The sequence below is a fragment of the Erysipelatoclostridium sp. DFI.2.3 genome, assembly GCF_019132535.1.
In the GTDB taxonomy this organism is placed as follows: Bacteria; Bacillota_I; Bacilli_A; order Erysipelotrichales; family Erysipelotrichaceae; genus Clostridium_AQ; species Clostridium_AQ innocuum.
Genome location: NZ_JAHOOJ010000019.1, coordinates 1 through 57,671, shown reverse-complemented (window position 1 = coordinate 57,671; position 57,671 = coordinate 1). Strand labels below are relative to the sequence as shown.

The window sequence follows — 57,671 nt, the reverse complement described above, 5'->3', positions numbered from 1 at the left end:
AATCTGGATGGAGGAATCTGGGCGAAAACTGCAGATGGGGTGATTGGCTCCAATACCGGCGGTGACAGCTTTTTGATTCATGATGCCCGGATCTACAAAGACAAACCGTTTATTTACGAAGCAGATATGCATATTCTGGAAGGTACGGCTGCAGGTATCGTATTCGGTGTCAGCGATAGAAACAATCCGTCAGCTGACTGGTTTTGTGCAAACATAGAGCGAAAGGATGACGGCAGTTCCATTGCCAAGCTGTTTAAAAACCAGAACGGTGAAATCTGGAATGTGACAAAAGTGATTCCCGCAAAGAAATCCAAAGCAGCAACACAGGCGCATTTGAAGGTTGTGTATGACGGTGCCGGTAAATCGGAGTACTGGCTGGATGGTGAAAAGATTTTGGAACGAAGCAATGTGGATATGCAGGATGGCTATCTCGGCGTACAGACATTCCGTTCAACAACGGTCTTTAATAACGTAAATGTACAATACCCGGGTGCATCTGTTGTAAGCCTGATGGAGAAGATTCCGGCGCTAACGATTGCATTTGGTGATAAGACATTACAGGATCAGCTGCCGAAACAGATTCGTGTCAAGCTCGATAACGATGTTGAATTGCTGGAGACGATCACATGGAATCTGGAGGATGTGAATGTAAACAAAGCCGGTGTGTACACCTTACGTGGAAAAGCAGCCGGGCACACCATAGAGGTGAAGGTCACGGTAAGGGCAGATAAAAAAGAACTGCAGAAGCTTCTGGATCAGGCCAAAACCTATGTGGAGAAAGACTATACAAAGGATAGCTGGAAGGCGTTTGAAGCGGCATGGTATCGTGCAGCTGCAGCGTATGCAGATGAAACTTCCACGCAGGATGATGTGAACAGCTGTGCTGCTGCTTTGGAAAAGGCGATGCAGGGGCTGGAAAAAGCAGTGATAACAGCTGACAAGAGGGATTTGAAGGAGCTTGTGGCATCTGCGAAGAAAATCAAAGCGGAAGGCTATACTGCAAACAGCTATGCCGCGCTTGAAAAAGCCATTGCCGCAGCAGAAAAGGTGCTGGCAAATGAGAAAGCTTTACAAAGTGAGGTGGATACGGCACTGAAGAATCTGAAGCAGGCGGTTCTGGCACTTGAAATCGTACAGGGTACAGCAAATAGAGATCAGCTGCAAAACCTGGTGTCTATTCTGAAGACTGTTAAAAAGGACAGCTATACGGCAGCCTCCTGGGAGGCATTTGTTAAGGCGCTCAGGCAGGCAGAGGCTGTGCTGGCGAATGAGTCAGCGGATGAAGCAGCTATAGCCAAAGCATATGAGGCCTTGCAGCAAAGCTATCGTAAGTTGCAGCCGGTATCCGCTGGGGATGATGAGAAGCCACAGGGGGATGGACAGAAGGAGCCGTCAAAGCCTGATGCTGAGCATCCGGATACCGGAGATACGACATCAACTGGCGCAGCCGGTATGCTGACGCTGCTCGCCGGAGGTGCTGCTGTTGTTCTTCGTCGAAGAAGGAAGCAAGGCAAATCTGAAAACTAAGATAGATAATTATATACAGAGAGCTCACACCATGATGTGAGCTTTTCTGCATACTTAGTTACAGCAAGTAATTCCATGCTGCATCTCTGTCATTTAGAGTAAGGCAATTGCAGTGGGCAGGTAAGCAATAACCGAATACACGAAAGATTGCAGTCGCCTCTGTAATAGCAGAAATGAAAGGGGATACAGAGAAAAAGTGTCCTCTTTTTCGTTGGATATCCCTGATTCACTGTAATTTTTCTCTTATTTCTAGTATAATAAAAATATTAGTTTCAGGAGGCGCTTATATGGATAAAACAGTATTGGAGAAATATACAAAAACATATGGTACACGTTTCAGTCGAAGACAGAAGAAGCGTTTTATCGAAGCATTGCATCAGGATTTTCACGCACTTGGTTATGAACCCACGATGATTGAAGGAAAAAAGCTGCTGTCACATGCGCATAATTATTTATATGGAAATATGAAGCAGATGAAGACGGTCATTGTTGTTCCTTATGACACACCGGAAAGAAAGTTTTGGAAAAAGGTGCTGTATTTTCCTTTTGACGGCACCAAGACGGCAAACAAGACCATGGTGGCAACCTATGTTCCGATCTTCCTGTTCTTTGCGCTGATTTTCGGAGGTCTGTATGGGTTGCAGCCGCTGATTACTTCAACGGGACTGGCGTCACTGATATCCTTTGGGTTATTCCTGCTGACTGTCATGCTGATGTACTGGATGATGCACGGCTTTCACAATGCCCATAATTATAACCGGAATTCTGCGACAATAGCCGCAGCTGTTGAAATCGCAAAGGGACTGAACAGGGATGAGCGCAAAAAGGTGGGCTTTCTGTTTACCGATAAGAACAAGATGCGTTTTATCGGTGCAGAGGCAGCCGCAAAGGATCTGGCAAATGCGGGGAAGAATCCGACGCTCATCTGTCTGGACTGCATCGCAAAGGGCAGTGTCGTACAGATCGGCTTCAATCCGCAGAACCGTAAGCTGGCAAATGAAATAGCCAAATATCATCCGAAAAAGAAATCCATCGACGTCATCAAGCTGAATGAGGAAATGCGTACACAGAATGCCATGGCGTATTTCAAAAAAGCTGTTGTCATTTCCTGCGGTGAACTGGATGATGCGGGAAGCCTCTGTGTCATTGGAACCGGTACCGGCAAGGATCGTGATATTGAGTTGGAGACACTGGACGGCAATATCACCATGGTGAAAGAATATCTGCATAACCAGAAATAAAAGAAGGAGGGAGCTGCATGATTCGTAAACTACTATCCCTTTTACATAATAAAATTTTGATTGTATCGATACTGATTCTGATTCAGCTGTTCGTATTTTTCGGTATCGTCTTCAAGCTCAGCGAATACTTTGTGGCGATTTATTTTATTCTGATCGCCCTAAGCTTCTGCATGAGCATTTACATCATCAATAAAAATGACAATCCGACCTATAAGCTGACCTGGGTGCTGCTGATCATGGCTGTACCTGTCTTCGGAGGACTGATCTATCTGCTGTTTGGCGGACAGAAGGTTCCCAAGGAGCTGCGCAAGCGAGACAGCGAGGCACTGGAAAACTATCAGGAAATTTCCTGGCAGAATACAGAAATCATGGAGGCTCTGGAGGCAGAGGATCCGCTTGCACACAAGCAGGCCAACTATTTATGGAAGAATGCAATCTTTCCCATCTACAATCATACGGAAACAACCTACTTTCCGGTAGGTGAGGAGAAGTTCAAGGCAATGGTGGAGGAGCTGAAAAAGGCTGAAAGCTTCATTTTTATGGAATACTTCATAATCGCCCCCGGTGTGATGTGGGATACCATTCTGGACATTCTGATCGATAAGGTGAAACAGGGTGTGGAGGTACGTGTCATGTACGATGATGCGGGCTGTATTACAACGCTTCCGCAGGACTACTATCTGACACTGAGAAGGCTTGGTATTCAGGCAAAGGTGTTCAATCCGATCAAGCCGCGGCTTGCCATGCAGATGAATAACCGGGATCATCGAAAAATCCTTGTCATTGACGGAAAGGTGGGAATGACCGGGGGAATCAATCTTGCAGATGAGTATATCAATCAGAAAGAGCGCTTTGGTCACTGGAAGGACTGCAGTGTCATGATTCGGGGAGAAGCTGTATGGAATCTGACGCTGATGTTTCTGCAGTTCTGGAATTATGATGAAAAGGAAAAGGATGATGTATTTTCCTATAAGCCCGATTTCAAGGTGTTTGAGAATATTCACAATGACGGCTATGTGCAGCCGTACAGCGATTCCCCGACAGATGAGGAAAATGTCGGAGAATATACACATATCAATATGATTAACAGTGCCAACCGGTATGTATATGCGACTACTCCGTATCTTGTTATCGATAATGAGATGAAAACAGCACTGCTGCTGGCGGCGAAAAATGGAATTGATGTTCGTATTCTTGTACCGCATATTCCGGATAAATGGTATGTATTCGCAGTAACACGCTCCAATTATAAGGATCTGATTGAGGGTGGTGTAAAAATATATGAATACACACCGGGCTTTGTTCATGGAAAAAGCTTTGTTGTAGATGATAAAATGGCAATCGTCGGTACGGTGAACATGGACTATCGTTCCTATTACCTGCATTATGAATGCGGTGTATGGTTCTATCGCAGCAAGGTGGTTATGGATGTGAAAAGGGATTATCTTGAAACACTTTCAAAAAGTCATCAGGTAACACTGGAGGAATGCCGGCAGATCCGGCTTCCGATTCGTATCATGCGGGCAATTTTAAATCTGTTCTCACCGATGATGTAAAGAGAAAAGACCTAAGGGTCTTTTTCTTTCTGTAGAAGGAAATGAGTTCCTAACTAAGCGATAAATATACAGGATGTGCATGTACGGCTCTGCCTTTGACCACTTTATCCATTTGAAATCATTATCAAAGAAGCTTTGTCACATATCGGTATCAGTAAATTCATAAAGAAAACGGTGAGCGCTTTTTTGAATGAAAATTAAGCATATGTATCTGTATGCATAAGAATAAGACTTCATCCAACCCCGGGAAGCAGCTTTTAAATTTCTTTTTTTACAAATATCATTGCCTTATTGTGGACATTCTTCCGATTTTGCAGTAGCATGATAAGGCAGGTTTTTTTTCAGAGGGAATCTATGTGTTGGAATATGGATTTACTTAGCAGCAATTATACAAATGAGATGAGGAGGAATTTCATGAACAGCAGTAAAATGTATATCCACCTGTTTGACGGCTTTACGATTGAATATGGTGGAGAAGTGTTCAATATGCGGGATTATCTGTCCCGCCAGTCTCTCAGCCTGTTGGAAGTTTTGATCCTGCAGGATCAAAATAACGTCTCCAGAGATTTTCTGATGGAGCTGTTTTGGGAAAACAGTGATAATCCGCTGAGTTCTCTGAAATTCAACATCTTCCGTCTGCGTAAGCTGCTGAAGGAAATTCATACGTTCCAGGATATCGAATTTATACACACAGAAAAGGGTGGTTACCGTTTTCAGCCGGAGATTGAAACCATCGTCGATACATCCCTGTTTGAGAAGGAATTTGCGGCAATTGAAAAGGCAGCCAGCTATGACGACAATACTTCCGTACATGCGAGAATAATCATTGATTTGTATGATGGCGGTTTATATAACGATACGGAGCAGCTGTGGTTCATGCAGAAGGTGGAATATTTCCGTAATGTTTTTTTATCCGTAACGGATAAGCTGTGTGCGTATTATCTTCGCAGTGCGCAATATGCGGAATTAAAAAGCATTGCGTTGAAGGCGGCCACTCTGGAGCCCTCAGTTGAAGAAAACCATTTCTATTATATACAGGCTCTCATCAGTGAGGGCGATTACGCTGCGGCATATGAATATTACCAGACCTCTACCAGGATGCTGGTAAGCGAATATGCGATCAGTCTTTCAGAAAAAATGAAAGAGCTGTATTCCGATATCATCGGAAATAATGAAGAGAAGAAAAATATTGAGGGTATCACCTCCTATTATAAGAGCAAGGAAATTTCCAGAGGGGCATTATACTGTGATAATACTGCATTTGATTATATTTACGAAATTTCCATGCGAAATGCAGTACGCGAGAATTTACGGTATTTTCTATTCATTTTCGAAATTAAAGCAGACGGAGATGATGAGAAACGTCTGGAGAAATTACTGGAAAAGGCGAAAGTCTCCATACAAAGCTCTTTAAGAAGCGGGGATGTGTTCACCCGATTGAACCGATATCAGTTTCTTGTCCTTCTGCCATGCCGGCTTGAGGATGATGCGTATCGGATTGCACAGCGTGTATCCTCGAGCTTTCAGGGAAAGGTGCGTAATCGTAAGGAACGACTGCACTATTATATACAGAATACAAATCAGTAAATTAGAAATGAAGAGTTCATGCACCTGCTGAACTTTTTTTTGTCCGAGGATGCAATCTAACCAAATTCTAACTCCTCCAGCTCTATACTAATCGTGTAAAGTGGGAAATACTTTATATACACCATAAGAGAAAGGAGAGGATGTATATGAAAAAAGGGTTCAGTAAGTTGCTGTTAGCTATCGTAATGACATTGCAGCTGGTACCATCCTCTATGACTACTATTGTAGCAAATGACAATATAGCTTACGCAGATGATTTTGTACAGATTACAACAGAGAATAAGCCAATCGCTGTATATGAGACAGGAAGCGGTGATATTCCTGAGGGAGTTTCAAAGTTAAATGTCGCAGTGCATGTGGATGGCGCTGAAAAGACGTCAGGGGTACTGACATTTGGTTCAGCTACCAATCCGGAGAAAACTGAAATAACAGCTAATGCGAACTATGCAGTTGAACAGGTCAAAGTAAATGGCGAGGCATTTGATAACAGCATAGTTTATAACAGAGAGGTTGGGGAATCAGAAAAAAATCTGGTAATCAATGTCTATACGAAAGCGACTGCTACGATTCATTATCAGGACCTGGAGGGGAACCGGCTCGCAGCGGATGATGTAAAAGAGGGGAAGCTGCATGAATTGCTGACAATTGATGCAAAGGCAATTAACGGGTATACAGCATTAAAAAGAGAATGCTAGCGTTATGGTATTGGAAAATACAAGCAATGAGATTACTCTTGTATATTCCAAAGCTGAATTAAGCGCACCTGTCGATATATCATTTGATTTAGCCGGGGGTGCTTATAATAATTCGGAAGAACCTGTAATTGTTCATGCTGAAAGAGGCAATCGTATATCCGAAACTGCGATTCCAACACCTGTACTGAAAGATAAAAATTTCAAAGGCTGGAAACTGGACCAGGATCAGAAAATATATTCCGGTAAAGATATATCAGCTATGGCTATTCATAGTAAAATGAATTTCAAAGCTGTTTATGAGAATAAGACTTACACGAAAAAGGCTGAATTCTTTGTACTATTACCTAGCTCTGAGCTTCCGAAAAATCTGGCAGGTAATTACAATCCGAAGAATTTCGTCCCTTCAAACAGCAATCCATGGTATGGCCCAAACTGGGCAGGAAATGATATAATGCATAATCAGGGGACCGGCTTCTCAGGATTTATAAGTGATGAGGCATACCAGAAAGCTTATGTAAACAAGAAGCCTATAACGAACGAAAATGGTGTTGACAGTAACTACATTTACGTTCCCGAAGGACACATACCTTTGAAATACACTGTCAGAAACGGTGTAGATAAAGGGAAGGAAATAGAGCTTACTAACATTGTCTGGTATTCAATAAAAAGACAGGATAATCAAAAGCCGCATGTGGATGGCTATATTAAGGCAGTAGAGGTTGAGATTGGTTATTTTGCCAATATAGACGGTTTTGATACATCCGTGATTGAGCATGCGGTGACGGGAAATGAATACGAGGTAAAAGATTATAGCAGTTTGGAAGGATTTCCACAGAGAAAAGGCTATATATTTACCGGATGGAATACAAAGGCCGATGGATCAGGAACCAGGTATGCAGCACATGCGAAATTTACAGTGAAAACTTCGGTAGCTCTTTATGCACAATGGAAGAAAACAGATCAGAAATATACAATCCAGCATTTTGATGAGGATAGCAATAAAAAAATTCATGATGATGAATATAAGGATGCAAAATTTGGAGATATAATAGAAGGATCCAGCTGTCAGCTTCCAATTGAAAACTTTACATTTACAAAAGCCAATACGCTGAGTGTCGATACGGATAATAAGAAGAATATCATAAAGGTTTATTATAGTAAGGATGAAAACAAGGATCAGATTCCGGATAAGTATCAGATAAAGGTGATGTATAAAGCAGTAAACGGAACAATAGATGCGGCACATGAGAATGAACCGGGAAATAAAATGTTCTACGTTATCCTGTATAAGAATAGCGAATATGCAACCGTTGAAGACGGTGGAATCGGACATCTGAGTGACGAACAGATAGCTACAGCTACAGCGGCAAGAGGCTATGATCAGAATAGCTTGAAATGGTCTCCGAAAACACCGACAACGAAACTGGATTTAAATGAGGATACCAGTTTCATTGCTGAATTTACAAAGGGCAGCTACGACTACAGCATAGAATATTATTATGACGGTGTAAAGGGGAAAACCGATACAAAGAATGCTGCATTCGAAGAAGTGATTACACTGAACCCGGATGTCTCTGTAACGTATGGGGGAAGTCCGTATGCTTTGGATAAGGTAAAAAACAATCCTTTAACCATTGATACAGAAGCAGCAAATAATATCATTCGTGTTTATTATGCAAAGGATACCAACGGAAACGGAAAGCCGGATTACAAGGAAGAAACATACAATGTGAACTTCGTAGCCGGAGAAAACGGAAAACTGGAAGGAACCACGTTATATAAAGATTATCTTTCAGGCACAGCAATCAACAGTGCAGAAGGCTACAAAGAGCCAAAGGCAGTTGCTGATGAAGGCTACGCGTTTGATAAATGGGTAGTGAAGGATGTAGAACACAAAGCCGGTATCGAAACGGCAGAGCCTGGGACCTATAAGGTAACAGGAAATACTGTGGTATACGCTGAATTCGCAAAGGATACCAACGGGAACGGAAAGCCGGATTATAAGGAAGAAACATATAATGTGAACTTTGTAGCAGAGACAAATGGTACACTTACAGGTACTACCTTATATAGTGGTATACTTGCAAATACAAGGATTGGCAATATCACAGGATTTGCAATGCCAGTGCCTACGGCTAATTTGAACTATGCGTTTGATAAATGGATAGTAAGGGATGTAAATCACCCTGAAGGTATAGAAATCAATGACCCAAGTACGTATATTATCCATAGTAATACTGTATTCTACGCAAGCTTTGAAGAAGATCATCATGGTTCAGATTCAACGGATCCTGAGCAGCCTGACAATGTACCGGATAAATATCAGGCAGAGGTTTCATTCGCAGCAGTAAACGGAACCGTCAGCTTCAACAAGACATATGTCACTCTCTATGATAAGCAGGGAAATTATGCTGAGGACGGAACCGGTAGACTTACACAAAATCAGATTGCAACTGCTACAGCGAACAGTGGATATCACTTTGTAAACTGGACTCCGCAGACTCCGAAGCAGGGGATGGAAATTACAAGCGAAGGGGCTGTATTCACGGCCAATTATGCAATCAATACCTATACTGCAGCTGTTCGTTTCCTCAATGAGGATACAGGGGAAGAACTCGCGCCTGCTATAACGGTAAATGATATCGAGCATGGAACCTATCTGTATGGTGAAGCCCACAGAATCAGCATTCCGGGATATGTGTTTACAGTTGCAGATACAAAGGTCGTTGAAAGTGAGCATGTAACCGTCAACGTATACTATTCTGCGGATACCAGAGGCGGATTGCCGAATCCGGATACAACACCGGATGGTACACCGGATAAATATCAGGTACGCTTTGCATATGTTGCGGATACCAATGGCTCCGTTACAGGAACAACCGTAGAATATGTTACCCGTCCGGGTAACGATACAACAGCAGCAGTAAGACCGCAGGCATTGGTAGATGCTATTGCAAATGATGGGTACAGCTTTATGAGCTGGACAGCAAATGGCAATGCTTATGTGAATACAGACGCTATGAGAAACACCTATTTCACTGAGGATACCGTATTTACTGCAGGCTTTGCAGAGGTTGTAGCTCCGATACTTCCAACGCCGGTAACACCTACGCCTCCTGCAGTAACACCACAAAATCCAGGTACTCCGATACCGGCAGCACCAGCAGCTCCTCAGATTCCTGTGAATCCAATTACTCCTCCAATCGTCGTACCGGTCATACCGACACCAGCTCCGACACCGGCACCGAATCCAGGACCGATTGTGAATGAAGATGATCCTGATCAGCCGCAGGGTGGAGAAAGCACAGAGGTTCAGGAAAATCCAACTCCGAAAGGCGGCGGCTCACAGAATGAATGGGCATTGATCAATCTGATCTGTGCCGGTGGTACGGTACTTCTCGGTCTGTTCCTTCTGTTATCCAAGCTGAAGAAGGAGGAAGAGGAGGAAGATGAAAAAAACTTCCGCAATGAGAAATGATGAAGAACAGTCAAAAGGCTATAAGAGAAGAAAATGGCTGCGTGTGGCAAGCACGATAACAGCAGTTGTCTCTGTAATAGCATTCTTCCTTACGGAGGATATTACACTTGCGATGGTTCTGGTTGACAGATGGACACTGCTTATGGCAGCCTTCCTAATCGTACAGGTAATCTTCGTTCTGTTTGGCAGAAAGTGGAAAGAACTGGATGATAACAAAAACAATACAGAAACCGCTCGCTCATAAAGATTAGAAAACAGTCATGAATGTGGCTGTTTTCTTTTTATATCAGTGTATCTAACCAAAAACTAATTTTCGAATATATATAATGGAAAAAAGGAAGTGAGGAAACATGAAAAATACAAGTGCACTTTTTATTATCGATGATGTTATAGCAAACCGGTTGATGGAGCTGGAGGATGAACATATCAGCCATCAGGTATTACATGAAGAATCCTTTCATAAACACCTGATCGATATACAGGAGTTTCCTATCGCTGAAAAGATATCTGACCATATGCTGGACAGACGCTACCTGATCATACGCTCATGGCAGGAAATAAGGGAGCTTCTGCATGAGCTTCAGGTTGAAAAAAATATTTATGCATGGATAAAACTGTTTCCACTGCAGCTGTATACAGATCCTGCTTATGAAAAAGGCTACATAACAGAGAGCTTGCGAACGGCTGAGCTTTTGTTGATTCGAGCTGTTCAGGAACAGAAGTATGTAATGTTTTATTGCTAGCAAGACTTTATCAGCACGGCATATCACTGTGGGATAAAGCTCTGATCGGCTTTTACACACTGCTTCATCTGAAAACAGAATGACGGATAAACGATTTCTTTTGAATGTCTTATTTACAGTTACAGGTAAATTATTTCTTTACCTTACCGTCAGCTCATAGTATAATGAAAGGGCTGCGAGGTGTAGAAAAATGGCAGAAAAAATTGGTTTGATTTGCGAAGGCGGAGGCACAAAGGCTGCATATACTTGTGGAGTTCTGCAGTGTTTTCTGGACTATGATATTGAATTTCCATATACCGTTGGAATCAGTGCCGGTGCAGAGGTTCTGCTGCCGTTTGTCGCAAAACAGAAGGATCGTCTACGTGTCACAGGAGTGGATGCGGCATGTGAATCAGGTGCAATCGGTGTATCTCCTCTGATTCATGAAAAGGGTGTGTTCGGCATCGGTTACGTATGCAAATTCATCGAGAAGCATGCTCCCCTTGACTATGAAGCCTTTATGAACAACAAAACATTACTGGATATCGGTGTATATAATATGGATACCAATGAGGTGGAATATTTTCCAAAGGAATACTTTGATCCGGAAGAGCAGATTCTGATGCAGGCGAGCTGTGCCCTGTTTTTGCTTACACGGCCGTATAAATTCCGCGGACATACGTATATGGATGCCGGGCTTGTTGATATGATTCCGATTGAGCAGAGCATTCGGCAGGGAAATACGAAGCATGTATTCATTTCCACCAAGGAAGAAAATTATGTGCGTAAACCGGCACCTGGATGGCAGATTCAGCTGGCGAAGCTAATGTATCCGGGGAATAAAACAATCCGTGAGAATCTGAAAATCCGCCATATCAATTATCAGAAGCAGTGGCAGATTGTAAAGGAGCTGGAGGAACAGGGAAATGCAATTGTTCTTCGTCCAAGTGCAGATTATGGGGTTACACGCTATACGCATGATAAAGAGCTGCTGGGACGCTGGTTTGATCTGGGATATGAGGACACAAAAAACCGCCTGGATATGATTCGGGAGTTTATGGAGAAATAGGCAGATTGCTCTGCTTTTTTCATTTGTTTTCATTGACGTGAAAACATTATCATGATAAAATGTAACAAATCAAAGACAAGGAAGAGAAGAGTATGCAGGGTGAAGCTTACAGAGAGTTTTCGGATATGGTGGAAGAAAACAGGGAAGCCCTGAGGAAGATGGTCTTGGAGTTGCATGGGCAATCAGAGTTCATGACGGGAAAGTGCCCGTTACAGCACTGCGGTATAACCGGATGCTTCCGGCGTACTGAAGAGAATTCGCTGACAGTGGCGGATATGAAATAGGTGGTTACACGAAATACAGCTTTCGTCCTATGGGGGAGAGCTTTTTTATTTATAAGGAGGGTGCGGTTTATGCGTAGGGAATTAACAGATATCAGCGAAGAAGAAATCCTGCATTTTCTAGGGTATGGGGAAAACAATCCTGATGAACAGACGCGATCAGTGTTGAAGGAAATGAAACAGCTGGTTCTGCGATACAGTGAACCGCGTGTCGTATATCGTGTATTCGGACTGCATGATGCGCAGCCTGTGGATAGCGGTGTGCAGTTTATAGGAAGTGACATACAGCGTTTGCTGAAGGAAAGCCATGCCTGTATATTCATGGCGGCAACGCTTGGCTCACGGATCGATAAGGAAATGAAAAAGCTGCAGGTACAGGATATGATGAAGGCTGTTTTGTTTGACAGCTGTGCCAGTGCAGCCATCGAGGCTGTCTGCGATAATCTGCAAAAGGAGCTGCAGCAAAGCTATCCTTATCTGACAGACCGCTATTCATGCGGTTATGGTGATTTGCCGATCACCCTGCAGGCATCCTTCCTTCAGGCGCTGGATGCACAACGGCGTATTGGACTTCATGTGAATGAAAGTAGTCTGCTGGTACCGATGAAAAGCGTTACCGCTATTATCGGCATTGCGGATCGGATACAGCCCGCTGTATTGCGCGGGTGCGGGCACTGCCAACTGGTGAAGCAGTGTGCCTATCGAAAGAGAGGGAAATTCTGTGGAAATTGAAAATAAAATCCAGTTTCTGGATGGTGCCATGGGTACACAGCTGCAGGACAAAGGGCTGCCTGCCGGAGCTTCTCCGGAGCTGTTCATGATGGAGCATGGGGAAATCATTGAAGATGTGCATGCGGCTTATATTGACAGTGGCAGCGATATTATCTATACAAATACGTTCGGAGCAAATGCCAAAAAGCTGTGCAAGTCACAGTATACGGTGGAGGAAGTCATAACAAGAGCGGTACAGCTGGCAAAATCAGCCGCGAAACGAAGAAACGGCGTTCAGGTTGCACTGGATATCGGACCAATCGGAGAGCTGCTTGAGCCAAATGGCTATCTTCCGTTTGAGGAAGCCTATGAGCTGTACCGCCAGCAGGTAGTTGCAGGGGAACAGGCAGGTGCAGATCTGGTTATATTTGAAACCATGAGTGATCTGTATGAGGTGAAGGCGGCTATTCTTGCAGCTAAGGAGCATACACAGCTTCCGGTTTTTGTGACCATGAGCTTTGAGGCAGATCATCGAACCTTTACCGGCTGTACAACGGCCAGCTTTGCCTTATGTGCAGAGGGGCTGGGAGCGGATGCCATTGGAATCAACTGCTCTCTTGGACCGGATCAGATACTTCCGATTGCTGAGGAGCTTGCAGCGATGACAAATCTGCCGCTGATCATCAAGGCAAATGCCGGACTACCCGATCCGTTAACGAATACCTACAGCATTGATGCTGCCGCCTATGCACGCATGCTGCTGCCATATACAAAGCTTCCCCTTGCCTATGTAGGCGGCTGCTGCGGTACGACCCCTCAGTTTATACAGGAGCTGAAGAATACACTTCCAAAAACAATCGCTGTAGAAAAACGTAAGCGGCGCATTGGCTCTTATGCCTGTACACCGACCAAATGTCTGCGTATACAGGATGTGCATGTAATTGGAGAGCGCATCAATCCGACAGGAAATAAGCGCATGAAGGCTGCCCTGCAGGAGCATCGTATGGATGAAATCCTCGCGATCGCCATGGAAGAGGTGGAAGGAGGAGCCGATATTCTGGATGTCAATGTAGGACTGCCGGGTATCGACGAGAAAGAAATGATGGTGGAGGTGATTAAGGAGCTGCAATCCGTGATCGATCTTCCCTTGCAGATTGATTCCACCGATCCGGCTGTGATCCGCGCGGCCCTTCGCGCAGTGAACGGTGTTGCTATCGTAAATTCCGTGAATGGGGAAGCGGCGGTTATGGAAAGTATTCTGCCTGCGGTGAAGAAATACGGTGCCAATGTGGTTGGACTGACCATGGATGAGGACGGTATCCCTGCATGTGCACAGAAGCGTTTGGAAATCGGGACACGCATTGTAGAAACTGCACAGCGCTACGGTATCGCAAAGGAGAGGGTTTTTCTGGACTGCCTGACACTGACGGTTTCCGCCCAGCAAAGCGGTGCTAAAGAAACCCTGCAGGCTTTAACAGCGATTCGCGAACAGCTCGGTGTACATACGGTGCTGGGTGTATCCAATATTTCCTTTGGCCTTCCATCCCGTATTCTGTTGAACCAGAGCTTTCTTACGATGGCGATGCAGGCCGGACTGAGTATGCCGATCATGAATCCGAATCAGGCGGCGATGATGGATGCCGTGCGCAGCTACCGTGTCCTGCAGGGAATCGATGTTGATTCGCAGGAGTATATCCGCATATATGCACAGCAGAAGCGGGAGGGCGGAAAGCCGCATATTGAATCTGTCCATATAAATATTGAAGAAAGCATCATGCGCGGGCTGAAGGAAGAAACACGGCAGCTCTGTACGAAGCTTTTGTCAGAAAAAGAACCGCTGCAGATAGTTAATGAGCATCTGATACCGGCACTGGATGCGGTCGGTGCCCGCTATGAGAAAAAAGAAATCTATCTGCCGCAGCTGATCAATGCCGCAACAGCATCGCAGTGTGCGTTTGAAGAGATACGCCGCTCCGTGCAGGCAGGCGGACTGGAATCCATATCCAAAGGGAAAATCATCCTGGCAACGGTCAAGGGGGATGTCCATGATATCGGAAAGAATATCGTCAAGGTTGTTCTGGAGAATTACGGCTATCAGGTATTTGATTTGGGAAAGGATGTACCGGTGGAGACTGTGGTGGAAACCGCTATTAAGGAACAGGTACGTCTGATTGGGCTGAGTGCGCTGATGACTACAACACTGAAATCCATGGAGGAAACGATACAGGCACTGCATGAGAGTGGGCATGAGTGTAAAATCATGGTGGGTGGAGCTGTTGTATCTGCCGACTATGCAAAGCAGATTCATGCGGACTATTATGCCAGGGATGCAAAGGAAAGCGCGGACATCGCTAAGGAGGTGCTGGGATGATAGAGAACTATTTGAATACACAGGGATATATGCTGTTTGACGGGGCCTTTGGCACATATTATGCACAGCGCTATGCAGAGGATCAAAAGCCGTGTGAAATGGCAAATCTAAACCATCCAAAGCGGGTTGCGGCCATTCATCAGGAGTATATTGAGGCAGGCGCGGATGCCATTAAGACGAACACCTTTTCCGCGAATGAACAGCATCTGGAATGCAGCTGGGAGATGATACGGCGCATTCTTCAGGAGGGCTATCGCATAGCTAAGAAAGCAGCCAAAGACAAGGTGAAGGTATTTGCGGATATCGGGCCGATCATGGAACAGAAAAATGTATCTCTGGCACAGCAGTATCAGCGAATCGCGGATGTGTTTCTTGCGGAGGGGGCGGATTGCTTCCTGTTTGAAACGCTGCTGAATACGCAGGAGCTGCATGCGGTAACCTCGTATATCAAAGAACAGTGTCCTCAGGCCTGTATTATTGTATCCTTTGCGGTTACAGCTGATGGATACAGCCGTCAGGGAATCGCAATGAGTCGTCTGCTGCAGGATTGTCTTGCGGATGAGCATGTGGATGCCTGCGGTCTGAACTGCGTGTGCGGTCCGATGCATATGAAGCGACTGCTGGATTCCATCGATCGAACACAAAAGCCGATTCTGATCATGCCAAATGCCGGATATCCGACCATTCTGGCAAACAGAACCTATTTCAGAGACAGCTCGACATATTTCGCAAAGGAAATGCGGGAAATCTGGCAAAAGGGTGCAAGGCTGCTGGGAGGCTGCTGTGGAACAACACCGGTATACATTCAAAAGACCAGGGAAGCTCTGCAGGAGCATAAAATCATACAAAAGGTACAGCAGCCGGCACAGGAAACAGAGCGTATTCCACAGGAGGATCACAATCCCCTGCGCAGAAAGCTGCAGAGAAAGCAGCCGGTCATAGCAGTGGAATTCGATCCGCCGGCGAATTGTGAAATTGAACGCTTTATGAATCATGTGGAGTTTCTAAAGGAAGCCGGAGTGGATGCTGTAACCATCGCGGACTGTCCGATTGCCCGTGCCCGTGTTGACAGCTCACTGATTGCCTGCAAGCTGCATCGGGAGCTGGGTCTGGATGTCATACCGCATATGACCTGCCGTGACCGCAATATCAATGCGACAAAGGCACTGCTGTTCGGTCTGCAGATTGAAGGGATTCGCAATGTACTGGTTGTTACAGGCGATCCGATTCCCAGTGAGGACCGTCAGGAGGTCAAGGGAGTCTTCAATTTCAATTCGCAGATTCTGGCAGGCTATATCCGTGATCTGAATGAAACGATGTTCACCAGTCCCTTTATGGTTTTTGGAGCACTGAATCTGAACGCTGTCAATTTCGAAGCTGAGCTTGCTAAAGCAAAGCGCAAGGTCACGCAGGGAATGGAAGGCTTTCTAACACAGCCGGTACATTCACGGCAGGCCCTTTTCAATCTGAAAAGAGCAAGAAAAGAGCTGCAGGCCTATATTCTGGGCGGTGTTCTGCCGATTGTATCCCATCGCAATGCGGTGTATATGAACAATGAAATTTCCGGAATCGAAGTGGATGAAGAAATCGTCGCAATGTATGAAGGAACAACGCGAAAGGAGGCACAGAAACTGGCAGTAGATATCAGCTGTAAAACCATGGATGAAATGCGGCCCTATATCGATGGCTATTATCTGATCACACCCTTTAACCGCGTGGAAATCATCGCTGATATGATTACGTATATCCACAAGCAGTAACCCTTTTGTACGGAAGCAGGACAGGGGATACAAATTTCTGAAATAATGGTGTATACTAAAGAAAAACAGGAGGTCACTATGAAACAGAAAACATTTTTGATGCTGAAGCCGGATGCGTTTGCAGGCGGACATGCACAGGAGGTTCTTAGGGAGCTGCGCTCTCATGGACTCGTGATTGAGAAAAGCTGTACACTTACGGTTACAATGGGTGTTATGAAGACGCTGATTGATCATTACGCAGGTGTGATCGATTCCATGAGTAAGGATTTTAATTTCCCGGGAAAACTTTTTAATTCCTTTTATTATGACGGACCGCATACCATCATGCCGATGGAGGTCAGCTATGAGGGAAGTGACGATATTATCACGCTTACACGGACACTTGCAGGGAAAACCAATCCGCAGGATGCCGGTGCAGATACGATCCGCGGGAAATACAGCGATGACAGCTATGAAAAGGCATCTGCAGCTGTACGCCTGGTGAACAACGTGATCCATGCATCCGATTCCCATGAAAGTGCTCAGCGTGAGCTGAATATCTGGAAGTCTTATCTGAAGTAGACAGGCGGATTGTAATTCCATGCAATCTGCTTTTTTTCATTTTTTGCTCATGATTTGCTTACACTATCAAATGATAAAAGACGCAGGAAGATACTGAAATAATAAAAAAAAGGGAATCCAGAGCTATTGTATACACATAGCAATTCGGATTCCTTTATTCATAAACATGCAAACGTAATTCATATGGTATTTTGACAATGCTTTCATCGCTTACTGCTAACCCATTTTCCATAGATTCCGCATGGCAGCACACTGTCTGTGGCTGTAATGGGCAGACCGATTTCTCCGGCATCAATCTGACCATCCCTGTGCTTTTTACCAACGGTGGTACGCAGCAGGTTGTATAAAACAGTTGGCGGAAATCCGGTGGTATAGGAATTCACAAGGAAAAACAGCGGGTTCTCATCCAGTATTTCCATACATGCGGAGATCAGCGGATACAGCTGTTCCTCAATTTTCCATATTTCTCCATTCGGTCCTCTGCCATAGCTTGGCGGATCCATGATAATAGCATGGTAGGTTCTGCCTCTTCTTTTTTCACGGGCAACAAACTTCAGCACATCATCCACGATAAACCGTATTTTATGATTCTCCAGATGGGAGAGCATCATATTCTCCTTGGCCCAGTTCACCATACCCTTGCTGGCATCAACGTGTACGACCTCTGCCGCTCCCGCACTGGCACATGCCATGGTTGCCCCGCCGGTATAGGCGAACAGATTCAGCACACGCAAATCCTCACGTCCGCTGCCTTGAATCGTATCCATCATCCAGTCCCAGTTCGCAGCCTGCTCGGGGAACAGGCCGGTATGCTTGAATCCGGTTGGAGAAACCTTAAAGCGCAGATCGCCATATGAGACCGTCCAGCTATCCTTGAATTTCTTTTTATATTCCCAGCTACCGCCACCGCTTTTTGAACGGTGGTAATGTGCATGCGGTGAATTCCACATGCTGTTTTCCTCCATCGGCCAGATCACCTGCGGATCGGGGCGGCGCAGTATGATATCCTTCCATCGCTCCAGCTTTTCCCCGCTGCCGGCATCGATGCATTCATAGTCCTTCCAATGTTTCGCTACCTGATTCATTTCATCAACTCCTGACGCATACCATTATATCATGAGATAACGTGTTAGTTACATGAGTTTCTTGAGAAAAAGACACAAAAGTGTGGTAGAATATAAGAAAATACACTGAAAAGGAGGATACTTATGATCAACAAACTGTATGATAATTGCTTTACAACGGAGCTTTCCACCAAGGTTCTGGAAGTCCGGGAAGATAACGGCCTCTTCTGGCATGCCTGCAAGGATACCATCTTTTATAAAGAAGGCGGCGGAATGGCCAGTGATATCGGTATGATCGACGAGCACATGGTACTGGATTTGAAATATGAGGAAGGTCATATGTGGCACCTTCTGGATACCCGACTTGAGGGTACGGTCTTTATGAGTGTGAACCTGCATGAACGTTTCCGTAAATGTCAGATTCATACGGCACAGCATCTGATCAGTGCGGTTCTCGGCAATGTTTATAAGGTGGAGACACTGGCTCATCATGTAGGGGATGAGGAAAATGATATTGAATTCAGCTTTGAGGATTTCACCGATAAGATGGCATTTGAGCTGCAGGTTCTGTGCAATGGTCTGATTCGCGATGATCTTGAAGTCAGTATACAGTATCCGACAAGGGTAGAGGCAAGCAAAATGGCCAAGGGTAAAAACCTTGACCGCGATGATCTGCGTGTTGTACGCATTGGGGCACTGGATTACAATATGTGCGGCTGTATGCATGTTCCATCCCTTCGCTACCTGCAGATGCTGTACATCAGCGGGTATGAAAAAACAGCAAAGGGGTATAAAATTAAATATCTGGTCGGCGATCAGCTGCTTGACTGCGTTTCCAGACGCTATAAGGTGCTGGATGAAGCAAGCCGTTCCCTGGCTGTATCCCACCTCTATGTAAATACCGGTGTCAACCGTTTAATCAATGAAACACGTCAGCTGAATCGGGATATCGTTGTCTGGAAGCAGAAGTATTATGAGATGTTTGGAAAAGAGCTTGGACAGAGCGAGGAGGATATCATCATCCATTTCTTTGATGATATTGATGTGAAATCAGAAGCGGATGTCGCAAAATATGTAACGGAGAATTACAAAAAGGCGGTCATCTTCGTGGCAAAGACATATGACAATGTTCATGTAGTCGTAGCCTCTCACAAGGATATGGACTTTGATTCCGCAAAGGTATTCAAAGAAATTGCGGATGCCTATCACCTGAAGGGAGGCGGAAGTGCCCGGCTTTCTCAGGGAGGCGGCATGTATTCTGAAGAAATTATTAAATTTGTCAAAACGCATAGGTTTTCCTGAAAAATTATGATATACTAATAAACGTTTTGTGGAGGTCTGTATGAATCAAATAGCAAAGAAATTACTTCTCTGCGTCGGAATCCTATCGGTAACTATGGTTAGCGGATGCAGCTCTGACGACAGCAGCAAGAAAAAAGAAACAGCGAAAAATGAAGAGAAGGCGGAAGTGAAAATGGTTGCCAATGATTTATATGTGGAGCCCTTGAATCCAACGCAGGCGCAAATCGAGGCGTATAACAAGCTGTCGCAAGCAATTACCAGCGAGGACAGAAAAGAGGAAGCTACCATGGTAGCAGTCAGCTTTGCATTTGATTTCTTTACATTATCCAACAAAGAGGATGCCCAGGATCTTGGCGGACTGCAGTTCATACCAAGCGATAAGATCCGCAACTTCATGGAGTTTGCACAGGCATACTACTATGGAAATTATCCGACCATCGTAAACGAATACGGGAAGAAAAGCCTGCCGGAGGTATCCGGTTATAAGGTGGATGCTGTAGAAGCCAAGGATTATACCTATAACGGCTCTGCCTGCCGGGGATACGATGTCAAGCTGACATTGACCTATGCAGAAACGGAAGTGGAGAGTCTGAAGAAGTCCATGACGATCAGCGTTATCGAAATTCAGGATTATGAATATGACCGTACAAAGAATTACAAGAAAGATGTCATCTACGATGGGGAAATGAAAAATGTCTATCGTGTATTGGCAGTTGAATAAGGGACTGAGAAATCAGTTCCTTTTTGAAAGGGGTTTTGACAATGTCTATTGAAATTGTATTGGAAGGACAGCTGGAAAAGGAAACGGACAAAGAGGCATTCAGTGCTTTTCTAAAGCAGGTATGCGATGAGAAAAAGCTGAAGCTGGAGGATTATGATGCCACCGTCATGATTGATATTTGTCCGGAGGGGTATATTGAATGCGGCTATGAGGACCGCTTTGTGAGTATTGCGGCACAGACCAATGTCGCAGGACCCGGATTCCATGCTTTTGTCTGCACTGTTTTTGATGAGATTATCAGCGGTTCACAGATTCCGCTGGAGGTAAACGATCCGACGGGATATTATACGGACCGCAATTTTGAAAATTTGAAATACAAGTACTTTTACCGCTGGCTGAAGGATATACAGGGCTATGTTCTGGATCATATCGATGAGGAAAAGGAATTATGCATCTCCTGGCCGCAGGAGTATTATCACCCTGTCTACAGAGAGGGCTTTGTCGTCACACCGCTGGGTTATATTCACAGAGATGATTTTCAGACAAGGGATGTCGAGGACTTGGCAGATGATTTCTTTGTATGGAATGATCGAAAGCGTACTGCACGCTATTATCGCAACTGCGCCATGGTGCTGCTGTGGAAGGAATGTTACTTTGCATACAGCTCTATGAATGAATATACGGATAAGATTGCCAACAGCATTCTGGATTATCTGGAGGCGGCGTATGAGAAGGATGACCTGCTTCCGCTGCCGATGGATGCCTATCGCAGTATCTGTACGGCAATCCACCGTGAGATTCTGATTCAGCATGCGGATGAGCTGAAGATCGCGCATCTGGGCTATCGAAACGGAGTAGTTTCCTATCCTTTCGGAAGCTGGAGTATTCCTGCTCATGGCTGCAGTGAAAAAAGCTTTGATGAGACAACACAGACGATGCATTTTATGGCACCGTACAAGGATGCACAGGAGCCTTGGAAATGGATGATCAAGGCAAACGCTTATACCTTCGAAAAGGAAATTCCGACATTTCTGAAAAAGCTGGAGAAGCCGGTCGATGTCATGGACGCTTTCAGCTTCGAAAAGGAAGCGGTGATCTGCAAGGGAATTGTGGAGAATCTGGATGAATACTATACCGTGGTTGTACAGGCAAACTGTGAAAAGGACACCTTGTTTCTTGAGTGCATTGTGCGTGATGAACAGGATATCGCGATGCTGAAGGAATGGTGTCAGGGAATCAAGCATCGTGTTACCATCAGCGATGAGCTGCACAGCTGAATAGGCTGATCACGCTTTTTAAAGGAGGCAGAGTATCCTTTAAAGAGCGTTTTTTTATACTGCCTGCAGGCTATGCCAAAAGGCACATCCTCATTCCATTGTCCTGTCTTTTATCCTTCCCATCCTTCACAGCTACAACTCGTGCAGTATAAGAAATCATAAAAAACACCCTGTCATAGGGTGTTTTCGTATGGCTGTTAGTGCGGCGTGCTTGCCATGGTGTCCCAGATGATATTGGGATCATCGTTGATTGGCGGAGTATCCCTGTAGAGATCATCCATGTTGAAATGAAAGCTCTCCATCTGCAGCTGGTTGCTTGCGCCGTCATAGGCATTGACGACAGCGTGTACCTCATCCTTGTTGAAGAGATATACATCATATGGTCCCTCCAGCGGATTCAGGCTTGCGACCTGCTGTGAATCATAGACACCGGTATCGGAAATGACACTGGAAATTGTCCAGGGCTTCATATTATCCAGCTCACTGGAAACAAATTTTGTAATCTGGTTTGCCGGCATATCGGTAATCACGTAATTGGGAGCGACATCCAGCAGATCATTGACATAGCCAAGTGCGGACGGGGAAATCAGCTTGTTGATGATTGCCTTGATGATACGCTGCTGTGCACGTTCTCTTCCGGCGTTGTCATAGCCCTCGGTTTTACGGTGACGGGAATAAGCGAGTGCCTGCTTTCCATCCAGATGCTGCTCTCCCTTTTTCAGGCAGATCAGATCGTCCTTTTTAAAGCTGCGGTTTTCATCCTGCTCACAGAAATCAAGTTCCACATCCACGTCAATACCGCCGATCGTATCGACGATTTCAATCATGGAATTAAAGCTGACGCGTGCATAGTAGTCAACCGGAATGCCGAAGAACTGTGAGATGGTGTCCACACTCGTATCGATTCCATAGATGCCGGTATGCGTCAGCTTGTCATTGGCATTGTTCAGGGCCGTATTGGGTACCAGCGCATCCCTTGGTATGGAAACCATATCGATATGATTTGCGACCGGATTGACAATCAGCAGCAGATTGGTATCGGTACGCGTCTGCTGATCCGGAGAACCGGTACTGTCCAGACCGCTCAGGTAAACGGTAAAGGTCTGCTTGGTAATGTCCTTCTGTTCCTTGGTCTTAATGGTATCGGTTTTGGAATAGGTTTTCAGAATCTGTACATTTTTCTCAAAATCCTTGATGTTTGCTTTCGACATATTGTAGAAGGTTTCAGAGATTGCCATTGCGGATACATTTCCCTGCTCCATCTGATCATAGAGTGTCGTATAATCCATTTCCTCTTTGGCAGTATAGGAGCTGATGTCCTTGGATACCGAGGTCTTGGCAAAGGAAAGGTTATCTGCATCACTTCCGTTCTGAAATCCGATAATCTTATCCGCAAGCTCTGCCTCACTCCTGATACCGCTGGTTTTTGATGTAATCAGGTACAGGTTTGTGGTAATGGTAGTCGTACCGTCATCATTGACCTTGGTCGTTTTACTCATTTTGTTGATGGTTGTACGGGATTTCTCCATGAAATAGCCGAAGGTGCCAACAATTGCGACAAGCAGAATCAGAAACAGCCGCTTGATGACTAAGCCCCAGGTCGGTATCTGTTTAAATGCGAGTAGCAGTAAAATCAGAAACAGCAGTCCGAAGATTGCTGCTGCTATGGTAACCCACTTGATTGGGAGCAGTCCGAAGCTGTAGGCGATATAGAAGGATACAATACTTACCATCAGAAATACAGCGAGCATGATGATATCGATAATCAGGCTCCTGCGTTTTAGTTTTTTATTTTCCATGAAAACACCTCAATAATCTACATTATAGTATAAAAAGTACGGAAATTCCAGATTACCTGTAATTACTCTATGTGAACGTTTTATGAATTTTATGAAAATAAACTATAAATCATGCAAAATTTGGAATGATTTGCATTTTTTGCCGCAAATATTATAGAATAAGGATACTTGAATTGAAAGAGGGATTCGTTATGATACCGTTTACAGGAAAACAGCTGCAGCTGATTCAGCTGCTTATGGAACAAAGCACACCGATTGCGTTGGATGAAATATCACAGCTTTTGCATGCAGGAAGGCGAAGTGTGTATTATATCGTGAATAAAACGAATGAGGTACTGCAGATGAATGCACTAAAGCCTGTGATGTGCAAACGGGGAGCCGGTTATTTTCTGTTGGATGAGCAGAAGCAGCAGCTATCCGCCCTTCTGAAAAAGCGGCAGCTGCAGCCGGATGTACTGACACCTCAGCAGCGTGTCAGCTTTCTGATCTGCTATATGATCTATCCCAAAGCAGTTATTCATGTGGAGGATATCATGCAGTTGTTAAAATGCAGCCGCAATACCGTGTTCAGTGATTTGAAGAATGTGAAGGAGCAGCTGAAAGCCTATGGTCTGGAGCTGCGCATCGATTTGAAAAACGGATACGGCATCGAGGGAAAGGCATTCAACAAGCGGGCGGTTCTGCTGTATTTTCTGAAGCAGCTGCTGGATGAGGTGAATTATCACGCATTGCCCTTTCTGGACACAGCGCTGGTGGACGATTATTATGGAAGACTACAGAAAATATCCAGTGAGCGTGAGCATGAATACCGACAGGACAATCTGCTATCCATCGCCTGTATGCTGAGCATTATCCGCGATTCACCGGAGCAGTATGATTTTTCTCTCATGGAGCTGCGTGATCTGTGTGAAACACAGGAGCTGGATTTGATTGACCGTTATTTTCAGGAGCTGAATGTGCATGAGCGGCTGTATCTCGCACTGCATCTTTTGGGCTCCAAGGCAAGCAGGGAGCTGTGTCCGCAGGATGATGAGCATGATATCCGCATCTTTGAATTATCCAGCCGTCTTGTGGAAACCTTTGAGCGTACGGCATGTGTATCCTTTGATGATAAAAATGACCTGATCAATTCCATCTATATGCATTTAAAGCTGTCCATGTATTACAACCGTCTTTCCATCCAGGTCGTAAACCCGCTGATCGATGAAATACAGAAGCAGTACAAGGATATTTATATGATTACACAGCTGGTATGCGAAGACCTCAGGGATTTGTTTCAGATGCCGATCATAGATAGTGAAATCGCTTATCTGACCATGCACTTCGGCGGACATCTGAAGCAGGGAGTGCGCTGCTATGATGAAATCCGTATTCTGATTGTCTGTCCCAGCGGTATTTCCACATCCATGCTTCTCAAGCGGGAAATCGAGGGGCTGTATGCGAATGTGCGGGTTGTGGATACCGCGAGTCTGGAGCACGTGCAGGAATATGAGCAGCAGGTGGATTTCATTGTATCGACAATCGATGTACAAAGCGAGGTGCCGGTAATCCGGGTGCATCCGATTTTAAGCAGAGAGGATAAGGCACGAATCGCTTCCATGATGATGCTGAATTTCGACTGCTATGAAATCAACAATGAAAAGCTGGGCGGTCTGTTTTCCATCATCGCCTCCTATGTGAAGGAAACGGATATGGACGCCCTGAAGCGGGATGTTCTGGCCTATCTCAACCGGGGAAACTCCTTTGTCGGTATTCATGATAAAGAGCAGCTCGGTCTGCTGGATATATTGCAAAAGGAGGATATACAGGTTCTGGAGCAGGTGGATTCCTGGAAGGAGATGATTCAGACGGCATCCGCACCGCTGCTGAGCCGCGGTGTCATTCAAAACAGCTATGTACAGGAAATGATCCATCTGGTGGATGAGTACGGACCGTATATCCTGCTGGCGAATTCCGTTGCCGTAGCCCATGCGAAGCCGGAGCACGGGGCATTCCGTCTGGGACTGTCTCTTCTGATCTGTCATGAGGATGTATATCTTGATGAGGTGTCCGCAGTGCGGTATCTGTTTGTACTATCGGATGCTGCTCATGACAAGCATTTGAATGTCCTGCACGAAATCCTGCAGCTGAGCAGAAACAGCACGCTGCTTGCACAGCTGGATGTATGCACAAGCGCAGCCGAGGTACGCAGGGCACTGCTGCATGCATTTTCCTAATTCCAATAGAGTCCAACGACTTGCACTTTCAAGTTCGGTCAGGTTGGACTTTTTTCTATACGCTGTCATTTGTATAATGAACCTGTAAAGAGATGCATATCTTTCAGGCATGGAGGTGAAGGCAATGAAAGAAGAAGTGCTGTCCGTTGACAACATTCAGATACAGGAGCGCTCCTGTGACTGGAAATCCGCTATAGAAACCGCAGTGAAGCCATTGATTCAAAACGGCTTTGTGGAAGAGAAGTATACAGCCGCCATACTTCGCAATATTGAGGCATGGGGACCTTACTTCATGGCCGGACCCTACATCATACTTCCACACGCAAGACCTGAGGAGGGCGTGCGGAAAAATCAGATTTCCATTTTGTCATTAAAAAAACCGGTATATTTTGACGATGGAAGCATACCGATCCGCTTGTTGATGATTCTGGCTTCTGTAGATTCAAAATCACATCTGCGAATCCTGAAGATGCTGGCGAGTGTAGTAACGGATGAGACAACACTGCGAAGCCTGCTGAAAAGCAACACGCCGCAGGAGCTGTTTCAATGTTTTCAGGCAAAGGAATCGAAGGGAGGGAGAGAAGATGGGATTTCAATTCATACCGCAACTGATTGAAACGGATGTATGTGTAAAGGACAAGGAAGAGGTCATCCGCTATCTGGCGGACAAGCTGAAAACACATGGATGCAGTGATGCGGCATATGCGGATAAGGTGCTGCTGCGGGAGCAGGAATATCCAACCGGGCTGCGTACCAAATGTGCGGCAATCGCTATACCACATGCCTTTGATCCGGCAGTCAGCGGCAATCATGTCGCACTGGCTATCCTGCAGCAGCCGATCCGCTTTTGCAACATGGAGGATATGGACAGTGAAATTGACGTTGACATGGTGTTTCTCATGGCAATCAGCAGTGCCCATGAGCAGCTGGGAATGCTGCAGACCATCATGCGGATGCTGGGGGATGACACGCTGTTTACCCGGCTTGTGAAGCTGCATGATGCAGATGAGGTATGCAGGCAGCTGAATGCATTTATAGAAGGACAGAAATCATAAGGAAAAGGAGAGGCTACGAGTATGAAAAAAATTGTAATCGCCTGCGGGGCAGGACTGGCAACCTCCAGCATGGTTCGTGAAAAGGTGGAGGAGGAACTGAAGGAGCATGGGATTTCCTGTGAAATCATGCAATGCACCCTGCACGAGGTAGAGGGCTATGACGGTCAGGTGGATCTGATCATCACGACGATGAAGGTAAAGAAGAAATTCACAACACCGCTCGTTCACGGCAGTGCCTACCTGACAGGCATCAATGAGGAAGCAGTTACGCAACAGATTATGGATATTCTCGCGTAGCTTGCGGATAAGAACAGGAGAGAAAATTATGCAGACAGTATTAGACATCATTCAGTATATCGTCGACCTGGGAAGTTATGTATTTGTACCGATTCTGATGTGCATCATCGGATTGATTTTCGGACTGAAGCCTTCCAAGGCCATCAAAGCGGGGGTAACGGTGGGAATCGGACTCATCGGAGTCAGTATTGTATCAACCCTAACGGCAGATTCCCTGTCACCGGTCATCAATGAAATGGTCAAGGTGCTGAATCTGAATCTGACCGCAATCGATGTCGGCGGATCACCGGCGGCAGCTGTTGGCTTCGGAAGTCTGCTTGGGGCTGCGCTGATTATCGTCATTCTGATTACCAATATCGTTCTGGTCGCTTTAAAGCTGACCAAAACAGTGAATGTCGACATTTACAACTTCTGGTATTTTGCTATAACAGCAGGCTTTGTTCAGCTCCTTACCGGAAGCTACTGGCTGGCAATCCTGGCAGGAGTCACACATGCCATTCTGGGACTGAAGGTCGCAGATGTCATGGCACATCGCACACAGGAAATTATCGGTATTGATGCCATCTCCATTCCACACGGCTTTGCGGCGGCAAGTGCACCGCTGTTCATGCTGCTGGATAAGGTATATGACCGGATTCCCTATCTGAAGCACCGTAAGGAAAGTGAAGAGGAGAGTGGAGAGCACGGTATCGGAAAGGTGATCGGCTCTGTGCTGGGACAGCCAATCTATCTGGGATTGATCATGGGACTGCTGTTCGGCGTGGTAGCCGGCTATGATTTCAAGGGGATTGCGGATGTGACGATGAAGACAGCTGCGATCATGATGCTGTTTCCGACAATGGTAAAAATGATCGTCAACGGTCTGATTCCGATATCCAATCAGGCAAAGAAATTCTTCACCACACATTTTAAGGACAGAGAACTGTATATCGGACTGGATTCTGCGGTAACCATCGGACATCCTGTGACAATCAGTGTCGGCTTTCTGATGATTCCGGTCTTCATGGTCTTTGCGGCAATTCTTCCCGGCAATACCACGCTGCCCCTTGGTGAGGTACCGTTTGCGGCCTTCTATGTGTGCTTTGCGACCATCGTTCACCGCGGTAACCGTAAAAGAACAATTATATCCAGCCTGATTTTTATTCCGATCGTGCTGTGGATTTCAAGCTGGGCAGCACCGCTGTTCACGGAGCTCGCCTCCAATGCCGGACTGAGCTATGTACAGGCCGGACAGCAGGCAACGACCATGGCTCTTGGAAATATGTTTATCTGGCTGCCGACCGTCCTGGCTCAGACACCGGTGATCGGTGCAGGCATCCTGATTATCATTGATATCGCAGTACTGTTTGGCGGAAAGGTTATCGAGCGCTATTATGCGAAAGAGGATGCGGCATTTGAAGCGAAGTATTATGAATAAGGTGAACCCTGTATAAAGTATAATGGAATTTAAAAAATGAAACAGGCAAAGTGAGATTGTCTGATGCGTTATGAACGACATAAAATTTCGTATCTCAATAGGTAAAGGAAAGAGGTAGGTAGTATGAAAAAAGTTAACATCGGAGTGGTAGGAGCCGGAATTTACGGTAATTATCATATCCGTACGTATAGTTGTGACCCGCATGTGGAAACGGTGGTGTTCTGTGATTTGAACGAGGAGCGCAGAGCAGCCACACAAAACCGCTATCAGATCAGAGGCTATGCAGATGTCAAGGAAATGATTACGGCAGAGAAGCTGGATGCTATCAGCATTGCGACACCGGACCCTTATCACTATGAACCGGCAAGGGCTGCCATGGAGGCAGGTATCAAATATCTGATGATTGAAAAACCGCTGGCAACCTCCGTAGAAGAATGTGAAGAACTGATTGCCATGGCAGAGAAGTACGGTGTGCAGATTGCCGTGGACTTCCATAAACGCTGGGATCCGGCCTATAACAATATGCGTGATGAAATCCTGATGGATAAAGAAAACATCATCCGCGGCTATATGTCACTGGATGATGTGATCGATGTTCCTATGAACTGGTTTACCTGGACTGATCAATCCTCACCCTCCTGGTTTCTCGGTGTGCACTGCTATGATCTGATTCGCTATGTAAGCGGCAGTGAGGTGGAGAGCGTGTATGCAGTCGGGAATAAACAGGTACTAAAAAAGCAAGGCTATCAGACCTATGACAGTATCCAGGCCATTCTGACGATGCAGGATGGAAGCAGCTGGACGGTGGAAAACTCCTGGATTCTTCCCAATACGTATCCGAAATCAAATGACGGACAGCTTGTGATCGTGACGGAGCACAAGTATCTGAAGAATGAATCCTATCGGGGAGTTAAAACCTATACTGACAAAAAGGCAAGTCTGCCAAACTATATCTTCATGAAGTTTGATGAACATCATGCAAGCGGCTTTGGACTGGAGCCGATGCAGGACTTCGTCAGTGACATCGTAAACCAGCGCTCCTTCCGGACAAATGCGTATGATGGTTTACAGGCGACAAGAATCGCTGCCGCAGTGCATGCATCCGCAGAAAGCGGCAACGTCATCCATCTGTAAAAGAACAGGGCAGAACGATCTGATAGCTTGCAGGTACAGTATACTACAAATCTCAGCTCTCGTCCTGCCTTTTTACATATTCAAAAAAGAAAAGCTGCCATTACGAAACGTGCAGCCTAGGCTGCACCTGAGAGCAATCCTTTCCGGTTATCATAAAACATCCTATCGGGAAATCCTTATGACAATGGAAAAGCTGTTTTGATAATCAACGGTGGAGCTTTCTGTCAGGAAATCCATATTTACTGAAAAATCAATCAGAAAAGCTTTCATCAGACAGATAGAAATCCACTGCAGCTGTTTGATTCATATCCGATGCATAAGCGATAGGAAACACATTTGATTTCATCCAACGCGTGAACAAGTGCTGCGTTAGCTGTAAAGCTTTATTTCTTCCTCCAGGCGTTCCATGGAATGAACCGTTATAATACCCGATTTATAATCCAGAATCCCATCCCTGATCAATGTATGCACAACCCTGTTGATGCTGCGTATATTGGAGCCCGTTCCCTCTACCAGAAGATCCTTGGTGATCGTGAGGTCTTTTTTGCACAGGGTGTTGTAAATCATATACATAATCCTGTATTTCAGGGGGTAAAAGGCATTTACTCTTTCCCGTTTACTGCAATCGTAATTCCTCTGTGCAATCAACGTCGTAATATATAAGGTAAATGCATTATCTGCACGCAGCCATTTTAGAAATTGTGCATTTTCCAGCTTCAGCACCCTGCATTCCGTAACGGCTTCCACGGTGGAGACGGTCTCTTTATCAATGAGTGCCTCCAGCTCTCCGTAAATCGTCACACCGGTATCAATATCCTCTATGTAGACATTTCCATTGATTTCAGAGTGATAGTTTTTTACAATTCCGTTCAACAGGATGTAGATGCAGTCACTTTTTTTATTCTGTTCCATCAGCTTATCCTGAAAGGAATAGGTCTGTTCCTGAAAATGAGAGCGGATATCGGCAGGACAGGCGGCTATAAAGGTTGTCAGATCAGGTTTCATACGTACCTCCAACGTGTATCATATGTATAATATCACAGATTATATAAGTATTTCCATGCGAATCAGAACATGATTTTATTTCTGCCCTGCTCGAGATAGCTTTCGTACCATTCTATCAATCCGGCAATGGAGAGGATGAATTGAATAATCACCAGAATCAGCATGATAAAATAGCCGTTCAGGACATAAATTACCATGAAGAGAAGATTGCTTATAATCCATAAAATCCAGTTTTCATACAGCTTTCTGCTCAGCCAGTATTGAGCGATAAAGCCAAGGATAGCTGTCAGACTGTCCAGGATGGCATTCTGAGCATGCAGGATATTGATTTCCACATAACCCCATACAGCCCACAGAAGTAGGATGATCGCAATCCAGAGAAGCTGCCCCTGTCTGTTTAAGCCGGATGTTTTTGTGCTGTTGCCGTCATCCCCCTTTCCCCAGTAATACCATCCATAGATATTGAAGATGACCTGAAAGCAGGCCAGAATCGCCAGTGCGTATAAGCCTGTTGTATAATAGATATACAAATATGCAAGCACGGTGATAATACCAAATATGAAGTTTGAAATTTTTTCCTTTGATAGCAGCCATACATTGATAATGCCCATCACCGAGGCGAAGATTTCAATGAGGCTGGACTTTATGCTGTAGCCTGCAAGGATGCAGAGCAGACAGGATAGTATGGCAAAAATCGGGCTTTTGGTTAGTTCGGTTGACTTCTTAATGATATTCATATGGGCTCCTCCTATAATTCTTTGATGAATCTTCCAATCAGAATCATCGCTTTGTCAGAAATGCTCTGACAATTCTCCATTACCTGTTCATGTGTGATTTCCTGATCGGAATAGGCGGCTGCCGGACATGGAACACCGGATAAGGCTAAAACCTTCATCCCGCAGTGATTGGCGATGATAACCTCCGGAATGGTGGACATTCCGACAATATCGGCGCCCAGTCTTGCCGCCATATAGGTTTCCATGACGGTTTCATAGCTCGGCCCCGAAAACATTGCATAAACGCCTTCCTTCAGTTCAATGTGTTCCTGTGCTGCAAGCTCTTTTATCTGCTGTATACAGTCTCGATCATATGGATAGGCAAGGTCGGGAAACCGCTCTCCGTATTCCTCTAAATTTTCTCCGATCAAAGGATTGAAGCCGGAGAAATTCAGATGGTTGCGAATGACGAATAAATCCTGTGCCTTTACGGATTCACCGGCCTGCCCGCTGCAGTTTGTAATGATGATGGTTTCTACACCAAGACGCTTCATGACACGAACAGGAAGTGTTACCCTGCTGGGTGAATAGCCTTCATAGCAATGGCATCTTCCTTTCATGACTACCACCTCTTTCCCCTGTATTCTCCCGATGATCAGGGTTCCTTCATGTCCTGCGACACCGGGCACCGGGAAATGGGGGATATCCGCATATCGGTACTGCTCAGGTTGTTCGATCATATCAGCAAGCTGATGATATCCGGTCCCTAAAATGATTCCGATTGCGGGAGTGTAGTGCGTACGCTTTCTGATATACTCGTACGCTTCGTTGATTTCTTCTCTTACATGCATTGTCTGTACCTCGCTTTACATATTTACGACCATGGACATTATGCCAATTTGTGATAGCGTTTTCAAGGACATTTGTCCACGAGTTTATGTGCTGTCTGTATTCTGCCGGATGCTGCACAGCAGACTCTTCGCAAACTATCTATCCGTTTTATTGAGCTGTGGATTTGCATGGCACGCGTATGAAAAGCATACAGGAGGCTTGCGTTGGCTTCGTCTATGCAGATTGAATTCAATAAAGCAGCAATCGTCAGAAATAAAAAACTGCACGGTGCCGGGTATGTAATGCAGGAAAAAAAGGACACAAAAATAGGATATATACCAAGCTACATGAGAGGGTATATATCCTTTTACTTATCATTCAGCAGTATAGCTCTTGAAAAGTCTACTGCGGATTCTCTGCCATATCCGCATAGCGTATGTTTTCCGAGGTATTGATCTTCGGAGTATTCGCATACAGATCATTCAAATTAAACGTAAAGCTGTTCATCTGCAGCTGTCTGCGTGCCGCATCATAGGCATTCACAACCGCATGCACCTCATCCCGGCTGAACAGATACACATTGCTTACACCAAGGGACGGATCCAGACTTGCCACATACAGGTCTTCATAGACACCGTTATCACTGGTGATGGAGGAAATCGTCCATGGCTTCAGCTCATTCAGCTCACCGGATACAAAATCCGCAATCTTCTCTGCCGGCATATTGGTGATAATGTAATTCGGTGCAATATCCATCAGATCATTCACCTTGGTTAACCCGTTTGCGGAGATCAGCTTATTGATGATTGCCTTGATAATGCGCTGCTGTGCACGCTCTCTTCCGGCATTGTCATAGCCCTTGGTCTTACGGTGCCGGGAATAGGCGAGCGCCTGCTTGCCGTTTAAGTGCTGCTTGCCCTTTTTCAGACAGATCAGGTCCTCTTTCTTAAAGCTTCGATTTTCATCCTGTTCACAGAAGTCAATTTCCACATCCACATCAATACCGCCGATCGTATCGACAATTTCAATCAGGGAATTGAAGCTTACACGGGCATAGTAATCAATCGGGATACCGAAGAAGTTCTGTATCGTTTCCACACTGTTTTCAATCCCGTCGTTTCCGGTATGCGTCAGCTTGTCGTTTTTATAATCGTAGGCGGCATTCGGTATGTAGCCGTCTCTTGGCAGAGACACCATATCAATGTGATTCGCCTTCGGATTGACAATCAGAATCAGATTCGTATCACTTCTTGTCTGCTGGTCCGGACTTCCCATATTATCAAGTCCGCTCAGATAGACGGTGAAGGTATCCTTTGTGACATCGATATCGGGACCGCTGGCGGCATCATTTTTCTTTTTGTAGGTCTGAATGATATCCACACTGTCCGCAAAGCCGTCAATATTGGATTTGGACATATCATAATAGGAATCGGAAATAACAAAGGCATTCACCGTTTCCAGATTCAGATCGCTGTACAGCGTTGTATAATCCAGCTCTTCCTTGGGCGTGGTATTGCCAACCTCGCTGTCCAGCTTTTCCCTTGCATAGGCGGCATTTTTCTTATCGACGCCCTTCTGATAGCCGATCGTTTTGCCTTCCAGCTGGGAAAGGGAATCAATACCGCTGCCCTTTTTCACGACCACATAGATTTCCGTGGTGGAGCCTGCCGCATTTTTGCTCATCTTATGCAGCGTGCTTCGTGATTTATCCAGAAAATATCCCCCGGTACCGATAACCACCGTCAAAAGAAGGATAAACAGACGCTTGACGATCACAGCCCACTTGGGAAGCTTCTTCATGGACAGCATAAATAATATAAGGAACAGAATCAGCAGAATACCTGCGGCTGCCATCGTCCATTTCACCGGAAGGATGCCAAAGGTAAATGCTATGGTAAAGGATACGATTCCCACAATCAGAAACACCAGCAGAAACAGCAGGTCAATCGTGCGGGTATAGTATCGTTTCGGTTTTTGTTTTGCCATATGTATCACACCTCAGTTAGTCAGTCTACATTATAGTATAAACAAATTTAAAATACTATGGCGGATTTCTGAAAATTTCGTAATAACTATAGAGTACCATGCCGTTTTGGGTTATAATTGAAGTTGTTTTCTAAAGAAAAGGAAGACAAAGTATAGTATAATAGTCGAGAAGGTAAATAAGAGGTGATGTTGTGTCGTTTTTAGATCAATTGAATGAGCATCAGTTAGAGGCAGTACAGTGTGTGGATCATCACCTGCGGATCATTGCGGGGGCAGGAAGTGGAAAGACCCGGGTGGTAACGACCAGAATTGCATATCTGATCAATGACTGCGGAGTATATCCGAATAAAGTATTAGCCATCACCTTTACGAATAAGGCGGCTAGAGAAATGAAAGAGCGAGTGGAAAATCTGCTGGGAGATGTAGCCAAGGCGGTTACGATTTCCACCATTCACTCCTTTTGTGTGCGTCTGTTGCGGGAGGACATTCTGGAGCTGGGATATCCGAGGAATTTCACGATTCTGGATGCGGATGACCAAAAGAGCATTTTGCGGGATGCCTACAAGCAGATGCATATCGATGTCAAAAGCTACAGCTACAACAGTGTGCTGTCGTACATAAGCAACAACAAAACGAATTTTATTGATGCCGCAACAGCCAAGGCGGGTGCCGGCAAATGGGCGGGTGAACAGATCAAGGCCGATGTCTACGAGTTTTACGAGAAGCGCCTGAAGGAAATGTATGCGCTGGATTTCGATGATCTGCTGATTTTTGCCCACCGTATATTGAAAAGCAAGGAAGAGGTACGCGCAAAATGGCAGCGCCGCTTCACGTATCTGCATGTCGATGAGTTTCAGGATGTCGATAATCTGCAGTATGCCATCATCAAGCTGCTGGTAAAGGAAGGCAGCTATCTGTGCGTGGTCGGCGATCCCGATCAGACGATTTATACCTGGCGTGGTGCACAGGTGGATATCATTATGAATTTTGAAAGGGATTTTCCGGACAGCCATACCGTTGTGCTGAATGAGAACTACCGTTCCACCCAGCAGATTCTGAACGGTGCGAATGCACTGATCAAGAATAACCGCAACCGTATCGATAAGGATTTGTTCACCCGTGTGGAGAGTGAGGATAAAATCATTCATTTCTCTGCTATGGATGATGCAAACGAACCGGTCTGGGTTGCCAGCAAAATCATGACGCTGCATCACGATCATGTTGACTATCGGGATATTGCGATTTTGTATCGCTCCAACTTTCTGTCAAGAGGTCTGGAAAAAGTGCTGCTGGATTTCCATATTCCGTATCGCATCTATGGAGGTGTGCGCTTCTATGACCGTGCGGAGATCAAGGATGCCTTAAGCTATCTGCGTCTGTTGGCTCCCTTTGATGAACAGGATCCCAAGGCGCTGTACAAAAATCTTGCCGTCAAGCGCGTCATCAATTCTCCGAAGCGAGGAATCGGTGCAAAGACGCTGGAAACCATCGAGCTGCAGGCAAACCATGATGAAACGAATATGTATGATGTCCTGTGCGAATATGAAATCGGAAAGGGCAAGGCAAGAGCCAACATACAGGCGTTTGTTGCGATGATTGAGGAATGCCGCATGCTGGTGGATACTATCAGCATCGATCAGCTGCTGGAGAAGGTGCTGGAGGACAGCGGTTATCTGGATATGCTGCGGGAAGACAAGGAAATCGAGCGTCTGGAAAATATCAAGGAACTGATCGGGGATATCTCGGATTATGTGGAAGCACATCCGGAGGGTACCCTGAATGAATACCTGCAGGAAATCTCCCTGTATTCCGATAAGGAGGAACAGGAGAACGGGGACTTTGTACAGCTGATGACGATTCATGCCGCAAAGGGTCTGGAATTTGATAATGTCTTTGTGTACAGCCTGTGCGAGGGAATCTTCCCGAATGAACGCTCTGTGGGAGAAGGCGGACAACCGGCGCTGGAGGAAGAACGCCGTCTTGCCTATGTTGCCTTTACACGGGCTAAAAAACAGCTGTTTTTATCCGACTCCTACGGCTACAGCTATGTACTGGATAAAATCAAAACAACCTCCCGGTTCATCAAGGAGCTTCCCGAGGACTGTATCGAGGATGTCGGCGCAAAACCGCGGAATACATTTTCCAGCGATGTCGATACCTTCAGCGGCAGTGACTTTCTGTCCATGCACAGCAGTGACATGGTACAGCATCGTCCTCAGGAAAGCAGCGGCTATGCAAGACAGGCCGAGCGAAAATTAAGCGATGTACGCATTGCAGATTCATTTGACGGAGCACCAATCATAAATGAGGATAGGAAACCTAAGAAAAAGGGTAAAATAAGAAAAGGCGATCTGGTTCATCACGAAAGCTTCGGAGACGGCGTTGTCATCAAGCTGGAGGAACAGCTGGCAACGATAGCCTTCGAACAGAAATTCGGAATCCGAAAGATCAAGATCGACCATCCGGCTTTATCGAAAAAATAGGAGGTTTCTAATGAGTCAGCAGAGGATTTTAGAATTACGAAGTATATTGGACAGGCTGGCGTACGAATATTACGTACTGGATCAGCCAAGTAAAAGCGATCAGGAATATGACCGCTATTATCAGGAGCTGGTGGCACTGGAGGATGAATTCCCACAGTACCGCGACCCCAATTCCATTACGCAGCGCGTTGGCGGTGTCGTACTGGATGCATTCACGAAGGTGGAGCATAAGCGCACCATGCTGAGTCTGGGCAATGCCTTCAATCTGGAGGATCTGCATGCCTTTGACGAGCGTGTGCGGGAAGTGGTGCCAAACGCACGCTATGTGGTGGAGCTGAAAATTGACGGACTTGCCATGTCCCTGATTTATCGCGACGGGCGCTTTGTACAGGCACTGACCCGCGGAGATGGGGTTGTCGGTGAGGATGTTACGCACAATGTCAAAACAATCCCATCCATTCCGATGCATATCCCGCTACAGGGTGAGGTGGAAGTGCGCGGAGAGGTGTATATGCCCAATGCCAGCTTTCAGATGCTGAATGAGGAACGGGAAAAGAACGGGGAAGAACTGTTTGCGAATCCGCGAAATGCGGCGGCGGGAAGTATCCGTCAGCTGGACAGCTCGGTTGCGGCAAAGCGTAAGCTGGATGCCTTCTGGTATTACTTTGTGAATGCACAGGAATACGATATTCATTCCCATGAAGAGGCACTGCAGAAGATGAGTGAAATGCATCTGCGGGTGAATCCGCTTCGTAAGGTGTGTGAGCGCATCGATGAGGTGTGGCAGTTTATCGAAGAAATTACAGAGCAGCGAAATGATCTGCCCTACGCGATTGACGGTATGGTCATCAAGGTGGATGATCTGGACGCACAAAATCGTCTGGGCTCCACGGTCAAGGTGCCGCGCTGGGCGATTGCATATAAATTTCCTGCCGAAGAGGTTATCACAAAGCTGCTGGATATCGTGGTAACGGTTGGAAGAACGGGACGTATTACTCCGAATGCCGTACTGGAGCCGGTGCGGGTTGCGGGTACAACGGTATCGGCGGCACAGCTGCACAATGAGGATATGATTAAGGAAAAGGACATCCGTATTCATGATGATGTCGTGGTACGCAAGGCCGGAGATATCATACCGGAGGTCGTTCGACCGCTGCTTGAGCGAAGAAACGATACGCAGGCGGTTTACCACTTTCCAACGCACTGCCCGATCTGCGGAAGTGAGCTGGTACGCTTTCCTGAGGAAGCTGCCCATTACTGCATCAATCAGGACTGCCCCGCCCGTGTTGTGGAAAGCATGATTCATTTTGCGAGTCGGGATGCGATGGATATCGATACACTGGGTGATAAGAAAGTGGAATTTTTCCATAAGCAGGGCTTTTTGAATACCATTGAAGATATATACTGCCTGAAGGAGCATCGGCAGGAGCTGATCGATCTGGAGGGCTTTAAAGAAAAGTCGGTAGATAAGCTGCTGGATGCCATTGAGGACAGCAAGCAGAATCCGCTGGAGGATCTGATCTATGGACTGGGCATCCGCCAGGTCGGCAAGAAAGCCGCAAAGGTTCTGGCAAAGCATTTTCTGAGCATGGATGCACTGATGGCAGCGAATGAGGAAGAGCTTGTGGCAATCAAGGATATCGGACAGATTACGGCAGAGAGCATCACCGCCTTTTTCCATGAGCCGAAGAACATGGAGCTGATTGCCCATTTAAAGGGCTATGGCCTGCGGATGGATACCGAGGCTGAGCAGATTCAGGAAAGCTCATTCAGCGGCAAAACCATCGTACTGACCGGTACGCTGACGCAGATGACACGAAATGATGCCAAGGCGTTGCTGGAATCTCTCGGGGCCAATGTCAGCGGCTCTGTTTCCAAAAAAACCGACCTTGTCATTTACGGCGAGGCGGCTGGCAGCAAGCTGACAAAAGCGAATTCCCTCGGTGTCATGACGATGGATGAGGATACCTTTATGAAAGAGGTGAACGGAAATGAACAGGAAACCTAGAGCAGTACCGATTCTGCTTCTTTGCAGCTGTATGCTGGTACTCGGCGGCTGTAATAAGGAAGATAAAAACAAGGCGGACAATGATAAAAGCAGTGAGGAAACAAAGGCCATCAACGAAGGGGAATACTCTGCACTGCTGCCGTTTTCAGTGAGTGATGCGGGGCAGAAGCATGCCCAGATGCAAACCAATCTGAGTGATACCCTGACCATTGGTACAGGGCTGATGGAGCTTTCCAAGGAATATTTCTCCAGTAAGACGTATGCCTTTCGGGGTGGAAAATATCTGGATTACAATACACTGGATGCCTCCGCGGATAACAGCGGACTGCTGGGGAGAACGAGCAAGAAAAATGCAAACGGTTTAAATCCTGCAGTGGGTGATGTATTTCCAACCGATGACGGGGATAAAAAAATAACAGCCAATGATGTGCTGCTGCTGGATATCTTTGAATATGACTGGTATCAGAACAAGGAGCTGAAAGGGCTGTCACTGGCGCTCGTATTCAATGATAAAATCGGTACGGAACCAAAGGAGGCAACCATCGACAGCGATAAAATGAAGCTGTATGGCGAGGAATGTGCGCGTAAGCTGGTTAATTATCTGCGAAAGGCAAAGCCGGAAATCGGAAACAACACACCGATTTATGTAGCGCTGTATAATACCTCCAGCGATGATGCGACGCTGCCGGGAACGTACTTTGAGGAAGCCTATTTTGAATCCAAGACCAATGCGGAATTCAAGGCGATCAATGAGAAATGGGCATTGTTTCCGACAAGCACGGCAACCAAGCTGGACGGGACAAACGCAACCTATTTCGACCGCTACAAGGCAAGCTTTCAGGATTTTCTGGGACAGGATATCGACATGATCGGCAAAGGTCATTTCATGGATAATGAGCTGACAGATCTGCGCATCAATGTGAAGCTGCATGCCAAGAGTGCGGATGAGGTCATTGCGGCGGTGCAGCTGCTGGATGAGCGGCTTTCCATCTTTTCCAGCAATAATTTTAAAATCACGGTCGTAGTCAAGGCGGATGATGTAGATGTCGCCACCATTACGAGAAACAAGGGTACCAGCAGTACGGTTGCACAGACACTGCTGTATTAATCCGGAAATAGAAAAGAAGAATAAAATGAATTTCGTAGGAACTGTTGCTATGCCTTTTCAAGATTTTCATGCAACGGTATAAATAAAAAAGGGAAGATCGAAAAGAGATGTGACGGTATTGAACAAAACGCATTCTCTTTTTCAGAAACCTGAATCGCACAAGGCGAAGGAATGGAGGCAATCATGGAAGAATTTAGTGCAGAATATTTCAAGAAGCTGGCACATGACATCATGTTTGATCTGAATGATGAAGAGGTCAGTGAGCTGCAGGAGGAATTTAAGGTTTTGCTGCAGCAGATCGAGCTGCTGGACGGCATTGATACAGAGGGTGTTGAAGAAATGATCTACCCGTTTGAAGCAGAAACGACATTTCTGCGTGAGGACAGCGTAGATAATGTAATATCACAGGAAGCCGCGCTTCTGAATGTGAAAAGTGCAAAAGCAGGGCATGTACATGTGCCAAAGGTGGTGAAGTAAAATGGATTTTGAAAGAGCGAGAAAGCAGGACGTGGAGGGCCGCGTTTACGAGGCTTTGGAAAAAGCGAAGGAAGCACAGGCGCGTTTAAATGCTGCTGTTACCTTTGTAGACCCGAAAGAGCAGCTGAAGGAGCTGGAAGCAATCGGCGCAGATGCAGCGATGTATGGCATGCCAGTTGTTTTAAAGGACAACGTGAATACGAAGGGAATCCGTACCACGGCATCCTCCCGCATTCTGGATAATTATATCCCGGTATACAATGCGCATATCGTTGATAAGCTGCAAGCTGCAGGCGCAGTTGTAATAGCAAAGGCCAGTATGGATGAGCTGGGCATGGGCGGAACCAACCGCAATGCGTACACAGGACCAGTTAACAATGCCTGGGATGAAAGCAGAATTTCCGGAGGAAGCAGCGGCGGCAGTGCAGCACTTGTAGCGGCTGGAGTCGTTCCGTTTGCCATTGGTACGGATACCGGTGACAGTGTGCGCAAGCCGGCCGCATACCAGGGGATTATCGGCATGAAGCCAACCTATGGAAGGATCTCCCGCTATGGTATCATTCCGTATGCATCCAGTCTGGATCATGTGGGTTATTTTACCACATCCGTACAGGATACAGCGGTTGCACTGGAGGTGCTGGCTGGTCGCGATGACCGTGACATGACCTCATCCAACCGTGCAGTGGAGGCCTATGCTGCTAACCTGAATCATGACCTTCGCGGAAAGCGAATTGCTGTTTTGGATAATGTACAGGAGGCGGTTGCAAATCCTGCAATCCGTGAGAATTTTGACGCTTTGATGAAGAAGCTGGAGGCACGCGGTGCTACTGTTACACATGTGCGCATGGATGATAAGCTGATGAAGGCACTGATGCCTACCTACTATATTATTGCGAATGCCGAGGCTACAGCCAACCATTCCAATCTGGATGGAATCCGTTTTGGTATGCGTGAGGCTGGAGAAAACGTGGAGGATGTCATGATCAACACCCGGACAAAGGGCTTCTGTTCCTATGTACGCAAGCGTTTTGTCATCGGAAGCTATTCTCTGTTTGTGGAAAATCAGGATAAGATCTTCCGCAAGGCGCAGAAGGTTCGCCGCCTGATTGTGGAGGAGCTGAACCGTGTTCTTGCCAACAGCGATGTTGTCATTGCCTCTGCTGCAGGAACAATCGCGCCGCTGGCAGAGGAATCCAAGGATTCTCATCTTGGGGCAGATAACAATGTGGTTGAAAATCATATGGTGCTGGGCAACTTCACCGGATATCCGAGCATGACCATGCCGACCGGCTTTGCGGAAGGTATGCCGATCGGTATCAATATGACGGCGAAGGCATTTGATGAGCAGACATTGTTTAATATCGGACTGGCGATTGAAGAGGAAACAGGATTAAAAGGTAATGATGTGGAGGTAGACGCATGAAATACGAAACAGTCATAGGGATTGAAATCCACTGCGAGCTGAAAACCAAAACAAAAATGTTCTCAGGGGCACCGACATCCTTTGGAGAGGTAGCGAATACCTGTGTAAATGAAGTGGATCTGGGACATCCCGGAACACTCCCCTGTGTAAATAAGGATGCTGTGCGTCTGGCAATTCTGGCCGCAACGGCATTGAAGTGTGAAATCGATCCGCTGGTGAAGTTTGATCGCAAGAACTATTATTATTCCGATCTTCCAAAGGGCTTCCAGATAACCCAGCAGTTTCACCCGATTGGCTCCAACGGTGTCATCACCATTAAAACGGATGACGGGGAAAAGGATATCCGCATCAACCGTATTCATATGGAAGAGGATACCGCTAAGCAGTTTCACAGCGATGCGGGGACACTGGTAGACTACAACCGTGCGGGAACACCGCTGGTGGAAATCGTCAGTGAACCGGATATCCGAAACGGGGCAGAGGCAGCTGCCTATGTGGAAAAGCTGAGAAGTATGCTGTATTACCTTGGAGTCAGTGATGTTAAAATGGAAGAGGGAAGCATGCGCTGTGATGTCAATGTTTCCATACGTCCGCAGGGCAGTGAAGCTCTTGGTACCAAAACCGAGGTCAAAAATCTGAATTCCATTTCCAATGTACAGAAGGCGATTGATGCAGAGGTGGCACGTCAAAGGGAGCTGCTGGAAAACGGTGAGGAAGTCGTACAGGCAACCCGTCGTTATGATGAAACGCAGAAAACAACGATTCTGATGCGGAAAAAGGAAGGAAACGTGGACTACAAGTTCTTCCCGGAACCGAATATTCCACCGATTCGTCTGGATGCGGCATGGATCAAAGACATTCAGGATAATATGGAGGAGCTTCCGGATGAGCGTAAGGCACGCTATATGCACGATTATGCACTGAAGGAATACGATGCTGATGTACTCGTTGCCAATCGTGAGCTGAGCAACTTTTTCGATGAGGTATGTCAGTATACAAAGAACTATAAGAAGGCAGCAAACTGGGTGATCGTTGAGGTTACAGCTGCATTGAATAAGGCAAATATCAAGCTGGTGGATAATCCGTGTAATCCAAAGCATCTTGCGGATATGGTAAATATGGTGGATGCCGGTGAAATCAGCGGCAAGCAGGCAAAAATTGTGTTTGAGGACATCATGCAGGGCAAGGATCCGAAGAAGGTCGTGGAAGAAAAGGGTATGAAGCAGATGAGCGACAGCAGTGAGCTGCTTGCTATGGTCAGCGCTGTTCTGGATAACAACCCGCAATCCATTGAAGACTTCAAAAACGGTAGGGACCGTGCTGTCGGCTTCCTGATTGGTCAGGTAATGAAGGCCAGCAAGGGACAGGCGAATCCGGCGATGACGAATAAGCTGATTCAGGAGGAGTTGAAAAAGCGCTAGCATTCTGTTGCGCCAGCCGGTGATGAGGCCTGCGAGCGTAAGGCACGGATGCTATGCGAAACACCGGTTTATATATTGCAGGGTAGCTTTTGAAAAAGCCTGTCTGTGAAGCTGTCAATTTTAGGAAATCGTAAGAAGATTCCCGCTGTAATTCTCGCGGTTTTGTGTTATACTGGTAAATGTGCTATACTAGAAACACAATCGTGTAATCAGGCATGACTCCTAAGGAGTATGCTCATTGTCTATATAGTCAGGAGTGAACCCCATGAGTAAAAAGAAGAAAAAAACAAAAGCAGGCGGCGGAAAGAGCAAGATACTATACTGGATTGCCGGTATTGTTATTCTGATTCCTGTACTGCTGCTTGGATGGATTTATCTGAGTGCCAAGGAGAGCAGCGGAAGTCCTACGGTCGGCAGCCGTTTTGACAATTCACTGAATCCGGCCATAACAGAAGAGCAGCTGGACAAGGTGAAGTCCGCAATGAAGCTGGATGGTGTTGAAAGCGTTGAAGTCAATTTGATCAGTGCTACCTTGCGTATCAATATTGATACAAAGGATGATGCCAGCAGTGCCAAGGTGAAGAGTATTATGAATGAAGCCTATGATAAGGTGAATGATATTCTTCCTATCAAGAAGTATTTTACAAATAACGATTCCGATAAGATGTATGATCTGGAAGTGCATGTTTATAATTTCATTCCGGATGACAAGCATTCTGCGGATGATCAGATTTATAAGATCAAGACGAAGACAGCGGCAGCGAAGAAGCCGAATGTTTCTACACCTTCATCTCCGAAAAATAAATCCGTCGCAGAAAAGCTGTTAAAGCAGCAGGAAGAAGCAGCTAAGAAAAACAAGTAAAAGGGCGGCCTGCCCTTTTTTCAATGAGGTGAGAAGATGAAGAGAAATGATCAGGTATATGGTGTCTGCAGCGGATATACGCACGACGGGCACGGGGTTGTAAAGATAGACGGCTTTCCGCTGTTTGTGAAAGGCATGCTGGAGGGGGAAGCGGGAGAGCTGGTTGTCACGATGGCAAAAAAGAAATTTGGCTATGGCAGGCTGATGAAGAGAAGTAAAACATCCTCACAGCGTGTTGCTCCACCCTGTCCGATTGCAAAGCAGTGCGGAGGCTGTCAGCTTCAGCATATGTCCTATGCGGAGCAGCTGCGGTTTAAGAAGCAGAAGGTGCAGGATGTGATGCAGCGGATAGCACACCTTGATATTGAGGTGCGGGATGTGCTGGGGATGCAGGATTGCTATACCAATTATCGCAACAAAGGGCAGATTCCGGTCGGAGTTGAGAAAGGTAAAACGGTTACTGGCTTTTATCGTATCAATTCCAATGCCATCATTGATACGGATACGTGTCTGATTCAGAGTGAACGAATCAATGCGGTATTACAGGAAATGCGTAAATTATTTGAGAAGTATCAGAATGCGAAGCTGTTTCGTCATCTGTTGATCAAGCATGCATTTTCCAGTGATGAGGTAATGGTTGTCTGGATTGTGCGTTCCTTTCAGATTCCACATGGGAAGGAGATGGTACAGGAGCTGACTGCGGCATTGCCGTTTGTGAAGAGTGTCATATTAAATCTGAATGTGCGGGATGATAATGTCATTTTGGGGGATAAGGAACAGCTGCTGTTTGGGGAGCGTGCTATCACTGACAGTATTCATGATTTGAAGTTTTCCATATCCTCAAAGTCCTTTTATCAGGTGAATCCAAGACAGACGGAGATATTATATGGAAAGGCTCTGGAGTTTGCACAGCTTACGGGAAAGGAAACGGTGCTGGATCTGTATTGTGGAGTCGGGACGATTTCTATGTTTTTAGCACAGCGGGCAAAACATGTGACGGGAATTGAAATTGTACCGCAGGCGATTCGTGATGCGAGAAAGAATGCGGCATTAAATGGCATTGCGAATATTGAGTTTGTGTGCAGCGATGCGGCTGACTATGCGAAAAAGCTGTGTGAGCAGGGGGCACATCCGGATGTGATTGTGGTAGATCCGCCGCGCAAGGGGTGTGATGCGCAGACGATTGACAGTATGGTGATGATGCAGCCAAAACGGATTGTTTATGTGTCCTGTGATCCCGGGACACTGGCAAGGGATTTAAAGCTGCTGGAGGAGAAGGGGTATCGTACAGAAATTGTGCAGCCTCTGGATATGTTTCCGTTCACGCATCATGTTGAGTGCGTTTGTTTGCTCACCCGAAACAAGTAGAAAAAGTGCCGAAAAAGCGATAAAATGGGCATTTATCGGAAGTCGGTGCAGTGAGCAACCGAGCGGTAAATTTTAAAAGCGGGGCGAGATTGCAGAAATGACTTGGTGGAATTTTGTAATCTGCCCTATGACTTATTATTCAATTATGGATTGGTGAGTGTTTAGGACTGCTGGCATAGTGCGAGTGTGTGGGATTATTGACAGCAATCAGAGACACAAAAACGTATGTAAGAGAATAGATGAAAAGAGGTTTGAAAAGATATGCGAGGGAAAAGTATAAATTTATTTTTGATGGATGGAGAACCAAATGGCAGAATGAAATGCACTCTTGCTAATTGGACAGGAGTTGCTTATAAAATCCCACGAACAAAGCTTGATAGCTGTAAGGGACGTGATGACCTTTCGCAAAGTGGTGTGTATTTTCTCTTTGGTATATCTGATCAAACAGGTGAAAATGTAGTTTATATTGGACAGGCTGGCGTTCGTAAAAATGGCGAAGGGATACTATATCGCTTGCAAGAGCATAAACGCAATCCTGAGAAAGATTACTGGACGGAAACTGTGGTGTTTACCACTTCAAATAACTCTTTCGGACCCACAGAGATAAGCTATCTTGAAAATAGATTTACAAATATAGCTAAAGAGACAGAACGTTATGTTGTGAAAAATGGTAATGACCCTACACCCGGCAACATTACAGAGGAAAAGGAAAGCGAACTCGAGGAATTCATTGATTATGCAAAAATAATTATGGGTACGCTCGGGCATAAGGTGTTTGAACCCCTTACAGACTCTAAAACAATGGTTGCTCCAAATAGCGATAGTGCAGAAAGCGATAATAAGATTTTTTATATAAGACGTAGCGGTGCAGATGCAAAGGGCAAGTTAACTAGTGAAGGTTTTGTTGTTTTAGCTGGTAGCAAAATTAGAGCAGATATTGTTCCAAGTTGCCCAGATTATGTGAAAACTGAGAGGAAAAACAATAAGGATAATATAGACGAGAATAGTATTATTAAAAACGAGATATTATTCAAATCGCCATCAAGTTCAGCTGCTTTTGTACTTGGTGCATCAGCAAACGGAAATATCGAATGGAGAACGGATGAGGGTAAGATTTTGAAGGATGTTGAAAATAGCTAAAATTAGATTGTGATTCACAAATAATAGAGAGTCGTAGATTTTTTATACTCCAGAAAATCTGCGACTTTTTTGTTGGAAATAAATGGTTTTATTTTATAGTCACTTTATGCATATGAAGAATTTGTTCTGCAAAAGCATTTGTAGAGAGTTTTATCACCTTGTCAAATAGGTTCAAGTTCAGAATTACACCTATACCATCGAACAATTAAAGTTGTTTTACAATATGAATTTATAAATGTTATCGTAATAATTTAAAAAAACAAGCCCGAAATAATACTTTTTTGGAATGCATTGAAAAAGCTAAAGAAGTATGGTATAATAAATTATCTGATTTGTGTAATTTAGTAAAGGGAATGCAGACAGAGGAGATTTAAATGCTGAAAAATAATATAGAAGTAGACGTAAAAGTAAAATGTATAGAAAGCGGTATGACGCAGGCACAGCTTGCAGAGAAGATTAAAACAACAAGCCCGTATGTCAACCGCATCATCAAAAAGCAAGATGGTGTTGTGAACAAGACCTTTGTACAAATGCTGGAAGCCCTTGGGTATGATATTGAACTAACCTATGTAAAGCGAGAGGATTAGGAGGACACCACAGTGGATAATTATGGAGAAATTCTTATATATCAGTCTGATGATGGATTAACAAATATTGAGGTTAAAGTCCAGGATGAAACGGTGTGGCTTACACAGCAACAGATGGCAGATTTATTTCGGACATCTCGTACTAATGTTGTGGAACACATAAAACATATTTATGATGAAGGTGAGCTTGATGAAAATTCAACCTGTCGGAAATTCCGACAAGTTCGGAAAGAAGGAAATCGTGAAGTTGCAAGAGAGATGCCGTTTTACAACCTTGATATGATTATTTCCCTTGGATACAGAGTAAAATCTTCCATTGCAACTAATTTTAGACGATGGGCAACAGAACGCTTGAAAGAATATATGATTAAGGGATTTACAATGGATGATAACCGCCTAAAGGAACTGGGCGGTGGCGGATATTTCAAAGAACTGCTGGAACGGATTCGTGATATCCGGGCATCAGAAAAGGTATTTTATCGTCAGGTATTAGAAATCTATGCAACAAGCATTGACTATGATCCCAAAGCAGAGGTTTCTATTCAGTTTTTTAAGAAAGTGCAGAATAAAATTCACTATGCTGTTTCCGGAGAAACAGCGGCAGAGGTAATCTATCATCGTGCGGATGCCGAAAAAGACTTCATGGGATTGATGTCATTTTCAGGAGAACAACCGACTTTAAAGGAAGCGAAAATTGCAAAGAATTATTTGGATGAGAAAGAACTGCGTTCAATGGGTCAACTGGTTTCGGGGTATTTGGATTTTGCTGAAAGACAGGCAGAACGAGAAGTGCCTATGACAATGGAGGATTGGGCAAAGCATCTGGACGGGATTTTGACTTCTACAGGAGAAAATCTTCTCACTGGAAATGGCACGGTTAGTCATTTACAGGCGATGGAAAAGGCTAAGACGGAGTATAAAAAGTATAAGGCAAAAACACTTAGCAGTGTGGAAAAGGACTATTTGGAAAGTATAAAGTTACTGGAACAAAAAGGGAAACAACAAAAGTAAGTTGTTCGGAAAATTTGAGTAACTGCTCCGTTGAACTGTTCGGTAATTTCGAACAGTTCAAGGTTATGGATGCTTAATATGAAGTTAGGAGAAAATAGGATGGAATATACAAACAATGAAAAACACGTTCTCTCACTTATGGATAGGACAGATTTTAAAAATTTATCAAAAATTGATATATTAAGTTATGCATCAAAACTGAACGAACTTCGCCCAGAAGTAGCACAGCAGGTACTTGCTCAATTTCCCGAACTGGCAAAATTAATTCAAGCGACAATGGTCGAGTATCAAGGCATTCTTGAAAAAATTGTTGCAAGTGATGATGAAAGCACTAAACAGGTTTATGCCATTTTAAATAAAGAAATTGATGCCGCATCTGAAAGCAGAAGAGAGTTCATTGAATATGCTGATAAAGTACGTGCAGATTTAAGTAAGTGTCTTGATAATCCTAATTTGACTCCAGAACAACAGAAGGATGTTATTGACCGCCAAATGGAAATTTTTCATGCGGTAGATAAAAAAGATACCGAGATACGAGAGCAGGAAATGAAATCTGCTTGCATGGCTGACAAGAAGGACACTGAAAAGAAAGAGTTTAACTGGAAGATCATTAGTGCTGCAAGTTTTGTTTTAATGACAGCGGTCGGAATAGGCACAGCGGCATTGGGCGGTAAATTTGACATTAAATTATTGAAGAAACAATAGAAATTAAGTTGCCGGTTCCCCTATGAACAGACCTCAATTCCCCAAATGCTGTTGACCGATTGCTAACTGGAGAACGCCCAGAACTATGAAAAAGCCATAAATCTCCTTTGACCTATTTACTGAAATACAGGAATTTTCTAGGGATTTAGGCATTGACTTGTTCGTTAATACTCAGTGGATTTGGTGGACTTATTACCCACTATAATGAGCGGTTAGGCTCCAAGATTGCTATCAAGACTACCCGCTCAAGCCATGTTGAGTCCATTGTTCTGTTGCGAAAAAGATAAAAAATTAAATCAGTTTTATAGAGATGTAAGTTGTTGATGATAACTTGCATCTTTTTCATATGTTAAGATTGGAGTGATAAGGATAATAAAAAATGATACATGTAGAGAAGATACCAGTTAAAAATAAAAAGAAAGAAGTAGTAAGAATTGCAGTATATTGTAGAGTAAGTAAAAATGTAGAAGAACAACGTTCGAGTTTAAATATTCAAATTGCATATTTTAAAGAACTTTCTAATAAAGTAATAGAAATCGATTAAGTTGAAGTGTATTACGATGTTGGAAGAAGCGGGTTAAGAAAGAATGGAAGAACAAGCTATAAAAAAATGATCGAAGATGGATTAGAAGGCAAATTTGATTACATTATTACAAAATCAGTTAGTAAGTTTGCAAGAAATACATTGGATATTTTGAAAGATGTGAGGGAACTACGTAAACATAATGTGTATTTTGATAAAGAGAAAATAGATACAGCAAGAGCAGACTCTTTCGAAAAGTATAAATGTGAAATAGGGCATGAGAGTAAAGATGAAACGAGGTGAATTACCTGTGAAGACAGTGTATGGATATAGAAAAATTAATAATGAATTAACCATATTTGATAAAGAAGCCAATGTAGTAAAGTGAATTCTTCATGAATATTTAAGAGGAAGAACTTTGAAGCAAATAAAAGAACTATTAGAAAATTTCAATATTAAATCACCATCAGGAAAAGATAAATGGGATTGCAAAACAATAAACAATCTACTATCAAATGAAAAATATATTGGAAATGTATTTCAACAAAAAACATTTGTATCAGATGCTTTGACTGGGAAAAGGGAAGCAAATATTGGACAAATCGAAAAAGTCTATATTAAGAATAATCATGATTTCAAAAGAATATTTTGAAAAGGTTCAAAAATTTAAGAAGATGAGATCAAGATGTATTTTTGATGAAAAAGGAAACAAAGTAATAAGACATAATCAATACAGAAGTAAGTCGATTTATTCTAATGTGCTTGTTTGTGGATATTGTGGAGCACCATATAGAAGAAGAACTGAGAGAGGTGAGATTGTTTATAGATGTGCAACAAGAATGGATAAAGGAAGAGGTAAATGCCCTTATTCAATAACATTAAAAGAGAATGATGTAAATGAAATTATTGCGCAAGAAAAAAATAGTAGAAATTTTGATGAAGACTTTGAACATATTGGAAGAGTAGAGGTTTAGAAAATAAACTAATTTTTAGTATCAATGAAAGTAATAAATGAAAAATGATGTTTATCCTTATTTCAGATTAGTAAAGAATTTGTATACTTGAAAAAAACTAAATGCTTTACCAAAGAAGATCATACAGTTTTATAATAAAGCATTGTAGTAAAATAAAAAAATATGATATATTTAGATTAGTGATAATAAAAAAAATAAGGAGCTAAAAATATGAGTTGTCATAGTATTGGGCATGGATTAAATTCAGTGTCTAAAAAGGTATTAGAGTTGTATGATGAAGGGAAATTTGAATTTAGTGTTGCGAAAGATTTATTATACACCACAAGAAATGCTGTACATTATTGTGATGGAAATACGTATGAAGCGATTGGATGTTTTGATGGATGTAGATGTGCTAGATGTTTAAAGAAAACAAATGATTTATATGGTCTTTATGATGTATTAGATGAGTGTAGCGAGTATTATGATATTTTTAGCAATAAAGAAGATGGAGTGTTATCTGGTGATCTTTGTAAGGATTGTTTTGATGAAATTTCTGAAAAATACCATTCGATTATCAGAGAAGATGAAGTTGTATATTAAAAAAGTTTTACTCGATAATGGGTAAATCTTCAACTTTTAGCGGAATTATTAGCAGATAGAAATAATATACCTATGATATTTGTGAAGCTTAATCTAATATTTTCAACAAGGGATTACTATACACATTGCTTATCTCTTTTAATCGTTCGAGTCACGTTGAGAGTGTTGTCTTGATGTCAAGGGTTCAGAAGTAACATGTGAAAAAGGCTTGAAAATAGGTTGTTTCAAAAATAGATTGTAATTTTTGAGTACATTGAAATCACGATAATGCTTGTAAATCAGGGCATGGAACATATCAATACGGATAGTGGAGTAGGACACATTATCGCTTGCCTATGCGAGTGGAGAATCCCCGTGAATTTTAACGAATAAATTTACTCCACCATTATGTAATGAAAATACTTTTGTCATGTTGTATAAGGCCTTTATTTTACTGTATGTGGAGTTAAAGCCTGATAAAAAAGGCTTTTTTTTATTTATGTCTATTCAAAAATACTGCTTTCATTTGTATTTTAATAAAAAATTATGTTATGCTCGATATGGAATAGAAAACACATTTAAAATGGAATAGGAGAATGTCAAGATGAAGATTAATATAAGTACCATTATAGAAGCGATTGAAATGGCAGATGATAATTTTACATTTTTTTTAGATTTAGAAACTGGAAAAAGTGTGCTGCTTGCTGATGAATTAAGTACCGGTATGGATAATGAGGGGTTGGAAAATGAAATTGAAGATAACCCTGAGCGTTTTTTTAGGCTTCCAACAAAATTTGAAATCCATGAGTATAATATTATGGAAGAGTTTATTCAGACATTAAAAGGTGAAGATGCTGATAAACTGGAACAAGTCATACAGGGACGTGGAGCGTTTCGAAGATTCAAGGATATGGTAAACAGAAGGGGAATTACTAAGCAATGGTATGATTTTCAGGCAGATTATTACAGAAATCTGGCAATTGCATGGTGCCAGGAGCATGGCATTGAATATGTGGAGAACTGCATGTAATTGCAAATCCATGTGGTAAAAGGCAGAAGACCATATATCTATGTACCCCTAGACTGTCTTTAAAAATCGGTTATGGGAAAACATGGCTTATGTCACTTACATAAAGGACTTAGGCCGTTTTCTCTTCTCCTGCAGAACCTTGTGTCTTCCATTTGATGGATAAGATGTTCTGAAAACCAGCAATTTTCTCCTTGCTCTGTTATAGTCGATAATTCATGTAGCCTAAGACACCACTGTTACCGCATGTATTCTGTGAAATATCTCCCTCTTGATTTGCATATACTGCACTGAAGCATGCATTTTGTAAAGGGGGAATATCATGGAGACAAGTATCCGCGTTGAGCAGCTCTGTAAATCCTATCAGGGAACAACGGTTGTCAAAAACATCAGCTTTCAGGTGAATAAAGGGGAAATCTTTGCCTTTCTGGGTCCAAACGGCGCAGGAAAATCCACAACGATCTCCATTCTCAGCACCTTGCTGAAAAAGGACAGCGGGACGGTTATAATCAATGGCTTCCGTTTGGGACAGGAGGATGAACGTATTCGATCAGGTATCGGCATCGTCTTTCAGAACAGTGTCCTTGATGAGTTGCTGTCAGTCAAACAGAATCTGATTCTGCGCAGTGCCCTCTATCATCTGCCGTATAAACAGGCGTGCCGGCGTGTACAGAAGCTATGTGACATATGTGATCTGCACGATATTATGCATCAGCCGGTAGGAACCCTTTCCGGCGGTCAGCGAAGACGCTGCGATATAGCCAGAGCACTGATTCCGGAACCGGAAATACTCATATTGGATGAACCGAGCACCGGTCTTGACCCCAAGGCGAGAAAGCAGCTGTGGGACACAATCAGCGCATTGCATAAGGAACGTCATATGACCGTATTTATGACCACACATTATATGGAAGAGGCTGAAATTGCTGATCATTTATGCATTATCAAGCAGGGAAACATCATCTTTGATAAGCCTATGAAGGAGGTACATAAACAGTATGCCGCAGAGCAGCTGCTGCTTTATCCGGCCAGTAAAGCACAGCTGATTGCAGAACTAAACCGACACCATATACCATTTCATGAGCAAAACGAGGCTCTCTGCATACACACGGGAGGCATGCTGAAAACGATGTCTGTCCTGCGCCTCTGCGAACGCTATATTCAGCGCTTTGAAAACCATCCCGGTAATATTGAAGAACTTTATCTGCAAATGCTTCAGGAGGAACAGGTATGATTTCTTTAATAAAACGGAATATGCTGCTGTTTTTCAAGGATAAGACTTCGGTATTTTTTTCCTTTATGGCAGTATTTGTTGTACTGGGACTGTATGTATGCTTTCTAGGTGACATGATGATCCAGCCGTTAAAGCAGGATTTCCCGGATACGGCAAGAGAACTGAGTGATACCTGGATCATGGCAGGAACTCTGGGAATTGTTTCGCTGACAACCTCTTTAAGTGTACTTGGAATTATTATCGAGGATAAAAGCAGGTCCATACTCAATGACTTTTATATTGCGCCCATTTCGCAAATGAAGGTCACCGGTGCCTATCTCATCTCTACCATATGTATAACATTTCTGGTATCCGTTGTAACGTTGATAATCGGAGAGCTTTATATCGTTGCTTATGGAGGCTCCTTCTTAACACTGTCCGCACTGTTAAAGGTGCTTGCATGCATGGTGCTGTCTATCCTGGCCTGTACGGCAATGCTTTTTTTCTTCATGTCATTTTTTAAAAGTGCAACATCCTTCAGCAATGTCACGACCATTATCGGCACACTATCCGGATTTCTCATGGGGATTTATGTGCCGGTAGGAGCACTTCCCAAGCTGCTTCAAACCGTGATATCGCTGTTTCCACCGAGTCATTGTGCCGCGTTGTTTCGCAATATCATGATGGATGATGTCTTAACGAAAACCTTTCAGTCAATACCGCCGGAGCATTTGACTGCATTCAAAAAGCAGTTTGGCCTTGTCTACAGCTATGGCGGACATACGACCGATACACTGGATCATATCCTGATCATCGCAGGAATGGGACTGCTGTTTTTCCTATTGCAGTATGTAAGGCAGAACAGGAAATAATGCATTCAATACGTTTATAAGAATTATGATTGCTATGTTTTCCATGATTCTTTATATATTTGCATGCCTTTTCCTCGCATCGGCTCCTGTACTTTTCTATTAGAATCTGCTAAGCTTTTGAATATATCCGATAGATACCATAAAAAAAGGATGCATATTAGATAACAGATTTGAAATGAGGCTGAATCTGTGCAATACAGCCCGGTATAAGAAAGGAGTCAGTGTATGGAAAGCAGAAATCATGTAAAGCTGCGTACATTTCAAGAAAAAGATTTTGCAGAGGTGCTGCGGCTGTTTTATGATACCGTGAGAAATATTAACAGCAGGGATTATACGACTGAACAGATTTCGGCCTGGGTACTGGGTGTCAAGGAGAAGCGAATGAAAAGTGCGCTGTTGGCGCATACCACTCTTGTTGCCACAAGCAATCAGAAAATGGTAGGATTTGCGGATATGGATGAAACCGGTTATCTGGATCACCTCTATGTTCACCATCAGCATCAGAAGCAGGGAATCGCCACGATGCTTTGCGATTTGCTGGAAACGGAAACCTCATCACCTACTCTTTCAGTGCATGCATCGATAACGGCAAGGAATTTTTTCCTGCAGCGTGGCTATCGGCTGATTTATGCACAGCAGGTGGAGCGGCAGGGACAGCTGTTGACAAATTTCTATATGAAAAAAGAAAAATAGAGTCATTTCTTTTGGAATAGGACAGGCTGCTGTCATATTTCTCATGATATCATGTGGGCATATAAAGGAGGACATATCATGGAAGAGAGATATTGTCAGTGCTGTGGAATGCCAATGGGAGATACAAAGGAGTTATATGGAACGGAAAAGGACGGATCAAGGTCTGTGGACTATTGTAAATACTGTTATGAACATGGTGCATTTACATCAGATTGTACAATGGAGGAAATGATTGAATTCTGTGTTCCTGTCATGGTTAAGGAAAATCCGGGGATGAGTGAAGATAAAGCGCGGGAAATGATGACGCAGTATTTTCCAACACTGAAGCGGTGGATGAAATAACTGATATAAAATTCAGAATTTACCAAACGACAGTGCACAGCTGTCGTTTTCTGCATACGATATACAGAGGTGATGAATTTGAAACAAAACATAGGATTTATCGGATTTGGAAATATGGCACAGGCCATGGCAGATGGAATGCTTGCGAGTGGAATTGTAAAGGGAGAGCAGCTGTATGCCTGTGCCAGGCAATGGGATAAGCTGTGCAGAAATACAGAAGTGCGTGGGATGCATGCATGCAAACATGCAATTGATATGGTACGGCAGTGTGACATCATCCTGCTCGCAGTGAAGCCTGCACAGATGAGTGAGGCGATTTCCACAGTGAAAGAGCACCTGCAGGGAAAAGCCGTAGTTTCTATTGCGGCCGGTATGTTCTTTGAAACGTATGAACAACTGCTTCCACCACATACACAACATTTGAGCGTGATCCCCAATATGCCGGTATCCGTTTGTGAAGGTGTCATGTTATGGGAACAAAGGAATTCTCTGCAAACAGAGGAGGCTGTGGCCGTTGAACAGCTTTTCTCCGCGATTGCCTTCATAGAAAAGCTGGAAAGTGATCAAATGACAATTGGTGCAACCGTGGCAGGCTGCGGTCCTGCCTTTGCGGCCATGTTTATAGAAGCGCTGGGGGATGGCGCAGTGGCATATGGGCTTGGACGTGAGGCTGCTTACCGGCTTTGTGCGCAGATGATGGCTGGCACTGCAAAGCAGCTACTGGTTCATCCACAGCATCCGGGACAGCTGAAGGATCGCGTAAGCTCTCCGAAGGGAACGACGATTCAGGGAGTTGCAGAGCTGGAGCGTCTTGGTTTTCGCAATGCCCTGATTTCTGCAATCGAACGGATTGAGCAATTTCGGCTGAAGTAGCAGCTTCCTTTATCTGAACAAACAGGTGTTCTTATCGTATTTTTCTTACTTTCAGGCATTTACAAAGGGAGACTATGAATTCTGTTGATAAATATAAGTATGTTGAATTCTCCATAGTTTGAATTTACCACGGTTATGTAAGAATCTCCTTATCTTCCGCTGTCTATTTTTTGAAATATACAATTAAACAAAGGCTACCAATGAATATTATGAATGTCAAAGTTACGTGTGCTTTGTTATTTGGTATGAATTCTCATAGCAGCTCTTTCTGTGTCTGTTCCTTCTGCCGATTGCTTGTCATTAAAAAGGAATCTGGTATAATATAGAGAATTATAGAAAAGAGGGAGATTATGCTGGAAACAAAACGACTTATCCTTCGACCATGGCAGGTTGAGGATGCGGAAAGCTGCTATCGGTATGCGAAAAATCCAAACATCGGGCCCAAAGCGGGATGGCCGGTGCATGAAAGTGTGGAAAACAGCCGGGAAATCATACGGACTGTGCTGTCTGCACCGAATACCTTTGCCGTTGTGCTGAAGCAGAATATGGAGCCCATTGGCAATATCAGTTTAATGATCGGAAAGCAGTGTAATCTGACAAATGCAGCTGATGAGGGTGAAATCGGCTACTGGCTGGGGGAACCGTACTGGGGACAGGGATTTATTCCGGAGGCAGTTCAATGTCTGATACGATATGCCTTTGAAGACTGCTGTTTGAAAAAACTGTGGTGCGGTTCCTTTGAAGGAAATCATAATTCCAGACGTGTACAGGAGAAATGCGGCTTTCATTATGCAGGGTCAGAGGTAAGAGAATGGCCGTTGCTTCAAAAAACACTTACCGGGCATATTATGAGTCTTACCATAGAGGAATGGAAACATTCTACCGGCACGGAAACTAATTAAGCATGCTTTATATATTGTTTAAAGAGAATATTTGACATTTTTCAAAGGGCTGTTCAGCAGCGGAATGGAATATGTCTTTATATTTATGGCAGGCTGCAGGATTCAAATTGCTAGTAAAAACAGACCGCAATAGGTTTTCCTTATCTGCTTCGAAACGAGAGCCTTCATTTTCACAGTCTGAATGATTTTAATACCCGTGAAATTCTCAGAGAATAGCAGGCATCAGGACATGCTGTAACAGATATGCAGCGTATGCAGGCAATATAGGATAGAAGGCACCGGCTTTTGAATTCCTCGATTTTATGGAAGCTGCAGGTGTATCCTTGTTTTGCATGCGTTAGCGCTGAGCGATAACAAGCCCTGCTAATAGGCTTCGGAATCACCTAAAACAAAGGTACTGATTAAACAAAGCAGGAAGTGAAAAATTGATAGCGGAAATGAAGCTGAATATAGAAAAAGAATCCCACATCTGAATATATCCCTTGAAGGAAATTCTTATTTCCGCTCATTTCTTCCTATAAGTCATCTGAAAATATAGGAAGGTATCTCTTGCATGAATACATAATACAGATGGATGCGTAAGGGCTGTTGTATTGCTGAAGTGAAAAGTTAAATTCCACTTTCAAAAGGCGAATAAAAAATGTGGAACTTTCTTCTACAAAAGTCTATACAGAGCATAAATATAGCGTTAGAAAGGGTTTCAAATAGGTAGAAGTAAG

52 protein-coding genes and 1 other annotated feature (1 of these 53 running past the window's edge) are annotated in these 57,671 nt (G+C 44.3%); of the genes, 46 read left to right on the top strand and 6 right to left on the bottom strand.

Annotated features, from left to right (window positions below; translation table 11 throughout):
• The 13 genes from KSZ58_RS16985 to KSZ58_RS16925 all read left to right on the top strand — a co-directional run.
• Window positions 1-1,527, top strand: the end of a protein-coding gene (locus KSZ58_RS16985) for a GH32 C-terminal domain-containing protein (protein WP_009270946.1). It extends 3,297 nt beyond the left edge of the window; the window shows 1,527 of its 4,824 coding nt (coding positions 3,298-4,824); its start codon lies off the left edge, out of view; the stop codon is at window positions 1,525-1,527.
• 287 nt (window positions 1,528-1,814) lie between these two features.
• A complete protein-coding gene (locus KSZ58_RS16980) occupies window positions 1,815-2,768 on the top strand; it encodes a hypothetical protein (RefSeq protein WP_009270945.1) in 954 nt (317 codons plus the stop codon).
• A 17-nt stretch (window positions 2,769-2,785) separates the two neighbouring features.
• A complete protein-coding gene (cls, locus tag KSZ58_RS16975; RefSeq protein ID WP_009270944.1) occupies window positions 2,786-4,324 on the top strand; it encodes a cardiolipin synthase in 1,539 nt (512 codons plus the stop codon).
• Between the two features lie 414 nt (window positions 4,325-4,738).
• Complete coding sequence (locus KSZ58_RS16970) at window positions 4,739-5,911, top strand: BTAD domain-containing putative transcriptional regulator (RefSeq protein ID WP_009270943.1); 1,173 nt, start codon at window positions 4,739-4,741, stop codon at window positions 5,909-5,911.
• Between the two features lie 146 nt (window positions 5,912-6,057).
• Window positions 6,058-6,606 (top strand): MucBP domain-containing protein, encoded by a 549-nt coding sequence (locus tag KSZ58_RS16965; RefSeq protein WP_009270942.1) that lies wholly within the window; start codon window positions 6,058-6,060, stop codon window positions 6,604-6,606.
• Between the two features lie 4 nt (window positions 6,607-6,610).
• On the top strand, window positions 6,611-10,084 hold the full coding sequence (locus KSZ58_RS16960) for an InlB B-repeat-containing protein (RefSeq protein WP_217752830.1): 3,474 nt from the start codon (window positions 6,611-6,613) through the stop codon (window positions 10,082-10,084).
• Window positions 10,056-10,328, top strand: coding sequence for a hypothetical protein (locus KSZ58_RS16955; protein ID WP_009270940.1), 273 nt, complete (start codon window positions 10,056-10,058; stop codon window positions 10,326-10,328). Before KSZ58_RS16960 ends, KSZ58_RS16955 begins: the two co-directional genes overlap by 29 nt.
• 106 nt (window positions 10,329-10,434) lie before the next feature.
• The gene (locus tag KSZ58_RS16950) at window positions 10,435-10,827 is read left to right on the top strand and encodes a hypothetical protein (protein WP_008818808.1); all 393 of its coding nucleotides are present in this window, start codon (window positions 10,435-10,437) and stop codon (window positions 10,825-10,827) included.
• A 190-nt stretch (window positions 10,828-11,017) separates the two neighbouring features.
• Window positions 11,018-11,875, top strand: a complete 858-nt coding sequence (locus tag KSZ58_RS16945) for a patatin family protein (RefSeq protein WP_008818809.1) — start codon at window positions 11,018-11,020, stop codon at window positions 11,873-11,875.
• Between the two features lie 69 nt (window positions 11,876-11,944).
• Window positions 11,945-12,192: a binding site (T-box leader), on the top strand.
• 36 nt (window positions 12,193-12,228) lie between these two features.
• Complete coding sequence (locus tag KSZ58_RS16940) at window positions 12,229-12,888, top strand: vitamin B12 dependent-methionine synthase activation domain-containing protein (protein ID WP_054344183.1); 660 nt, start codon at window positions 12,229-12,231, stop codon at window positions 12,886-12,888.
• The gene (locus KSZ58_RS16935; protein WP_009270939.1) at window positions 12,878-15,238 is read left to right on the top strand and encodes a homocysteine S-methyltransferase family protein; all 2,361 of its coding nucleotides are present in this window, start codon (window positions 12,878-12,880) and stop codon (window positions 15,236-15,238) included. Before KSZ58_RS16940 ends, KSZ58_RS16935 begins: the two co-directional genes overlap by 11 nt.
• A complete protein-coding gene (locus tag KSZ58_RS16930) occupies window positions 15,235-16,998 on the top strand; it encodes a bifunctional homocysteine S-methyltransferase/methylenetetrahydrofolate reductase (protein ID WP_009270938.1) in 1,764 nt (587 codons plus the stop codon). The genes KSZ58_RS16935 and KSZ58_RS16930 overlap by 4 nt, the downstream gene beginning before the upstream one ends.
• A 78-nt stretch (window positions 16,999-17,076) precedes the next feature.
• Complete coding sequence (locus KSZ58_RS16925; RefSeq protein WP_008818814.1) at window positions 17,077-17,559, top strand: nucleoside-diphosphate kinase; 483 nt, start codon at window positions 17,077-17,079, stop codon at window positions 17,557-17,559.
• 203 nt (window positions 17,560-17,762) lie between these two features.
• On the opposite strand, the gene KSZ58_RS16920 is transcribed toward KSZ58_RS16925, so the two are convergent.
• Window positions 17,763-18,644, bottom strand: a complete 882-nt coding sequence (locus KSZ58_RS16920; RefSeq protein WP_008818815.1) for a class I SAM-dependent methyltransferase — start codon at window positions 18,642-18,644, stop codon at window positions 17,763-17,765.
• Window positions 18,645-18,767: 123 nt separating this feature from the next.
• Here KSZ58_RS16920 and KSZ58_RS16915 point away from each other — a divergent pair, with 123 nt between their 5' ends.
• The 3 genes from KSZ58_RS16915 to KSZ58_RS16905 are packed head-to-tail and all read left to right on the top strand — an operon-like array spanning window position 18,768 to window position 21,923.
• Window positions 18,768-19,925 carry a DHHA1 domain-containing protein gene (locus KSZ58_RS16915; protein WP_008818816.1) on the top strand — a complete coding sequence of 386 codons (1,158 nt, stop codon included), beginning with the start codon at window positions 18,768-18,770 and terminating at the stop codon, window positions 19,923-19,925.
• Between the two features lie 40 nt (window positions 19,926-19,965).
• Window positions 19,966-20,646 (top strand): hypothetical protein, encoded by a 681-nt coding sequence (locus tag KSZ58_RS16910; RefSeq protein ID WP_009270937.1) that lies wholly within the window; start codon window positions 19,966-19,968, stop codon window positions 20,644-20,646.
• Window positions 20,647-20,687: 41 nt separating this feature from the next.
• Window positions 20,688-21,923, top strand: coding sequence for a hypothetical protein (locus tag KSZ58_RS16905; RefSeq protein ID WP_008818817.1), 1,236 nt, complete (start codon window positions 20,688-20,690; stop codon window positions 21,921-21,923).
• A gap of 197 nt (window positions 21,924-22,120) precedes the next feature.
• Here the strand turns inward: KSZ58_RS16905 and KSZ58_RS16900 are convergent, their stop codons facing one another.
• Complete coding sequence (locus tag KSZ58_RS16900) at window positions 22,121-23,722, bottom strand: LCP family protein (RefSeq protein WP_009587758.1); 1,602 nt, start codon at window positions 23,720-23,722, stop codon at window positions 22,121-22,123.
• Window positions 23,723-23,913: 191 nt separating this feature from the next.
• Between KSZ58_RS16900 and KSZ58_RS16895 the strand changes: the two genes are divergently transcribed.
• From KSZ58_RS16895 to KSZ58_RS16870, 6 genes are all read left to right on the top strand, one after another.
• Entirely contained in the window at window positions 23,914-25,938 is a 2,025-nt protein-coding gene (locus tag KSZ58_RS16895) for a BglG family transcription antiterminator (RefSeq protein WP_009587711.1), read from the top strand.
• Window positions 25,939-26,062: 124 nt separating this feature from the next.
• Window positions 26,063-26,554: a PTS sugar transporter subunit IIA gene (locus tag KSZ58_RS16890; RefSeq protein WP_008818820.1), complete on the top strand. Its 492-nt coding sequence runs from the start codon at window positions 26,063-26,065 to the stop codon at window positions 26,552-26,554.
• A complete protein-coding gene (locus KSZ58_RS16885; protein WP_008818821.1) occupies window positions 26,523-26,993 on the top strand; it encodes a PTS sugar transporter subunit IIA in 471 nt (156 codons plus the stop codon). Before KSZ58_RS16890 ends, KSZ58_RS16885 begins: the two co-directional genes overlap by 32 nt.
• A 21-nt stretch (window positions 26,994-27,014) precedes the next feature.
• Complete coding sequence (locus KSZ58_RS16880; RefSeq protein ID WP_008818822.1) at window positions 27,015-27,290, top strand: PTS sugar transporter subunit IIB; 276 nt, start codon at window positions 27,015-27,017, stop codon at window positions 27,288-27,290.
• Between the two features lie 28 nt (window positions 27,291-27,318).
• Entirely contained in the window at window positions 27,319-28,707 is a 1,389-nt protein-coding gene (locus KSZ58_RS16875; RefSeq protein ID WP_008818823.1) for a PTS galactitol transporter subunit IIC, read from the top strand.
• A gap of 123 nt (window positions 28,708-28,830) precedes the next feature.
• Window positions 28,831-29,841, top strand: a complete 1,011-nt coding sequence (locus KSZ58_RS16870; RefSeq protein ID WP_008818824.1) for a Gfo/Idh/MocA family protein — start codon at window positions 28,831-28,833, stop codon at window positions 29,839-29,841.
• Between the two features lie 369 nt (window positions 29,842-30,210).
• On the opposite strand, the gene KSZ58_RS16865 is transcribed toward KSZ58_RS16870, so the two are convergent.
• From KSZ58_RS16865 to KSZ58_RS16850, 4 genes are all read right to left on the bottom strand, one after another.
• Window positions 30,211-30,846, bottom strand: a complete 636-nt coding sequence (locus KSZ58_RS16865) for a Crp/Fnr family transcriptional regulator (RefSeq protein ID WP_008818825.1) — start codon at window positions 30,844-30,846, stop codon at window positions 30,211-30,213.
• A 62-nt stretch (window positions 30,847-30,908) separates the two neighbouring features.
• Window positions 30,909-31,583 (bottom strand): nicotinamide riboside transporter PnuC, encoded by a 675-nt coding sequence (gene pnuC, locus KSZ58_RS16860; protein ID WP_008818826.1) that lies wholly within the window; start codon window positions 31,581-31,583, stop codon window positions 30,909-30,911.
• Window positions 31,584-31,594: 11 nt separating this feature from the next.
• Window positions 31,595-32,413 (bottom strand): purine-nucleoside phosphorylase, encoded by an 819-nt coding sequence (locus KSZ58_RS16855; RefSeq protein WP_008818827.1) that lies wholly within the window; start codon window positions 32,411-32,413, stop codon window positions 31,595-31,597.
• 382 nt (window positions 32,414-32,795) lie between these two features.
• Complete coding sequence (locus tag KSZ58_RS16850; protein WP_008818828.1) at window positions 32,796-34,379, bottom strand: LCP family protein; 1,584 nt, start codon at window positions 34,377-34,379, stop codon at window positions 32,796-32,798.
• 191 nt (window positions 34,380-34,570) lie between these two features.
• Here KSZ58_RS16850 and KSZ58_RS16845 point away from each other — a divergent pair, with 191 nt between their 5' ends.
• The 24 genes from KSZ58_RS16845 to KSZ58_RS16730 all read left to right on the top strand — a co-directional run bounded on the left by KSZ58_RS16845 (window position 34,571) and on the right by KSZ58_RS16730 (window position 56,952).
• Window positions 34,571-36,862 (top strand): ATP-dependent helicase, encoded by a 2,292-nt coding sequence (locus tag KSZ58_RS16845; protein WP_008818829.1) that lies wholly within the window; start codon window positions 34,571-34,573, stop codon window positions 36,860-36,862.
• A 10-nt stretch (window positions 36,863-36,872) separates the two neighbouring features.
• On the top strand, window positions 36,873-38,870 hold the full coding sequence (gene ligA, locus KSZ58_RS16840) for an NAD-dependent DNA ligase LigA (RefSeq protein WP_009270933.1): 1,998 nt from the start codon (window positions 36,873-36,875) through the stop codon (window positions 38,868-38,870).
• Complete coding sequence (locus tag KSZ58_RS16835; RefSeq protein ID WP_008728486.1) at window positions 38,854-39,978, top strand: CamS family sex pheromone protein; 1,125 nt, start codon at window positions 38,854-38,856, stop codon at window positions 39,976-39,978. Before ligA ends, KSZ58_RS16835 begins: the two co-directional genes overlap by 17 nt.
• 183 nt (window positions 39,979-40,161) lie before the next feature.
• Window positions 40,162-40,455: an Asp-tRNA(Asn)/Glu-tRNA(Gln) amidotransferase subunit GatC gene (gene gatC, locus KSZ58_RS16830; RefSeq protein ID WP_002607587.1), complete on the top strand. Its 294-nt coding sequence runs from the start codon at window positions 40,162-40,164 to the stop codon at window positions 40,453-40,455.
• A gap of 1 nt (window position 40,456) precedes the next feature.
• Window positions 40,457-41,878 (top strand): amidase family protein, encoded by a 1,422-nt coding sequence (locus tag KSZ58_RS16825; protein ID WP_022300114.1) that lies wholly within the window; start codon window positions 40,457-40,459, stop codon window positions 41,876-41,878.
• Window positions 41,875-43,299, top strand: coding sequence for an Asp-tRNA(Asn)/Glu-tRNA(Gln) amidotransferase subunit GatB (gatB, locus tag KSZ58_RS16820; RefSeq protein WP_142419882.1), 1,425 nt, complete (start codon window positions 41,875-41,877; stop codon window positions 43,297-43,299). The genes KSZ58_RS16825 and gatB overlap by 4 nt, the downstream gene beginning before the upstream one ends.
• Window positions 43,300-43,564: 265 nt before the next feature.
• Entirely contained in the window at window positions 43,565-44,161 is a 597-nt protein-coding gene (locus tag KSZ58_RS16815) for a hypothetical protein (protein WP_002607584.1), read from the top strand.
• Between the two features lie 36 nt (window positions 44,162-44,197).
• Window positions 44,198-45,529, top strand: a complete 1,332-nt coding sequence (gene rlmD / locus KSZ58_RS16810; protein WP_008818833.1) for a 23S rRNA (uracil(1939)-C(5))-methyltransferase RlmD — start codon at window positions 44,198-44,200, stop codon at window positions 45,527-45,529.
• Window positions 45,530-45,790: 261 nt separating this feature from the next.
• A complete protein-coding gene (locus tag KSZ58_RS16805; protein WP_008818834.1) occupies window positions 45,791-46,669 on the top strand; it encodes a GIY-YIG nuclease family protein in 879 nt (292 codons plus the stop codon).
• A 374-nt stretch (window positions 46,670-47,043) separates the two neighbouring features.
• Window positions 47,044-47,256: a helix-turn-helix transcriptional regulator gene (locus tag KSZ58_RS16800; RefSeq protein WP_008818835.1), complete on the top strand. Its 213-nt coding sequence runs from the start codon at window positions 47,044-47,046 to the stop codon at window positions 47,254-47,256.
• Window positions 47,257-47,268: 12 nt separating this feature from the next.
• Window positions 47,269-48,267, top strand: coding sequence for a virulence RhuM family protein (locus tag KSZ58_RS16795; RefSeq protein ID WP_008818836.1), 999 nt, complete (start codon window positions 47,269-47,271; stop codon window positions 48,265-48,267).
• 99 nt (window positions 48,268-48,366) lie between these two features.
• The gene (locus KSZ58_RS16790; RefSeq protein WP_008818837.1) at window positions 48,367-48,972 is read left to right on the top strand and encodes a hypothetical protein; all 606 of its coding nucleotides are present in this window, start codon (window positions 48,367-48,369) and stop codon (window positions 48,970-48,972) included.
• Between the two features lie 379 nt (window positions 48,973-49,351).
• Entirely contained in the window at window positions 49,352-49,516 is a 165-nt protein-coding gene (locus KSZ58_RS16785; RefSeq protein WP_008818838.1) for a hypothetical protein, read from the top strand.
• A 6-nt stretch (window positions 49,517-49,522) separates the two neighbouring features.
• Window positions 49,523-49,798 carry a recombinase family protein gene (locus KSZ58_RS16780; protein ID WP_008818839.1) on the top strand — a complete coding sequence of 92 codons (276 nt, stop codon included), beginning with the start codon at window positions 49,523-49,525 and terminating at the stop codon, window positions 49,796-49,798.
• Window positions 49,799-49,913: 115 nt separating this feature from the next.
• The gene (locus KSZ58_RS16775) at window positions 49,914-50,147 is read left to right on the top strand and encodes a recombinase family protein (RefSeq protein WP_009587747.1); all 234 of its coding nucleotides are present in this window, start codon (window positions 49,914-49,916) and stop codon (window positions 50,145-50,147) included.
• Window positions 50,125-50,469, top strand: coding sequence for a zinc ribbon domain-containing protein (locus KSZ58_RS16770; protein ID WP_082420118.1), 345 nt, complete (start codon window positions 50,125-50,127; stop codon window positions 50,467-50,469). Before KSZ58_RS16775 ends, KSZ58_RS16770 begins: the two co-directional genes overlap by 23 nt.
• A gap of 210 nt (window positions 50,470-50,679) precedes the next feature.
• Entirely contained in the window at window positions 50,680-51,051 is a 372-nt protein-coding gene (locus KSZ58_RS16765; protein ID WP_008818840.1) for a hypothetical protein, read from the top strand.
• Window positions 51,052-51,634: 583 nt separating this feature from the next.
• Window positions 51,635-52,060, top strand: coding sequence for a UPF0158 family protein (locus tag KSZ58_RS16760; RefSeq protein WP_002607552.1), 426 nt, complete (start codon window positions 51,635-51,637; stop codon window positions 52,058-52,060).
• Window positions 52,061-52,379: 319 nt separating this feature from the next.
• On the top strand, window positions 52,380-53,291 hold the full coding sequence (locus KSZ58_RS16755) for an ABC transporter ATP-binding protein (RefSeq protein ID WP_008818841.1): 912 nt from the start codon (window positions 52,380-52,382) through the stop codon (window positions 53,289-53,291).
• Window positions 53,288-54,142, top strand: coding sequence for an ABC transporter permease (locus KSZ58_RS16750; protein WP_008818842.1), 855 nt, complete (start codon window positions 53,288-53,290; stop codon window positions 54,140-54,142). The genes KSZ58_RS16755 and KSZ58_RS16750 overlap by 4 nt, the downstream gene beginning before the upstream one ends.
• A gap of 225 nt (window positions 54,143-54,367) precedes the next feature.
• Window positions 54,368-54,835 carry a GNAT family N-acetyltransferase gene (locus KSZ58_RS16745; protein WP_008818843.1) on the top strand — a complete coding sequence of 156 codons (468 nt, stop codon included), beginning with the start codon at window positions 54,368-54,370 and terminating at the stop codon, window positions 54,833-54,835.
• Window positions 54,836-54,913: 78 nt separating this feature from the next.
• The gene (locus KSZ58_RS16740) at window positions 54,914-55,177 is read left to right on the top strand and encodes a zinc ribbon domain-containing protein (protein ID WP_008818844.1); all 264 of its coding nucleotides are present in this window, start codon (window positions 54,914-54,916) and stop codon (window positions 55,175-55,177) included.
• Window positions 55,178-55,255: 78 nt separating this feature from the next.
• Window positions 55,256-56,050 carry a pyrroline-5-carboxylate reductase gene (gene proC / locus KSZ58_RS16735; protein WP_009587701.1) on the top strand — a complete coding sequence of 265 codons (795 nt, stop codon included), beginning with the start codon at window positions 55,256-55,258 and terminating at the stop codon, window positions 56,048-56,050.
• A 350-nt stretch (window positions 56,051-56,400) separates the two neighbouring features.
• The gene (locus KSZ58_RS16730) at window positions 56,401-56,952 is read left to right on the top strand and encodes a GNAT family N-acetyltransferase (RefSeq protein ID WP_008818846.1); all 552 of its coding nucleotides are present in this window, start codon (window positions 56,401-56,403) and stop codon (window positions 56,950-56,952) included.
• Window positions 56,953-57,671 lie beyond the last annotated feature (719 nt).

Coding starts and splice junctions, on each gene's coding strand:
- KSZ58_RS16980 (WP_009270945.1), top strand. CDS start 1,815: ATGGATAAAACAGTATTGGAGAAATATACAAAAACATATGGTACACGT.
- cls (WP_009270944.1), top strand. CDS start 2,786: ATGATTCGTAAACTACTATCCCTTTTACATAATAAAATTTTGATTGTA.
- KSZ58_RS16970 (WP_009270943.1), top strand. CDS start 4,739: ATGAACAGCAGTAAAATGTATATCCACCTGTTTGACGGCTTTACGATT.
- KSZ58_RS16965 (WP_009270942.1), top strand. CDS start 6,058: ATGAAAAAAGGGTTCAGTAAGTTGCTGTTAGCTATCGTAATGACATTG.
- KSZ58_RS16960 (WP_217752830.1), top strand. CDS start 6,611: ATGGTATTGGAAAATACAAGCAATGAGATTACTCTTGTATATTCCAAA.
- KSZ58_RS16955 (WP_009270940.1), top strand. CDS start 10,056: ATGAAAAAAACTTCCGCAATGAGAAATGATGAAGAACAGTCAAAAGGC.
- KSZ58_RS16950 (WP_008818808.1), top strand. CDS start 10,435: ATGAAAAATACAAGTGCACTTTTTATTATCGATGATGTTATAGCAAAC.
- KSZ58_RS16945 (WP_008818809.1), top strand. CDS start 11,018: ATGGCAGAAAAAATTGGTTTGATTTGCGAAGGCGGAGGCACAAAGGCT.
- KSZ58_RS16940 (WP_054344183.1), top strand. CDS start 12,229: ATGCGTAGGGAATTAACAGATATCAGCGAAGAAGAAATCCTGCATTTT.
- KSZ58_RS16930 (WP_009270938.1), top strand. CDS start 15,235: ATGATAGAGAACTATTTGAATACACAGGGATATATGCTGTTTGACGGG.
- KSZ58_RS16925 (WP_008818814.1), top strand. CDS start 17,077: ATGAAACAGAAAACATTTTTGATGCTGAAGCCGGATGCGTTTGCAGGC.
- KSZ58_RS16920 (WP_008818815.1), bottom strand. CDS start 18,644: ATGAATCAGGTAGCGAAACATTGGAAGGACTATGAATGCATCGATGCC.
- KSZ58_RS16915 (WP_008818816.1), top strand. CDS start 18,768: ATGATCAACAAACTGTATGATAATTGCTTTACAACGGAGCTTTCCACC.
- KSZ58_RS16910 (WP_009270937.1), top strand. CDS start 19,966: ATGAATCAAATAGCAAAGAAATTACTTCTCTGCGTCGGAATCCTATCG.
- KSZ58_RS16905 (WP_008818817.1), top strand. CDS start 20,688: ATGTCTATTGAAATTGTATTGGAAGGACAGCTGGAAAAGGAAACGGAC.
- KSZ58_RS16900 (WP_009587758.1), bottom strand. CDS start 23,722: ATGGAAAATAAAAAACTAAAACGCAGGAGCCTGATTATCGATATCATC.
- KSZ58_RS16895 (WP_009587711.1), top strand. CDS start 23,914: ATGATACCGTTTACAGGAAAACAGCTGCAGCTGATTCAGCTGCTTATG.
- KSZ58_RS16890 (WP_008818820.1), top strand. CDS start 26,063: ATGAAAGAAGAAGTGCTGTCCGTTGACAACATTCAGATACAGGAGCGC.
- KSZ58_RS16885 (WP_008818821.1), top strand. CDS start 26,523: ATGGGATTTCAATTCATACCGCAACTGATTGAAACGGATGTATGTGTA.
- KSZ58_RS16880 (WP_008818822.1), top strand. CDS start 27,015: ATGAAAAAAATTGTAATCGCCTGCGGGGCAGGACTGGCAACCTCCAGC.
- KSZ58_RS16875 (WP_008818823.1), top strand. CDS start 27,319: ATGCAGACAGTATTAGACATCATTCAGTATATCGTCGACCTGGGAAGT.
- KSZ58_RS16870 (WP_008818824.1), top strand. CDS start 28,831: ATGAAAAAAGTTAACATCGGAGTGGTAGGAGCCGGAATTTACGGTAAT.
- KSZ58_RS16865 (WP_008818825.1), bottom strand. CDS start 30,846: ATGAAACCTGATCTGACAACCTTTATAGCCGCCTGTCCTGCCGATATC.
- pnuC (WP_008818826.1), bottom strand. CDS start 31,583: ATGAATATCATTAAGAAGTCAACCGAACTAACCAAAAGCCCGATTTTT.
- KSZ58_RS16855 (WP_008818827.1), bottom strand. CDS start 32,413: ATGCATGTAAGAGAAGAAATCAACGAAGCGTACGAGTATATCAGAAAG.
- KSZ58_RS16850 (WP_008818828.1), bottom strand. CDS start 34,379: ATGGCAAAACAAAAACCGAAACGATACTATACCCGCACGATTGACCTG.
- ligA (WP_009270933.1), top strand. CDS start 36,873: ATGAGTCAGCAGAGGATTTTAGAATTACGAAGTATATTGGACAGGCTG.
- KSZ58_RS16835 (WP_008728486.1), top strand. CDS start 38,854: ATGAACAGGAAACCTAGAGCAGTACCGATTCTGCTTCTTTGCAGCTGT.
- gatC (WP_002607587.1), top strand. CDS start 40,162: ATGGAAGAATTTAGTGCAGAATATTTCAAGAAGCTGGCACATGACATC.
- KSZ58_RS16825 (WP_022300114.1), top strand. CDS start 40,457: ATGGATTTTGAAAGAGCGAGAAAGCAGGACGTGGAGGGCCGCGTTTAC.
- gatB (WP_142419882.1), top strand. CDS start 41,875: ATGAAATACGAAACAGTCATAGGGATTGAAATCCACTGCGAGCTGAAA.
- KSZ58_RS16815 (WP_002607584.1), top strand. CDS start 43,565: ATGAGTAAAAAGAAGAAAAAAACAAAAGCAGGCGGCGGAAAGAGCAAG.
- rlmD (WP_008818833.1), top strand. CDS start 44,198: ATGAAGAGAAATGATCAGGTATATGGTGTCTGCAGCGGATATACGCAC.
- KSZ58_RS16805 (WP_008818834.1), top strand. CDS start 45,791: ATGCGAGGGAAAAGTATAAATTTATTTTTGATGGATGGAGAACCAAAT.
- KSZ58_RS16800 (WP_008818835.1), top strand. CDS start 47,044: ATGCTGAAAAATAATATAGAAGTAGACGTAAAAGTAAAATGTATAGAA.
- KSZ58_RS16790 (WP_008818837.1), top strand. CDS start 48,367: ATGGAATATACAAACAATGAAAAACACGTTCTCTCACTTATGGATAGG.
- KSZ58_RS16785 (WP_008818838.1), top strand. CDS start 49,352: ATGATACATGTAGAGAAGATACCAGTTAAAAATAAAAAGAAAGAAGTA.
- KSZ58_RS16770 (WP_082420118.1), top strand. CDS start 50,125: ATGATTTCAAAAGAATATTTTGAAAAGGTTCAAAAATTTAAGAAGATG.
- KSZ58_RS16765 (WP_008818840.1), top strand. CDS start 50,680: ATGAGTTGTCATAGTATTGGGCATGGATTAAATTCAGTGTCTAAAAAG.
- KSZ58_RS16760 (WP_002607552.1), top strand. CDS start 51,635: ATGAAGATTAATATAAGTACCATTATAGAAGCGATTGAAATGGCAGAT.
- KSZ58_RS16755 (WP_008818841.1), top strand. CDS start 52,380: ATGGAGACAAGTATCCGCGTTGAGCAGCTCTGTAAATCCTATCAGGGA.
- KSZ58_RS16750 (WP_008818842.1), top strand. CDS start 53,288: ATGATTTCTTTAATAAAACGGAATATGCTGCTGTTTTTCAAGGATAAG.
- KSZ58_RS16745 (WP_008818843.1), top strand. CDS start 54,368: ATGGAAAGCAGAAATCATGTAAAGCTGCGTACATTTCAAGAAAAAGAT.
- KSZ58_RS16740 (WP_008818844.1), top strand. CDS start 54,914: ATGGAAGAGAGATATTGTCAGTGCTGTGGAATGCCAATGGGAGATACA.
- KSZ58_RS16730 (WP_008818846.1), top strand. CDS start 56,401: ATGCTGGAAACAAAACGACTTATCCTTCGACCATGGCAGGTTGAGGAT.